Consider the following 40,771-nt stretch of genomic DNA (forward strand, 5'->3'; position numbering starts at 1 on the left):
GCCCGGGCAACCATGGCGTTGAGTCGACATGGGCAACCACGGCGGCAGGTCGACATGGGCAACCACGGCGGCAGGTCGACACGGGCGACCAAGGCGGCGGGTCGACACGGGCAACCACGGCAATGAGTCGGTATGGCGACACGCCAGCGCGGCGTCGAGGGTTACCACCGGCGGGTCAGGCTCGTTGGGCTGATCGAGGGCGAGTCCCCGCCCCCGCCCCAGACGCCCAGGGAGGACCCGCATGCCCGCGCTCCCCCCGCTCGCCGGCGGCGCAGCCGGACCCGCCGCACTGCGCCCCCTGGTGGACACCGTCCTCACCGCCCTCGAAGCCGGTGCGCGGGACCGCGGCGGCCCCCTGCCGCCGGGCGGCCCCGAGCGCGTCGCGCGTGACCTCGCCGACGCGCTGGGCGACGTACTCCCTGCTCGCGGAACCGGCGCCGAGGAGGCCCTCGCCGCCCTGACCCGGGTCGTCGCGGCCGGCTCGGCCGACCCGGCCGAGCCGTACTGCCTCGCGCACCTGCACACCCCGCCCCTCGCCCTCGCGGCCGCAGCCGACCTCGCGGCGAGCGCGCTCAACCCGTCCCTCGACTCGTGGGACCAGGCCCCTGCCGCCTCGGCCCTCGAAGCCCTCGTCACCCGCGCCCTCGCAGCCGAACTGTTCCCCGCGGGCCCCGCCCCCGACGCCCTCGTCACCACCGGCGGCACCGAGTCCAACCAGCTCGCCCTCCTCCTCGCCCGCGAACGAGCCCGCCCCCACCCCCACCCGCGCGCCCCCACCCCCCGCCTGGTCCACGGCGCCAACGCCCACCACTCCCTGCCCCACGCCGCATGGCTCCTCGGCATGCCGGAGCCGCTCGAAATCCCCACCCCCACCGGCACCCTCGACCCCGACGCCCTCGACCGGGCCCTCGCCGCCGAGGCCGGGCCGGTCCTCGTCGCCGCCACCGCCGGGACCACCGACGCCGGACTCGTCGACCCCCTCGATGCGATCGCCGACGTGTGCGCCCACCACCGCGCCGAACTCCACGTCGACGCCGCCTACGGCGGCCTCCTCGCCCTCAGCCCCCGCCACCGCGACCGGCTCGCGGGCCTCCACCGGGCCACCACCGTCACCCTCGACCTGCACAAACTCGGCTGGCAGCCGGTCGCCGCGGGCCTCCTCGCCGTCCCCGACACCACCCTCCTGGCCCCCCTCGCCCAGCAGGCCGACTACCTCAACGCCGCAGACGACACCGACGCCGGCCTGCCCGACCTCCTCGGCCGCTCCCTGCGCACCACCCGCCGCCCCGACGTCCTCAAGATCGCCGTCACCCTGCGCGCCCTCGGCCGCGACGGCCTCGCCGAGCTCACCGACCGCGTCTGCGCCACCGCGCACGCACTCGCCGCCCTCCTCGACGCCCACCCCCGCTTCGAGGTCCACGCCGCGCCCGCGATCAGCACCGTCCTGTTCCGGCCCACCGGAGCCGGCGACGACGACCTCGCCGCCCTCCGCCGCCGCCTGCTGACCGACGGCACCGCCGTCCTCGGCCGCGCCACCGCCGCCGGCCGCCGCTGGCTCAAGGCCACCGTCCTCAACCCCCACACCACCACCAAGGACCTGGAAGCCCTGGTGGCCCTCCTGGAAGGCAGCACCCACCGATGACCGGCCCGACGACAGCCTCCACCGCCCAGCCCGACGCCCCCCATGACCTCGTCGGCATCGGCATCGGCCCCTTCAACCTCTCCCTCGCCGCCCTCGCCCACGGACTGCGCCACCGCGAAGGGGCCACCGGCCTCACCACCGCCTTCTACGACCAGCGCCGCGACTTCCGCTGGCACCCCGGCCTCCTCATCGACGGCGCCACCCTCCAGGTCCCCTTCCTCGCCGACCTCGTCACCCTCGCCGACCCCGCCAGCCCCTGGTCGTTCCTGCGCTACCTGCGCCACAAGGAACGCCTCTTCCCCTTCTACTTCGCCGAGCGCTTCCACATCACCCGCGCCGAATACGACGCCTACTGCCGCTGGGTCGCCGACAACCTCCCCGGACTCCACTTCGGTCACCAGATCGACGCCGTCCGCTGGAACCCCGAACGCGACCTCTTCGAGGTCGACTTCACCCAGCTCGACGCCGACGGCGAAGCCGAAGCCCTCGGCCGCACCCACACCCGCAACCTCGTCCTCGGCGTCGGCACCGCCCCCCACGTCCCCGACCCCCTCAAACCCCTCGCCGACGCCCCCACCGTCCCCGTCATCCACTCCGGCGACTACCTCGACCACCGCGACCGCATCCTCGGCGCCGAGCACATCACCGTCGTCGGCGCCGGCCAGTCCGGCGCCGAGATCTTCCTCGACCTGCTGCGCGCCCGCCCCGCCGGCCGCGAACGCCTCACCTGGATCGCCCGCACCGAGGCCTTCGCCCCCATGGAGTACTCCAAGCTCGGCCTGGAGCACTTCACCCCCGACTACACCCGCTACTTCCACGCCCTCCCCGAGCCCGTCCGCGACCGCCTCGTCCCCGCCCAGTGGCAACTCCACAAGGGCATCGACCCCGGCACCATCGCCGCCATCCACGACGAGCTCTACCGCCGCACCCTCCACGGCGGCTGGCCCGACACCGTCCTCACCCCCGGCGTCACCGTCCGCACCGCCGGCCGGGTCGCCACCACCAAGGTGGAACTCCACCTCGAACACACCCAGCAGGGCGCCCGCTCCCGCATCACCACCGACGCCGTCGTCCTCGCCACCGGCTACCAGGAGCGCCCCCTGACCCGCCTCCTCGCCGGCCTCGACCCGTACGTCCGCAAGGACGCCGCCGGACGCCCCCGCATCGACGCCCAGCACCGCATGGTCCTCGACCCCGCCGTCACCGGCACCGTCTTCGTCCAGAACGGCGAACGCCACACCCACGGCATCGGCGCCCCCGACCTCGGCCTCGCCGCCTGGCGCAGCGCCCGCATCCTCAACACCCTCACCGGCACGGACCCCTACCCCCTGCCCGAACGCACCGCCTTCACCACCTTCGGCCTGGAAACGGCGAAGGAGCAGCCCCGCCCGCACACGGCGGGGGAGCTGCTCCCTCTGGTCGAACAGGTCTGACCGGTCACCCGGCGCCCCCGGGCGGCCGCGCACGCACGCCCGGCACCCGGCACCCGGCACCCGGCGCTAGAACACCGGCACGCCCGCCCGGGTCAGCTTCCAGTCCACCGACGCGAACTGGGCCGGGTCGATCGTCCCCTTCGCCTTCACCCACGAGATGATGGTGTTGCGGATCTCGTCCGAGTTCGCCCACAGCTGCTTCGCCTGCGGCACGTGCGGGAAGTTGCCGCCACCCGACGCCCGGTAGTTGTTCACCGCCAGCACGAACTGCGCCGCCGGGTCGATCGGCTGCCCGCCGAACGACAGGCCCGTGATCCGCGAACCGGTCGGCTGCGCGACGTCGATGTCGTACGTCAGGCCGTACACCGCGTCGTAGTTGTAGTCCGGCGTCGCCTCGGCGTTCGTCAGCTTCGCCGGGTCCACCACGTCACCCGGAGCCGTCCGCACGTAGTACTTCGCCGAGTACTCGAGGTAGTCCTTCAGCTGCGCACCCGTCATCAGGCGCGCCTCCAGCGTGTTCTCGAACGGGTACAGACCCGCCGCGTCCCGGATCGTCACCTGGCCGGCCGGTATCGCCGCCGTCCGCGAGAAGCACGACGCCTGCGACAGCACCGGCAGCGCCGCGTACTGCCCGCCCGCCAGCGCCGCCTTCACCGTCTCCACCTGCACGTGGTTGATCAGGTCGATGATCGGGACGTCCTTGACCGGACCCTCCGCAGAGGACATGGCCTCCTTGGAGCTGCCGATCACCTGGTTGACGTACGCCACCACCTTGGCGTGCTCGTCCGACAGCAGCTTCGTGATCTTCGGGTCCTCCGGCACGGTGTTGGAGTTCAGCACCTGCGCCGACACCTTCTCCACCGACCAGCGACCCCGCTCGAAGACCAGCTCGAAGTCGAACAGCGTCAGCCGCTGACCCCACTTCAGCGGCTCGGACAGCACCACGTCCTTGCCCGTCGCCTTGTTCTTCACCCGGTACTCCGGGATCTCGGTGTGCGCGTGACCCACCAGGATCGCGTCGATCCCCGGCACCTGCTCGGCCACCAGACCGGCCGCGTTCTCGATGTACGGCAGCTGGTCGCCGTACGACGACGTACCGCTCGAACCCGAGTGGGCCGAGACGATCACCACGTCCGCACCCATCGACCGCAGCCGCGGGACGTACTTCGCCGCCTGCTCCTCCAGACCCGGGAACGTCATCTTGCCCTGCACGTTCGCCTTGTCCCAGATCGCGATGCCCGGGTTCGTCAGACCCAGCACCGCCACCTTCACGTCCCGACCGCAGGGCGTGCGCAGCCGGTGCATGCTGTACGGCGCGAACGCCGGCCGCAGCGTCTTCGCGTCCAGCGCGTTCGCGCCCAGCAGCGGGAAGTCGCACTGCTCCTCGAACTTGCGCAGCACCGGAATGCCGTAGTTGAACTCGTGGTTGCCCAGCGCCGCCGCGTCGTACCCGATCGCGTTCATCGCCTGCGCCATCGGGTGCACCGGACCACGGCGCGCCGTGATCGGGTCCACCTTGGCGTAGTAGTACGACAGCTGCGTGCCCTGGATCGTGTCACCGGCATCGATCAGCAGCGTGTTGCGACGGCCCTTCGCCGCCCGGACCTGCTCCACCAGCGTGGAGATCTTCGCCAGGCCCACGTCGTTGTGCGCCTTGTCGTCGAACTCCTTGTCCGTGAAATAGTCCCAGTTGAAGACATTTCCGTGCAGATCGGTCGTACCCATGACCGTGAACGCGTACCGCTTCCCGTGGTCGCCCGCCGCGACCTGCGGGGCCTGCTCGGCGGCCGAGGCGGAAACGGCCGGACCCGCCAGCGCCACGGCCGCACCCGTCGCGGCCGAAGTGCCCAGGAACGTCCTGCGATCGAACGGCATGTCTTCTCCCTTGTGAGGCAATGCAATGCGCGTAGATTCTGACCCACCGGTAACCACCCACAACACCCCCGGCAGGTTGCGATCCGGTGACCGGTTTCCGGCCACCCTTGACGCGGCACCCACGACGACGCCCCCCGCGCTGCCCGGCAGCACGGGGGGCGCTCACCCGGCGGTCACCCGAGAGCGACGACCTCGTTCACGATCCACGCGCCGAGTTCCTCGGTCATCGTGGTGTGCCCCTCGTTGCGGCGCGCGCAGACGAAGGCGTCAAGTTCACTGTGGTCCGGGCCGATCGGCCGGTACAGCACCTTCCGGTCGTCGATGACACCGGCGGCGACGGCACTGACGCTGGGGATGAAGCAGGACGTACTGATGACGTCCGGGTCCACCGTGTTGCCGAGGAGGCCCATGAGGAGGGCGGCCAGGCCGAAGCTGCCGGGGTCACCCGCAGGCGACGGCGCGGTGAACAGACCTCCGGGAGCGCCGTCGATGTCGGGCAGCCCACCGGTGTGCACCGATACGGGCTCCTCGCCCGCCTTCTGCAGGCGCGCGACCACCTGATCGCCCTGCGCCTGCGTCTTGAGCCACGTGTCCTGCAGCGAAGGGCCGTTGCACCGCACCGCCGTCGCGCCCGCCGCGACGCCGTTGCCGGTACCGGTGTCCGTGCCGTTGGCGACACCGATCCTGCGGACGGTCCGCGGCCACCCCCCGACCTCGTCCAGCGCCCGCAGGAACGCCACCCGCTCCGACGCCTGCCCCGGGGCGTCACCGACCTTCTCGATGTGCCACCGCGCCATCTCCTTGGCGGCAGGGCTGTTGAGCAGCGCCGAGAACTGGCGCAGGACGGGCCCCACGCCGGGCGTCTCCCCCCACTTGTCCGTCGCGAAGTGCGTGAAGGCCTGCAGGGACACCGGGAGCCACGCACCCTGGTGGGGAGTGTCGTAGGAGAAGTACAGGCACGCCTCGTGGTCGGGGAGCCCCGGGTCCTGCTCCATCTTGGCCAGCGCGTACCGGGTGACCAGCCCGCCCATGCTGAAACCGCCCACGGCCAGCTTCGCCCCGCCCACCCGCTCGGCGACGGCGCGGCGGATGCACTCGACGGCGGTGTCGGCATTCGCCGTGATCGAAGCCGTCCGGTCCGCGTAACCCAGGACGACCACGTCACGACCGGTCGCGTGGAGCTCGGAGACGAAGCGGTACGCGCCGTTCTCCTCCAGGCCGTGCCAGAGCTGGTCGAGGTCGCTCGACCCACTGGAAAAACCGTCGGACAGGATGACGGGCCTGACGAGCTGCCTGCGGTTCAGCGGGCTGTAGTAGACCCACGCGGTCCCGCCGGCGAGCGACCACGTGTCGTGCGGCTCCGGAGCGGGGGGATACGAGGAACGGGTCCCGGGGGCGACCGGGCCCCAGACGTCAACGACGGGTGCGGACATGAGCAGCTGACTCCTTGTGCACGTCACGGATACACGGAAGGAACCGGCCCCGCGCACTGCTGCGGGACCGCGACCACGCAGCAGACTGTCACACTCCGTGTGCATATGACTACGGTACGTGGAAGATTCGCGCGTCCGGCCCCCCATGGGCTCCCCCCGGAGGCCGACGCGGCGGGCCCCGCGCAACCACGGCCGCCCGCCGGCCCCCGTCCCCGGCCCCGGCCACAACCCCCGCCCCCCGGCGGGGGAGTGGGACAGTTGAGCCCATGACGACCGACCACGCCACACCGGCCCCGCCCCCCGCCCCCTTCGGCACCCCCGAGGCCCCGCGCGTCGCCGTCCGGGGCGAAGCCACCCTCGAAGTCGACCCCGAAATCGCCCGCATCGGCATCACCGTCAGCGCCCGCGGCACCGACCGCCGCACCGCCCTCGACGACCTCACCCGCCGCAACGCCACCGTCCTCGACCTCATCAAGAGCTACGGCGACGCCGTCGAGAAACTCGAGACCGGCGCCTTCTCCATCACCCCCGAACTCACCCGCCACGGCCGCGGCGAACGCATCCGCGCCTACCACGGCCGCGTCCACATCAGCGCCGAACTCACCGACTTCACCGCCCTCGGCGAACTCACCACCCGCCTCGCCGACCAGGACCTCACCCGCGTCGACGGCCCCTGGTGGGCCCTGCGCCCCGACTCCCCGGCCCACGGCGAAGCCCGCAGGCAAGCCGTCCTCGAAGCCGTCCAACGCGCCCGCGAATACGCCGCCGCCCTCGGCGCCCGCCTCGCCTCCCTCGTCGAACTCGCCGACCTCGGCGCCGAGGCCGCCCCCGCCCCCTACCCCATGGCCGCACCCGGCGGCGCCGTCCGCGCCATGGCCTTCGGCGGCGCCGAACCCGACCTCCCGCCCGCCCTCGACCTCGAACCCCAGCGCCAGACCGTCTACGCCGCCGTCAACGCCCGCTTCACCATGACCCCGCCGGCCCTCTGACACCCCCGCACCGACACCCCGACCCCACCTCCCGGAGGCCCCGACAACCCCGCCGCAAGCACCCGCGGGGGTGCTCATCAGAGCACCCCCGCGCACATTCAACAATTGTCAACAACCCTTAACCCCACGGATGTTGAGCAGACACCTCGACCCCCACTCCTACCGCTCGGTAGGGCATACGCTCGCAGCATGCGCCGAGCCAAAATCGTCTGCACCCTGGGCCCCGCCACAGACTCGTACGAGCAGATCAAAGCCCTGGTCGAAGCCGGAATGGACATCGCCCGCTTCAACCTCAGCCACGGCACCTACGCCGAACACGAGGAGCGCTACCAGCGCGTACGCAAAGCCGCCGACGAAACCGGCCGCAGCGTCGGAATCCTCGCCGACCTTCAAGGCCCGAAGATCCGCCTCGGCCGCTTCGCCGAAGGCCCCGTACTCCTTGAACGCGGCGACACCTTCACCATCACCACCGAACCCCACCCCGGCGACCGCCACCAGTGCGGCACCACCTACACCGGCCTCGCCGCCGACGTCACCCCCGGCGAACGCATCCTCGTCGACGACGGCCGCGTCACCCTCGAAGTCACCCACGTCGACGGACCCCGCGTCCACACCCGCGTCATCGAAGGCGGCATGGTCTCCGACCACAAGGGACTCAACCTCCCCGGCGTCGCCGTCTCCGTCCCCGCCCTCTCCGACAAGGACATCGACGACCTCCGCTGGGCCCTGCGCACCGGCGCCGACATCATCGCCCTGTCCTTCGTCCGCACCGGCCGCGACATCGACGACGTCCACCGCGTCATGGACGAGGAGGACCGCCGCCTCCCCGTCATCGCCAAGATCGAAAAGCCCCAGGCCGTCGAGAACATCGACGACATCGTCGCCGCCTTCGACGGCATCATGGTCGCCCGCGGCGACCTCGGCGTCGAAATGCCCCTCGAACAGGTCCCCATCGTCCAAAAGCGCGCCGTCAAACTCGCCAAGCGCAACGCCAAACCGGTCATCGTCGCCACCCAGATGCTCGACTCGATGATCGACAACTCCCGACCCACCCGCGCCGAAGCCTCCGACGTCGCCAACGCCGTCATCGACGGCACCGACGCCGTCATGCTCTCCGGCGAAACCAGCGTCGGCAAATACCCCGTCGAAACCGTCCGCACCATGTCGAGGATCGTCGAAGCCGCCGAAGAGGACGTCCTCGCCAAGGGCCTCCCCGCCCTCACCGACAACAGCAAACCCCGCACCCAGGGCGGCGCCGTCGCCCGCGCCGCCGCCGAAATCGGCGACTTCCTCGACGCCAAGTACCTCGTCGCCTTCACCCAGAGCGGCGACACCGTCCGACGCCTCTCCCGCTACCGCAGCCCCATCCCCCTCCTCGCCTTCACCCCCGACCCCGCCACCCGCTCCCAACTCAACCTCACCTGGGGCGTCGAAACCTTCCTCGGCCCCCACGTCGACTCCACCGACGCCATGGTCGCCCAGGTCGACGAACACCTCACCCGCACCGGCCTCTGCGCCAAGGGCGACACCGTCGTCATCACCGCCGGCTCCCCGCCCGGCGTCCCCGGCTCCACCAACCTCGTCCGCGTCCACCACATCGGCGACCCCGTATAAGGACCGCACGCACCACGCACCCCACACGCCCGGGACGTACCACGCCCCGGGCGTTCCCGTACCCCCACCCAAGCCCCCCCCACGACCCCCAAGCCCCCACAACACCTACCCGGCCCCCTTCCCAAAAAGAGCCATCGCTGGCCGATAACGGACGACCCCACCACCCCCCACCCCCGCCCCGTGGCAGCATGGTGATCACACACCGCGCAAACCCGGCCAACACGGCCGGACACGAGGGGAGTTCGGGTGACCGGCATACGCAAAGGCCTCACCAAGGTCGAAGTCGCACTCCGCTGGGACCCCAGCCCCGCCGGCACACCCCCGCACGACCTCGACCTCGTCGCCGCCGTCTACGACGCCGACGCCCCCCACGGCCCCGCCGCCTACCTCGTCCACTTCGCCAACCGCTCACCCGACGGCACCGTCACCCTCGACCGCGACAGCCGCACCGGCCAGGGCTTCGGCTACGACGAGGTCATGACCCTCGAACTCCACCGCATGGACCCCCGCCTCCGCCGCGTCGTCATCGGTGTCGTCATCCAAGGCCGCGACGGCAAGACCTTCGCCGACATCCCCGGCACCGGCATCCGCATCCGCGCCGACCACACCGACCTCGCCACCGACGACCTCACCACCATCCCCCACGCCACCGCCGCCACCATCGCCGAATTCACCCGCGACGACACCGGCACCTGGACCCTCCACGCCGAAACCCGCGGCCACACCACCGACCCCGACCACTTCCCCGCCGCCATGGGCACCGCCTGACTGCCGCGGTGCCCACCAGACGGTGGCGGGTTCACAGGAAGGGCGAGGACCCAGAGGAACGCCGCTGACGGAATAGGTGCTGGCCCGGCACATCACCTCGCAGGGCCGGACGACGGCCATCACGGTGGACACGGTTCAGGCCCTCGGCCGGAGAGGAAACCGCCGCGGATCTCCCGCGAATGCGGGCAGCCGCGACGGCATCCCGGACGTGGGCTCTACTCGGCCTGCTGGCAGAAGCACCCTGACCGTGCCTACATCCGCGGCGAACACCTCCGTGAAACGCCACCGCCGGCCTCACCACCGACTGGGACGGCAACCCCTCCCGCGCCATCACCGTCACCCCACTCGACTGGCGCCGCCGCCTCCCCGCCTGACACGCACCACAGCCCCACACCAACCGAGAAAAACTCGCGAACGGACCAACCATCAGCGCAGTCTGATCATCCTCCCAGCCAAGTCGTCGCCACCCCCACACGACCACACAGGCGACCAAGGAGGACCGTTCCCGCATGACGCCGCCTCACCGACGCCGAGCGAAAAGCCCCACCGAAACCGACACCACCACCCGCCGCCGCATCGACTACCCCCGACACGGACGACACGGCTGGCGACGCTGGACCCCCTCCTGGAAACTCACCACCGGCCTCACCCTGCTCACCACCAGCACCCTCGGGGCCCTCATCGTCACCGTCTACGCACGGATCGACATCCCGACCGCCCAGGACTCCGCCCGACGCCAAGCCACCGTCTACTACTGGGCCGACGGCACCCGCATGGTCAGCGTCGGCGACGTCAACCGCCAGGACGTCACCCTCATCCAAGTACCCGACTCCGTCGAACGCGCCGTCATCGCCGCCGAGAACGCCGACTTCTACAGCGACTCCGGCGTATCCGCCATGGGAATCCTCCGCGCCGCCGTCAACATCGCCCAGGGCAAAGAAGTCCAAGGCGGCTCCACCATCACCCAGCAGTACGTCAAGAACACCTACCTCAGCCAGGACCAGACCGTCCAACGCAAGGTCAAGGAACTCTTCCTCTCCGTCAAGGTCAACAACCAGAGGTCCAAGGACGAGATCCTCCAGGGCTACCTCAACACCTCCTGGTACGGCCGCGGCGCCTACGGCATCCAAGCCGCCGCCTACGCCTACTACGGCATCCCCGCCACCCAACTGAACCCCAGCCAGGCCGCCCTCCTCGCCGCCGTCCTCAAAGGCGCCGAAACCTTCGACCCCTCCCTCAGCCCCGCCAACCACCGGCGCGCCGCCGACCGCTGGGAATGGATCCTCGACCGCCAGGTCGAGACAGGGACGATGAGCGCCGACGAACGCGCGAAGTACACCCAGTTCCCCGAACCGAAACCCCCGGTCAAACCCACCAGCCAGGCCGGCCAGACCGGCTACCTCGTCGACCTCGCCAACAAATACCTCAAGAGCCGCACAGGCCTCACCGACAAGGACCTCGCCCACGGCGGCTACCGCATCCACACCACCTTCCATAAGGACAAGGTCACCGCCCTCACCAAAGCCGTCGACCAGGTACGCCACGACCACCTGGACCCCAAGAAGCGCCCCGACGACCGGGACGTACAGATCGGCGCCGCCTCCGTACGCCCCCGCGACGGAGCCGTCATCGCCGTCTACGGCGGCACCGACGCCATCGAACACTTCACCAACAACGCCGACACCTCCGGCGTCCCGGCAGCCTCCGCCTTCAAACCCTTCGTCTACGCCGCCGCCCTGGAACGGATGTACGGCACCTCGGAAAACCCCACCGACAACGCCTCCCCGACCCCCCAACCCATGGTCTCGGCACCCCCGACCCCCCTCACCAACCTCCACACCGCCCTCGTGGCCTCCGACAACACCCCCTTCGTCACCGCCGCCAAGAGGATCGGCCTCGACAAGGTCAGGAACCTCGCCATCGCCACCGGCCTACGCCCGGAAAGCATGGCCACACTCGAACCCACCTTCGCCCTCGGCACCTCCACCCCCAGCGCCGTCCGCCTCGCCACCGCCTACACGACCTTCCTCAACCACGGTCAGGCCAACGAGCCCTACTCGGTCACCAAAGTCGTCCACGACGGCGTCGCCGTCCCCGGCCTCGACCGACCCCAGCCCCGACGCGCCATGAGCACCCAGGCCGCCGACATCGTCGGAACCGCCCTCCAGCAGATCAGCCGCACCACCCTCGGACCCCCCAGGAACCCCGAGTCCCACCGCCCCTCCTGGGCCGCCAAAACCGGCCCCAACGACCGCATGAAATCCGCCTGGTACATCGGCATGACCCCCCAACTCAGCACCTCGATCACCCTCTTCCGCACCCGCCCCGACGTCCCCCACCTCCTCCCCATGCAGGGCGTCGGAGGCCCCGACTCCCAACGCGGCAGCACCCTGCCCCCACTGATCTGGAAGGCCTACGACGACTCGCGCTGAACCCCGGAACGACGGCCCCGCTCCCACGCCCGACGCCACCGAGCTGCGCTAGTACTTCGCCCCGATGTGCGCATCCATGAGCGCCACCGAACCCTTGCGGGCTATGGAGACGTTGAAGGGGTCGCTGCCGCGGGCGGTGATCGTCCACTCGACGCCGACGGCCGTGAGCGTGTCCGTGCACAGCTGCCGGATGTCGTCGGACTTGTTGGTGAAGAAGTACCGCGGGTACTCGTAGCGCTTGCGCTCACCACCCACCACGCGGGTGGTCCAGTTCGTGATCCGGCATCCGTCGGAGTGGATCAACCCCCGGATGAACTCCCACGGGTGCGCGTCCACGATCTCCTGCTGCCAGGGCTCGAGCGCGATCCGCCGATCGTGCTTCTTCCCGGGCCCGTGCTGCGGGAAGAGGCACGGCCAATGGCGGCTGTAGGACTTCACCTCCACACAGCCCTTCTTCTGGTGCCGACCGGTGCTCGGCGAGGGCATCACCCGGCGCATGGCCGCTTCCGCCGCGTCGATGAGACCGGTCCATTTCTCGTCGCAGTAGACGGAAAGGTGGTTCTGCCTGGCCTTCGCGATGATGTGTCCGTCGCCGAGGTAGAGGCCGAGCAGGTACGCGTAGGCCTCGCGGTCCACCTCGCGGCCCGTGCACCGGGGGCAGTCGGTGGGTTGGACGTAATGCTCGCCGCGCCGTTTGCGGTCTTCGTGGCGCCACCAGCCGACGGTGCCGCGGGGAACATTCAGCAGTTCCGCCACCGCTCTGTTGGGCATGCCCTGGCGCAGGAGTGCGACTGCGTGATCGCGAATCGAAGAGTTGTGCTGCATGAGTCGCAGCTTGGCGGTCGGTTCGCCCGCTTGGCCCTGCTTCGAAGGTTCGTTCACCGAGGCGAGTGAAGATCGCAAATCGCCAGGAACACCTTGGAATCGAAGGAGAAGTACCCCGGGTCGGATTCGAACCGACGCTGTATGGGTTTTGAATCCATGGCCTCTACCGCTGGGCTACCGGGGCCCCTTCGAAACGAAGGATACCGAAGACCCTCCGTCCCACAAACATACAGGAGCTAGGTAGGCTCGTGGGAGCTGATCCAGCTTGGAAAGAGGAGCCTCCGTGACCGCCGAGCACGAGTCGTCGACGGCGCCCGTCGACGCAGACCAGACGCACGTACCGCCGCTGACGACCCGCGTCGTCATCGCCGAGGACGAGGCCCTGATCCGTCTCGACCTCAAGGAGATGCTCGAAGAGGAGGGCTACTCCGTGGTCGGCGAGGCCGGCGACGGGCAGACGGCCGTGGAGCTGGCCCGGGAGCTCAACCCGGACCTGGTGATCCTCGACGTCAAGATGCCGGTCCTGGACGGCATCTCCGCGGCGGAGAAGATCGCCCAGGAGTCGATCGCCCCGGTGTTGATGCTGACCGCGTTCTCGCAGCGCGAGCTCGTGGAGCGGGCGCGGGACGCGGGTGCGATGGCGTACCTGGTGAAGCCGTTCAGCAAGAGCGACGTCGTGCCGGCCATCGAGATGGCGGTGTCGCGGTACACGGAGCTGAAGGCGCTGGAGCAGGAGGTCGCGGACCTCTCGCAGCGGCTGGAGACCCGGAAGCTGGTGGACCGGGCGAAGAGCATCCTGCAGACGCAGTACGGGCTGAGCGAGCCGGCGGCGTTCCGGTGGATCCAGAAGACGTCGATGGACCGGCGCATGTCGATGCAGCAGGTCGCGGAGGCGGTCATCGAGGACGCCGAGGAGAAGAAGCAGGCGGCGAAGGGCCAGTAGGGTCCGTTCGGCGTGTTCCGGAGGCCGTCTCCCCTGGTCGGGGGAGGCGGCCTCCGGCGTTCCCGGGTCCGTCCGTCCGTCCGCCCGTCCGTGCGCGCGTACGTCCGTACGGGGCCGGGAACGGCGTCGGCCCCGCCCCCTTCGAGTGGGGCGGGGCCGACGGGCCGGTGGTGGTGCGGGCTCAGTCCTCGCCGAGGTACGCCTTGCGGACGTCCTCGTTGACGAGCAGCTCGCGGCCGGGGCCGGAGAGGACGATCTTGCCGATCTCCATGACGTGTGCCTGGTCGGACAGGGACAGTGCGGCCTGGGCGTTCTGCTCGACCAGGAGGATGGTCGTGCCGGCGGCCTTGAGCTCGGCGATGGTGGCCATGATCTTCTGCATCATGATCGGGGAGAGGCCCATGGAGGGCTCGTCGAGCATGAGCAGTTTGGGCTGGGACATGAGGGCGCGTCCCATGGCGAGCATCTGCTGCTCGCCGCCGGAGAGGGTGCCGGCGGCCTGCTTGCGGCGCTCTCCCAGGATGGGGAAGAGGTCGTAGGCGCGCTGGACGTCCTTGCCGATGCCGTCCTTGTCCTTGCGGAGGAAGGCGCCGAGGAGGAGGTTGTCCTCGATCGTCATGCGCGGGAAGATGTGCCGCCCCTCGGGGGAGTGGGCGAGTCCGAGCGAGACGATGTCGTGGGCGGGGACCTTCTTGAGGCTCTTGCCCTGGAACTTGATCTGGCCGCCCTTGGGCTTGATGAGCCCGGAGAGGGTGCGCAGGGTGGTGGTCTTGCCGGCGCCGTTGGTGCCGATGAGGCAGACGATCTGGCCGGCTTCGACGGTGAAGGAGATGCCCTTGACGGCTTCGATCTTGCCGTAGGCGACCTTGAGGTCTTCGACCTCGAGCAGTGCGGTCACTTGGGTTCTCCGTCCGTGCTGCTGGTGGTGCTGTCCGCGTCGGCGGGTGCGTCGGCCTCGGGGGCTTCGGCCGCGGGGGCGTCGGCGTCGGCTTCGGCCTCGGGGGCTTCGGCGGGTGCGTCGGCCTGGGGGGCGTCGGCGTGGGCTTCGGCGGCTTCGACTTCGGCGGCTTCTTCGGTGCCGGGGGCGCCTTCGAAGGGCTCGCCGAGGTAGGCGGCGATGACGCGTTCGTCGCTCTGGACCTCGCCGGCGGTGCCTTCGATGAGCTTTTCGCCCTGGACGAGGCAGGCGACGCGGTCGCAGAGGTTGAAGATGAAGCGCATGTCGTGCTCGATGACGAGGACAGCGATGCCCTTGTCCCGGATGGCGAAGATGAGCTCTTCGGTGACCCGGGTCTCCTGGGGGTTCATGCCGGCGGTGGGCTCGTCGAGGAGCAGGAGGCCGGGCTCGCTGGCGAGGGCGCGGGCGATTTCGAGCTTGCGCTGCTCGCCGTAGGGGAGGTTGCGGGCGAGGTGGTCGGCCTTGTGGGCGAGGCCGATGAACTCGAGGAGTTCCATGGCCTTGAGCTTGCTGGCGCCTTCTTCGCGGTGGAAGCCGGGGAGGCGAAGGAGGGCCGACCAGAGGCCTTCCTTGGTGCGGGTGTGGCGGCCGACGAGGACGTTTTCCAGGACCGTCATGTTGTTGAAGAGACGGATGTTCTGGAAGGTGCGGGCGATGCCGGCCGCGGTGACCTTGAAGGACTTGGGGGGCAGGACCGTGCCCTTGTACCGGACTTCGCCCTCGGTGGGGATGTAGAGGCCGGTGAGGCAGTTGAAGAAGGTGGTCTTGCCGGCTCCGTTGGGGCCGATGAGGCCGACGATCTCGCCGCTCTTGACGGTGAGGTCGACGTTCTTGACGGCGGTGAGGCCGCCGAACCTCATGGTGACGCCGCGGGCGTCGAGGACGGTCTCGCCGGTGGTGGCGGCGGGCGTCGTCTCGGTGGTGGTCGTCGTCATGTTCAGGCCCCTGCCTTGCTGAGGTCTGCGGAGTTCTCGTCGTCGTTCTCGTGGAATTCGAGCTGGCGGCGCCGGTTGGGGATGAGGCCTTCGGGGCGGACGCGCATGAGGACGATGAGGGCGAGGCCGAAGGCGAAGAGCTGGTACTCACCCATGAACTGGAGCTTGTTGGGGATGAGGTAGAGCAGGGCTCCGCCGACGAGGGGTCCGCTGATGGTTCCCATGCCGCCGAGGACGACGGCGGCGAGGAGGAAGGCGGAGTTCGGGGGTACGGCGTTGGCGAACTGGTACTGCTCGGGGGTGACGGTGTAGGTCACGTGGGCCTGGACGGCTCCGGCGAGGCCGGCGAGGGCGGCGCCGAGGGCGAAGGCGATGAGCTTGACGCGGAAGCCGTTGATGCCCATGGCTTCGGCGGCGGTCTCGTCTTCGCGGATGGCGACCCAGGAGCGGCCGATGCGGGATTCGCTGCTGCGCCGGAAGACGATCACCACGACGAGGGTGACCAGGAGCATGAGCAGGAAGTAGTTCGCGAAGCGGCCGATGGTGAAGCCGCCGATGCTGTGCTCGGCGCCGAAGTCGAAGCCGAACATGTCGAGGTTCGGGATCGAGGAGATGCCGTTGGAGCCGTTGGTGATGTCGGGGCCGGAGGTGCCGTCCATGTTGTTGACGGCGATGCGGAAGATCTCTCCGAAGCCGAGCGTCACGATGGCGAGGTAGTCGCCGCGCAGTCGCAGGGTCGGGGCGCCGATGGCGACGCCGAAGACCATGGAGGCGGCGGCGCCGATGAGGATGGCGGCCCAGAACGGCAGGTGGAGGCCGAAGGGGCTGGAGGGGGAGCCGGAGACCATGGCCGCGGCGTAGGCGCCGACGCCGAGGAAGGCGACGTAGCCGAGGTCGAGGAGGCCGACGAGGCCGACGACGATGTTGAGGCCGAGGGCGACGGTGGCGAAGATCAGGATGTTGACGCCGATGGTCGCGTACTGGTCGTCGGTCTGGGTGAAGGGGAACGCGGCCGCGGCGGCGAAGGCGCCGACCATGGCGACGTTGCGGTGGTTGGCTGCCATGGCGCTGACGCGGGCGGCGAGGCCGGACTTGTTGATCGCGGCGAAGCCGAAGCAGGCGGTGAGCAGGAAGCCGATGAAGAGTTCGTCGTACTCGGTGCCGATGCCGTAGGTGAAGACGGCGAGGCCGAGGGCCAGGACGGCGGCGAGGACGAGGATCTCGGCCCAGCCGGGGAGCTGGCGGGCGGGGGCCTTGGGGGTGCCGGGGGCGAAGGCGGCCTTGATGGTCGTCCAGCGGTTGGCGGCGTTGTGCTTGAACTTGCCGTAGCCGCTCTCGTCGGGGTCGGCGTCGTCGGTGGCCGGGTGCTGGTAGGGCAGGGCCAGGGCGCCGACGAGGGTGGCGAGGGTGGCCGCCATGGCGATGAAGCCGCCGGGTTCGAGGTTGACGAGCCCGCCGAGGGTGTTGCTGATGGCGATGCAGGTGTACCAGGCGGTGGTGAAGGCGGCGAGGGCGGAGAGCTTGATCGCCGAGTCGGCGCCGGCGGGGGTGAGCCAGCGCAGGCCCTTGACTCCGTAGGAGGAGAGGGCGAAGAGGGTGGTGAGGAGGCCGCCGACGAGGACGAGCCACTGGAGGCCGCCGGGGTAGCCGTAGACGGTGAGGTCGCCGGGGAAGGCGGAGGTCCAGGTCCAGGCGAGGAAGCAGGAGACGACGGTGAGGGCGCCGCCTGCGGTGGCCAGGGCGCGGGCCGTCTTCTCGGGGAGGGCGATGAGGCCCTTCGCGGGGGTGACGGTGGTGGTTGCGGTGTCCGCGGTGATGGTCGTCATGGTTCTCACGCCCTGTCCGCCACGCGCTCGCCCAGCAGGCCCTGGGGCCGGAAGAGGAGCACGAGGATGAGAAGTACGAACGCCCAGACGTCGGCCCAGGCCTGGCCGCCGAGCTGTTCCATGCCGGGGATGTGGGCGATGTAGGCGGTGGCCATGGTCTCGGCGAGGCCGAGGACGAGGCCGCCGATCATGGCGCCGTAGATGTTTCCGATGCCGCCGAGGACTGCGGCGGTGAAGGCCTTGAGTCCGAGGAGGAAGCCCATGCGGAAGTTGATCTCGCCGTACTTGAGGCCGTAGGCGACGGCGCCGACGGCGGCGAAGGCCGCGCCGAGGGCGAAGGCGACCACGATGATGCGGTCGGTGTTGATGCCCATGAGCTTGGCGGTGTCGGGGTCCTGGGCGGTGGCCTGCATGCCGCGGCCGGTGCGGGTCTTCATGACGAAGTAGCCGAGGAAGGCCATGGAGACGGGGGCGGCGATGATCAGGAAGATGTCACCGGTCTGGATGGTGACGCTGCCGATGTGGAAGGGGCCGCCGGGGATTTCGGGGAAGACTCGGGAGGACTTGGCCTCGGGGTACCAGGCCCAGACCGCCTGCTGGAGGGCGAGGGAGAGGCCGATGGCGGTGATGAGCGGGGCGAGGCGGGGTGCGCTGCGCAGGGGGCGGTAGGCGAAACGTTCCGCTGCTACGGCGATGGTGGTGGCGACGACGATCGCGCCTATGAGCATGAGGGGCAGGGCGATCCACATGGTGGTGCCCGAGGGGAGCATCAGCCAGACGGTGAGGGCCCCGAACCCGCCGGTCATGAAGATCTCGCCGTGGGCGAAGTTGATGAGCTGGACGATGCCGTAGACCATCGTGTAGCCAATGGCGACGAGCCCGTACATGGATCCCAGTAGCAGGCCGTTGACCAGCTGTTGCGGCAGTTCGTGCACCGCAGGTCCTCCGAGTCTTTCGACGGATGTGACACCGCGCGGGGCGCTAGGAGTGCGCGCCCCGCGCGGCAGGGGTGATGAGGGGGGAGGGGGAGGGTCAGCCGGAGAAGGTGCCGGACTCGACGGCCTTCCAGGCGTCGCCCTCGTACTTGTAGACGGTGAGCTGCTTGTTGGTGGCGTCACCGAACTCGTCGAACGAGACCTTGCCGGTCACGCCGTCGAAGGAGACCTTGTTGGTGGCCTCGAGGACCTTGGCGCGGGCGTCCTGGGGGAGCTTGCCGCCGTTGGCGTCGACGACGGCCTTGACGGCCTCGATGATCGCCCAGGCGGAGTCGTAGGAGTAGCCGCCGTAGGCCTCGTAGGCCTCCTTGAAGCCGGCGTTCTTGTAGTTGGCGACGAACTCCTTGGCCGAGGGGAGGGTCTCGACCGGGGCGCCGACGGAGGTGGCGAGGTCGCCCACGCCCTCCTTGCCGGAGAGCTTGATGAAGTCGGCGCTGTAGATGCCGTCGCCGCCGACGAGCGGGATGGCGGCGCCGGCCTTCTTGATCTGCTTGGAGAGCGGGCCGGCGGCGGGGTACTCGCCACCGTAGTAGACGACGTCGGCGCCGGAGCTCTTGACCTGGGTGGCGACGGCGGAGAAGTCCTTGGTGTCGGGGTTGACGTGGGCCTCGCCCACGACCTTGCCGCCGAGCTTGGTGAACTCGCCCTTGAAGGTGCCGGCGAGGCCGGAGCCGTAGGTCTTCTTGTCGTCGATCAGGAAGACCTTGGTCTTCTTGGCCTTGTTGTAGAGGTACTGCGCGGCGAACGGGCCCTGGATGGCGTCGGTGGTCGCGGTGCGGAAGTACGACTTGTAGGGGCGCGCCTTCTCGCCGGTGTTCCACTTCGGGCCCTGGGTGAGGGCCGGGTTGGTGTTGGCCGGGGAGATCTGGGTGAGCTTGGCGTCGTCGAAGACCTTCTGCATGGACTCCGAGACGGAGGAGTTCAGCGGGCCGACGACACCGAGGACGTCCTTGTTGGCGACGAGCTTGGTGGCGTTCTGCTGGCCGGAGGAGGGCTGCGCCTGGTCGTCGTAGGCCTCGAACTTGAACGTGACGCCGGGGACGTACTTCTTGGCGTTGGCCTGCTGGGTGGCGAGGTCCACGGAGTTGCGGATGCCGAGGCCCAGGGCCGAGAGGTCGCCGGTGAGGGGGGCGTCGACGCCGATGACGACCGTGGTGCCGCCGGAGCCGGCGTCGTTGCCGCCCTTGTCGTCGCCACGGGAGCCGCAGGCGGTGAGGGTGAGCGCACCCGCGGCGAGCGCGGCGGTCACGGCGATGAGCTTGGTTTGACGCACGATCAGTCCTTTCCAGGCACTGCGTCCCCACCTGGGACGCGCCGAGTCGAAACGCGGACCGAACTGCGTGGAATCCGGTGGTCGCGGTGACTGGCCGTGACTCTAGGCGGCTGATCGGGGGATATGGAGGGCTGAGGCCAAGGCTGTGACTCTCTTGTTATGCCACGGCGTAATGGATAGCGGAACTTGGCGGGTGGAACGGGGGAATTCCGGCCGTTTCGTCGTGTCCGCATGGTGAGATCGGGCACTACTGTTCGGTGGTTTTGCTGCTGACAGCCCAGTACTGTCACGGGTTTTGGTCATGACGGCGCAGGTCGCGGCGCATCTCGGGAGTCGGGACATGCGTTGCTGAGTGCTGTGGAGAGTTCCCTGGCATATCGGTCACCGAGGATGTAACTGTGATCCTCTTTTCGGGATCCATTACTGAGGGTTACTTCGAGAAATGGCAGAGCTGCATTCCGTGGTACATGCATGCAATCTTTGACCTGAATCTGCACGACAACCGCACGGTTCCGGCCCTTGTCGACGACGAGGGGTGTGTGCGGGTCGACGGTCACGCTGAGTGCTGCCCAGGGCTGGCCGATTCGCTCCAGGGAGACCGGCGGACCCGCCGCCGTGCGCAGGAAGACGGTGAACGCGAACGCCGTCCCGGCGGGCGTCGGGCGCACCGGCCCGCCGTAGGTGACGGAGAAGACCTGGGAGGGGTAGGGCGGCGGCTGCGGGGCCGGCGGGTGGCTGCGCAGGGCGTACAGGTAGCCGCCGGCGCCGGCGGCCGCGGCGGTGAGGGCCAGCGCGAGCGCCAGGCGCGCCCCGCTCCCGCGGCGGCCCCGGCCTCGGCGCGGTCCGGGGGCGGTGTCCCACGGGTCGTCGGCGCCGGCGTCCCCGGCGCCGCCCCAGGTGTCGTCGCCGGGCTCGACGGGGCCGATGCCGCCCGGGCCGGTGCCGCTCACTGCCAGGGCCCGCCGGTCGGGGTGCCGTGCCGGTAGCGCTCGGCGCAGCCGCGCTCGACCTCCGCGCCGGCGGCGTCGTGGGCCGCGGCGGGGCCCTCCTTCGCCCCGGCTGCCCGGCCCGCGGCGACGGCCGCGCGCAGGATCTCGTACTGGCCGCCGGAGAGGCCCATCTCCTGGTAGTCGAGGTGACTGTGCGGGCCGCCGTCCAGGACGCGGTGGGTCCACTCGGCGACCAGGCGGGTGCACAGCTCCTGCGGGGTGGCGGGCCGCGGGGACGCCGGTGTCGTGCTCGCGGGCCGGGCGGACGGGGCGGGGGGTGCGCCGCAGGCGACGCCGGTGGCGGCGAGGAGGGCGGTGACGGCCGCCGCGGCGAGGGCGCGGGCCGGGCGGCGGGCGGGCGCGCGGCCCGGGGCGTGGGGCGGCGTGCGGCGGGGCCGGGCCGCGGGCCGGTCCGTCGGGAGGGGCGGTGGGTGCGGGGCCGTGGGGTGTGCCGGGTGTGCGCGGCCGCTCCGCCGGCGCGGGCGGCGTACGCGTGCGCCCCCCGGCGCCGTCACCGTGTCCATGCGGGGACGGTAGTCCGGGGTCGGGGGGCGCGACAACGCCTCGTCTCAGCCTTGCTGTTGCGGGTTCGTGTCGCGCAGCAGGCAGGTCAGGCGGGCGGTGCAGACCCGCTTGCCGTCCTCGTCGGTGATGACGATCTCGTAGGTGGCGGTGGAGCGGCCGCGGTGGACGGGGGTGGCGACGCCGGTGACCAGGCCGGAGCGGATGCCCCGGTGGTGGGTGCAGTTGAGGTCCACGCCGACGGCGATCTTGTCGATGCCGCCGTGCAGCATGGCGCCGACCGAGCCGAGGGTCTCGGCCAGGACGGCCGAGGCGCCGCCGTGCAGGAGGCCGTAGGGCTGGGTGTTGCCCTCGACGGGCATGGTGCCGACGACGCGGTCGGGGGCGGCCTCCAGGACGCGGATGTCCATGCGCTCGCCGAGGTGGCCGGCCGAGAAGAGGGCGGGCAGGTCGATGCCCAGGGCCGCGTACTCGTCGATGATTTCCTGCGGGAACTTCGGGCTGTGCTGTTCGCCCATGGGGACGGCTCCGTTTCGTGGACGCGTCGTGAACGACCGTTAACCGTTGACGGTCCCTTCATATCACCCGACTGAGCGTCCGCTCAGTCGGGTGGACGGCATCGGAGGCCTTCCCGCGTCAGCCGGCGCTCGCGGGCTCGAAGCGGATGACGACCGACTTGCTCGCCGGGGTGTTGCTGGTGTCGGCGGTGGAGTTGAGCGGCACGAGCACGTTGGTCTCCGGGTAGTACGCCGCCGCGCACCCGCGCGCGGTGGGGTAGTGCACGACGCGGAAGCCGGGCGCGCGCCGCTCGACGCCGTCCTTCCACTCCGAGACCAGGTCGGTGTACGCGCCGTCGGCGAGCCCGTGCTCGGCCGCGTCGTCGGGGTGGACGAGGACCACGCGGCGGCCGCCCTTGATGCCGCGGTAGCGGTCGTCGAGCCCGTAGATGGTGGTGTTGTACTGGTCGTGCGAGCGCAGGGTCTGCAGCAGCAGCCGGCCGTCGGGCACGCGCGGGTACTCCACGGGGGCGGCGGTGAAGTTCGCCTTGCCGGTCGTGGTGGGGAAGCGGCGCTCGTCGCGGGGGGCGTGCGGGAGGGTGAAGCCGCCGGGGCGGGCGGCGCGGGCGTTGAAGTCCTCGAAGCCGGGCACCACGCGGGAGATCCGGTCGCGGATGGTGCCGTAGTCCTTCTCGAACTCCTCCCACGGCGTGGTCGAGGCCCCGCCGAGCACGGCGCGGGCCATGCGGGCCACGATCGCGGGCTCGGAGAGCAGGTGGGGGCTCGCCGGCGTGAGGTTGCCGCGGGAGGCGTGGACCATGCCCATGGAGTCCTCGACCGTGACGAACTGCTTCCCGCCGGCCTGGACGTCCTTGTCGGTGCGGCCGAGGGTGGGCAGGATCAGGGCGCGCCGGCCGGTCACCGCGTGGGAGCGGTTGAGCTTGGTCGACACGTGCACCGTCAGGGCGGCCCTGCGCATGGCGGCCTCGGTGACGTCGGTGTCGGGGGTGGCGCCGACGAAGTTGCCGCCCATGGCGAAGAAGACCTTGGCCTCGCCGTCGCGCAGCGCCTCGATGGCGCGGACCACGTCGTAGCCGTGGTGGCGGGGCGAGGTGATGCCGAATTCCTTGTCGAGGGCGTCGAGGAAGGCGGGGGCGGGGCGCTCGAAGATGCCCATGGTGCGGTCGCCCTGCACGTTGGAGTGGCCGCGCACGGGGCACACGCCGGCGCCGGGGCGGCCGATGTCGCCGCGCAGCAGCAGGAGGTTGACCACCTCGCGGATGGTGGCGACGCCGTGCTTGTGCTGGGTCAGGCCCATCGCCCAGCAGACGATGGTGCGCTTCGAGGCCAGGACCATGGCCAGGGCCTGCTCGATCTCGGCCCGGGTCAGGCCGGTGGCGGTGAGGGTCTCGGGCCAGTCGGCGTCCTCGGCCGCGGCGGCGAGCGCCTCGTAGCCGTGGGTGTGCTCGGCGATGAACTCCTCGTCGACGGCGCCAGCCTCGATGACGAGCTTGTTGAGGAGGCGGAAGAGGGCCTGGTCGCCGCCGATGCGGATCTGGAGGAAGAGGTCGGTGAGGGCGGCGCCCTTGATCATGCCGAGCGGGGTCTGGGGGTTCTTGAAGCGCTCCAGGCCGGCCTCGGGCAGCGGGTTCACCGAGATGATCTTCGCGCCGGCGGCCTTGGCCTGCTCCAGTGCGGAGAGCATGCGGGGGTGGTTGGTGCCCGGGTTCTGGCCGGCGACGATGATCAGGTCGGCCTGGTGGAGGTCTTCGAGGGAGACGCTGCCCTTGCCGATGCCGATCGTCTCGACCAGGGCCGAGCCGGAGGACTCGTGGCACATGTTCGAGCAGTCGGGCAGGTTGTTCGTGCCGAACTCGCGGGCGAAGAGCTGGTAGAGGAACGCGGCCTCGTTGCTGGTGCGGCCCGAGGTGTAGAACAGCGCCTCGTCGGGGGAGGACAGGGCGCGCAGCTCCTCCGCGATGATCGCGAAGGCCCGCTCCCAGGTGACGGCCTCGTAGCGGTCGGCGCCCTCGGGCAGGTACATGGGCTGGGTGATGCGGCCCTGCTGGCCGAGCCAGTAGCCGGAGCGCTTCTCCAGGTCGGCGAGCGGGTGGGCGGCGAAGAAGTCCGGGGTGACCCGGCGCAGCGTGGCCTCCTCGGCGACGGCCTTGGCGCCGTTCTCGCAGAACTCGGCGGTGTGCCGCTTGTCGCCCTCGGGCCAGGCGCAGCCGGGGCAGTCGAAGCCGTTCTTCTGGTTGACCTTGAGGAGGGTGCGGGTGGTGCGGACCAGCCCCATCTGCTCCTGGGCGATCTTCAGGGTGTGGCCGATGGCGGGCAGGCCGGCGGCGGCGTGCTTGGGGGGCGCGACCTGCGGCGCGTCCTGGACCGGATCACCTGCGGGCGGCTTGGTCGCCATGGCGCTCCCCTTTGAGCATGTGTTCGTGCGGTGGTGCCTCGATGGTGTCATGGCGGGCGCGGGGCGCGGACCGCCGGGCGCCGGCCGCGGACCGGCGGGACCCGGGGGCCGCCGCGGAGGGGATTGTCGGTGGGGCCCACTAGGCTCGGGGGCGTGGCAGAGACAGCATCGAAGAAGACCGACCAGAAGACAGCGGAGAACCGTCCGCGCCTGATGCTCATGGACGGGCACTCCCTGGCGTACCGGGCGTTCTTCGCGCTGCCCGCGGAGAACTTCACGACCGCGACGGGCCAGCCGACCAACGCCATCTACGGCTTCGCGTCGATGCTGGCGAACACGCTGCGCGACGAGGCGCCCACCCACTTCGCGGTGGCCTTCGACGTGTCCCGCAAGACCTGGCGCTCGAAGGAGTTCCCCGAGTACAAGGCGAACCGCTCCTCGACGCCCGACGAGTTCAAGGGCCAGGTCGAGCTGATCGGCGAGCTGCTGGACGCGATGGCCGTGCCGCGGTTCGCCGTGGACGGCTTCGAGGCCGACGACGTGATCGCCACGCTGGCCACGCAGGCCGAGGCCGCGGGCTTCGACGTCCTGATCGTCACCGGCGACCGGGACTCGTTCCAGCTGGTCACCCCGCAGACCACCGTGCTGTACCCGACCAAGGGCGTCTCCGAGCTGACCCGGTTCACCCCGGAGAAGGTCGAGGAGAAGTACGGGCTCACCCCGCAGCAGTACCCGGACTTCGCGGCCCTGCGCGGCGACCCGTCCGACAACCTGCCGGGCATCCCGGGCGTGGGCGAGAAGACGGCCGCGAAGTGGATCAACCAGTTCGGGTCCTTCGCCGAGCTCGTCGAGCGGGCCGAGGAGGTCAAGGGCAAGGCGGGGCAGAACTTCCGCGACCACCTGGAGTCCGTCAAGCTCAACCGCGTCCTGACCGAGATGGTCCGCGACGTGGCGCTCGACCGCACCCCCGAGGACCTGGAGCGCCGCCCGTACGACCGCAAGGCCGTCACCGGCGTGCTCGACGTACTGGAGATCCGCAACGCCTCGCTGCGCGAGCGGCTGCTGGCCGTCGACCCGGGCGCCGACCAGGACGAGCCCGTCGCCCCGGCGGCCGGGGTGGAGCTGGACGTCAGCGTGCTGGAGCCCGGCGAGCTCGCGCCGTGGCTGGCCGAGCACGGCCAGGACCCGCTGGGCGTGGCCACCGTCGACGCGTGGGGCCTGGGCACCGGCAGCGTGTCCGAGATCGCGCTCGCCGCGGCGGGCGGGGCGGCCGCCTGGTTCGACCCGACGCGGCTGGACGAGGCCGACGAGCAGGCGTTCGCCGGCTGGTCGGCCGACCCGGCCCGCCCGAAGGTGATGCACAGCGCCAAGGGCGCGATGCGGGTCTTCCCCGAGCACGGCTGGAGCATCGCCGGCGTCTCCATGGACACCGCGCTCGCCGCCTACCTCGTCAAGCCCGGCCGCCGGTCCTTCGCGCTGGACGTGCTGGCGGTCGAGTACCTGGGCCGCGAGCTGCAGCCGCCGGCCGCCGACGGCCAGCTGGCCTTCGGCGCCGACGAGACCGCCGAGGCCGAGGCGCTGTGCGCGCAGGCCCGCGCAGTCCTCGACCTGGGCGACGCGTTCGCCGCCAAGCTGGCGGAGGTCGGCGCCGCCGAGCTGCTGCACGAGGTGGAGCTGCCCACCTCCGAGCTCCTGGCCCGCATGGAGCGGCACGGCATCGCCGCCGACCGCGACCACCTGGAGGCGATGGAGCGGCAGTTCGCCGACGCCGTGCAGCAGGCCGTCAAGGAGGCCCACGCCGCGGTCGGCCACGAGTTCAACCTCGGCTCGCCCAAGCAGCTGCAGGAGGTGTTCTTCGGCGAGCTGGGCCTGCCCAAGACGAAGAAGACCAAGACCGGGTACACCACCGACGCCGACGCGTTGGCCTGGCTGGCCCAGCAGACCGACCACGAACTCCCCGTGATCATGCTGCGGCACCGTGAGCAGGCGCGACTGCGCTCCACCGTCGAGGGCCTGATCAAGACGGTCGCCGCCGACGGCCGCGTCCACACCACCTTCAGCCAGACGGTGGCCGCCACCGGACGGCTGTCGTCGACCGACCCGAACCTGCAGAACGTGCCGGTGCGCACCGACGAGGGCCGGGCGATCCGCCGCGGCTTCGTGGTCGGCGAGGGCTTCGAGTCCCTGATGACGGCCGACTACAGCCAGATCGAGCTGCGCGTCATGGCCCACCTGTCGGAGGACGAGGGCCTGATCGAGGCCTTCCTCTCCGGCGAGGACCTGCACACCACCGTCGCCTCCCAGGTGTTCGGGGTCGAGCGGTCCGCGGTGGACGCCGAGATGCGCCGCAAGATCAAGGCCATGTCGTACGGGCTGGCGTACGGCCTGTCCGCGTTCGGCCTCTCGCAGCAGCTGAACATCGACCCGGCCGAGGCGCGGGGTCTGATGGACACCTTCTTCGAGCGGTTCGGCGGGGTGCGGGACTACCTCCAGCGGGTCGTGGACGAGGCCCGGGCCACCGGGTACACGGCGACCATGCTGGGCCGCCGCCGCTACCTGCCCGACCTCAACAGCGACAACCGCCAGCGCCGCGAGGCCGCCGAGCGGATGGCGCTCAACGCCCCGATCCAGGGCACCGCGGCCGACATCGTGAAGCTGGCGATGGTGCGGGTGGACCGGGCGCTGGCCGGGGCCGGGCTGACGTCCCGGATGCTGCTCCAGGTGCACGACGAAATCGTGCTGGAGATCGCCCCGGGCGAGGCGGCCGAGGTCGAGGAGATCGTCCGCCGCGAGATGGCCGCGGCGGTCGAGCTGCGGGCGCCGCTCGACGTCTCGGTGGGCGTGGGCCCGGACTGGGAGTCCGCCGCCCACTGACCCCCGGCCGCGCCCCCGCCCCGCCCCGCCCCGGGGCGGCGCGGCTGTGCCCGGCCCGCCCTGCGCGCCACTGCCCCGCCGACCCTTGGGTCGGCGGGGCAGTCCCGTACGGAAGCCAGCCCGCGCGGCGTTCGAGCGCACCCGGCGCGCAGCGCCCGGGTTCGAAGGACGGAGCCCGGCGGGGCGGCGTCAGCGGCGCGACGGCTCCGGCGCGACCGGCGCGACCGGCGCGGCCGCCGCCCCGGCCGAGGCCCCGGGCCCCCGCCGGTGCCGCAGCCGGACGGCCGCGGCGTACAGGGGCAGCGCGACCCCCAGCCCGGCCCCCGCCCCGAAGCACACGGTCGGCACGAGGTCGAGCGGACTCCCGACGTGGTCGAAGAACGTGAAGTACCGCGCCACCCGCTGCGCGACCCCGCCGGCCACCGCCACCCCCAGCAGGGCGAACGCCACCCCCCGCCCCCCGGGCGTCAGCACGGGCACCGCGGCCGGCGCCGGCCCACCCGGCAGCCGGCGCACGGCCCGCACCAGGAACCAGCCGAGGGCGAGCAGCGCCACCGCCGAGCTGCCGTACTGCAGCCACCACCACCCCGGCATGCCGGCGACCGGCTCCAGCAGTGCCGGCACCGCGTCCGTGCCCGGCCGCCCGGGGTGCGTGAAGCCGTCCCACACCACGTGCGTCAGCGCGCCCAGCGCCGCCGAGACCCAGAACCGGCCGGCCAGCGGCAGCCGGGCCCGCCCCCGCCAGTCCGCCCCGCGGGCCAGCGCGTACGCCCGGCCCCGCCAGGACCGCGGCAGCAGCGCCACCAGCGGCTCGCGCAGCAGCAGCCAGCAGGCCACCAGCCCCGCCGCGAGGAGCACGTCCACGCCGACCACCCCGAGCGCCGAGTGCGTGACGGCACCGAACTCCATGCCGCCGGGCACCACGCTCGCGGCGAAGTACGTCAGGTCCGGCGCGAAGGACCCTGCGACGAGTGCCGACGCCAGCAGCGGCCCGCGCGCGACCCCCGTGCGCCGGATCCCCGGCAGTACGGCCGCGGCATGGCTGAGCGTGAACGGCATGAGGGCCCCTCCCAGATGATCACCTTCGTCCAGTATGCGACGCCCACGGCCGCCCCGCGGTTTCGCACCGGCCGCCGCCGGCACTGGCCGCCCCCTTCCGCCCGGCCGCCGCCCCCCCCTCCGCCCCGACGCCGCTCCGCCCCGTCGTCCCACCGCCCCGCGTACGGGTTCTCATCTGCGGCCCGCGTTGCTACGGTGCCCCAGCCCTGACGATGCATCAGATCCGGAGGCCCGCCATGCGCGCACTCGCCGCCGCCGCGATCGGCCTGGCCGCCGCGCTGGCCCTGGCCTTCGGCGTGACCGCCGTCGGTCAGCCCGAGGGGCGGACCTCGCCCAGGCCGCTGCTCACCACCGCGCCCACGGCGCCCGGACAGGAGTAAGGGGAGGCGACCGCCGCCATGAGACGCCGAGCCAGCCTGGTGCTCCTCGCCCTCGCCGTGTTCTGTGCCGCCCTGGCCCCGCTCATGCGCTGGTACATGTACCCGCGGCTGGCGAAGATCCCGGCGAACCAGTACCAGGAGACGGTCCTCGAGGCCGCGCCCGCCACGCTCCTCGACTACGGCACGCTGCAGCCCAAGAAGGTCCCCAGGATCACCATCGTGCAGACGCTCAAGGGCAACGTGGAGCGCTCCCGCGAGATCGAGGCCAGCGCCGGCCGCGACGTCGTCGTCTGGGACTCCCTCTCGTACGTGATCGGCCCCGACGGGAAGATGGTCTCCCAGGTCCCCGAGCGGTACGTCTTCGACGCCCACACCCAGGACCCGGTGCACGCCACCGGCGAGTCGGTCGACGGCGACCCGGTCCGGCGCGAGGGGGTGGAGTTCAAGTTCCCCTTCTTCACCGAGCCCCGCGACTACCTCTACTTCGACGCCCAGACCCGGACCTCCGCGCCCATCCACTACGTCGGCCCCCGCAGGTTCCACGGCCTGGACGTCTACTACTTCGAGCAGACCATCCCGTGGACCAAGGTGCCGTTCCCCAAGAAGATGCCGATCGAGGGCATCGACCCGGCCACCATCGAGTCGGGCCTGGGCACCTCGCGCTGGTACACCACCAAGCGGATGTTCTGGGTCGATCCGGTGACCGGCGCGCCCGTCAACGGCGAGGAGATCCACAGCGAGGAGCTGCGCGGCGGCCAGCTCGCCGCCAACGCCCCCGGCCAGCGCCTCGTCGTCTTCCAGGGGCACGTCAAGATGCGCGCGGACTACCTGAAGCACACCGTGGACCTCGTCGCGGCCAACCGCACCAAGGTCCTCGTCCTGCACACGTACGCCCCGATCGGCCTCGCGGTGTGGGGCGGGCTGCTGTGCGCACTCGCCCTGTGGCTGGAGGCGCGCACCCGGCGCGGCCGCACGGACGCGCCGCCCCGGGAACCGATCGCGGTCGCCGCCGCCTGACCGGCGTCAGGACCGCCGCAGGCGGGCGTTGGTGTGCCGGGTCGGCTCGGCCGTCGCCGGGTCCTCCGGCCACGGGTGCTTGGGGTAGCGGCCGCGCAGTTCCGCCCGCACGGCCTTGTACCCCTCGCGCCAGAACGACGCCAGGTCGGCGGTGACCGCCGCCGGCCGCCCGGCCGGCGACAGCAGGTGCACGAGGACCGGCACGCCCGCCACCGTCGGCGTCTGCGCCAGCCCGAACAGCTCCTGCAGCTTCACGGCCAGCACGGGTTGGTCGGCGGAGTAGTCCACCGCGATCCGCGACCCGCTCGGCACCTCGATCCGCTCGGGGGCCAGCGCGTCGAGCCGGCCCGCCTCGCCCGAGGCCCACGGCAGCAGCCGCGCCAGCGCCTGACCGGCGTCGATCCGGGCCAGGTCGGCCCGCCGGCGCGCCCGCGACAGCTCCGGCTCCAGCCACTCCCCGGCCCGCTCCACCAGCGCGCCGTCCGCCACGTCCGGCCAGGGCTCGCCCAGGGTCCGGTGCAGGAACCCCAGGCGCTCGCGCAGCGCGGCCGCGTCCCTGGTCCAGCGCAGCAGGGCCCCCGGGCCCTCCGCCCGCAGCCCCTCCAGGAGCGCCCCGCGGACCAGCGCCGGGTCGGGTGCGCGCAGTGGCCGCACGGCCAGCTCGATGGCCCCGAGCCGTGCCACCTCGCGGGCGGTGACGTCCCCGTCGGCCCAGTGCACCTCCTCGCCCTCGGACCACAGGTGCTCCGCGGCCCGGCGCGCCGTCGCCCCGTCGAGTACGCCCGCCAGCCTGACCCGGGCGTCCGCCGCGGTCGCGGCCCGGTCGGCGACCGCCACCGCGAGCCACTCGCTGCCGCCCAGCCGCGAGCCCTCGCCCAGCGCGGCCCGCGTGCCCGACGCCATGAGGTAACCCCGGTGGGCGCTGCCCCGGGCCACCCGCTCGGGGAACGCCAGCGCCGCCACGAGCCCCGCGACGTGGTCGTCCGAGGCCGCCGCGATCCCGGCCGCCGCGCCCGAACGGGACGCCGCGGGGGCGGCGCCCCGCCCCGTCGGTGCCGCCGACGCCGTCGAGGTCGTGGACGCCGTAGATGCGGTTGATGCCGTCGCGGCCGCCGACGTCGCCGCGGCGGCCAGCCGCCCGGCCTCGGCCCGCCACCGGGACGCGTACGCGTCGTTCCCGCCCCGGGCCGCCCGCCAGGCGCCCACCAGGTCGTCCCCGTACTCCCGCGGCGGCTCCTCGCTCAGCAGCGCGACCACCTCGGCCACCCGCCGCGCCCCGCCGCCCCCGCCCCCGGCGGCCGCGACCCCGTCGAGCAGCGCGCGCCCCAGGCGCGGGTGGAGTCCCAGCCGGGACAGCGCCGCACCCCGCGGCGTCACGCGCCCGGCCGTGTCGAGCGCGCCGACCGCCGACAGCACCGAGCGCGCCGCGGCCATGGCCCCGGCGGGCGGCGTGTCCAGCAGGGCGAGCCCGGTCGCGTCCGGATCGCCCCAGCAGGCGGCGTGCAGCGCGAACGGCGCCAGGTCCGCCAGCTTGATCTCCGGCGCCGGGAACAGCGGCAGCCGCCCGTGCTCCGCCTCCGACCAGCACCGGTACACCGCGCCCGGCGCCTCGCGCCCCGCGCGCCCGGCCCGCTGCCGGGCGGCCGCCTGCGAGGCCCGTACGGTCGTCAGCGCGCCCAGCCCGCGCGCGTGGTCCATCCGCGGCTCGCGGGCCAGGCCCGCGTCCACCACGACCCGCACCCCCGGCACGGTCAGGGACGACTCCGCCACCGCGGTCGCCAGGATCACCCGCCGGCCGGTGCCCGGGGACAGCACCGCGTCCTGGACCGCCGCCGGGGCCCGCCCGTGCACCTGGAGCAGCTCCGCGTCCACCCCGCCCAGCAGCCCGGCGACCCGCGCGATCTCCCCGACGCCGGGCAGGAAGCACAGCACGTCCCCGGACCGTTCCGCCAGCGCCCGCCGCACCACCGACGCCACGTGCGCCAGCAACGCCGGGTCCACCCGCATCCCGTGCGGCGGCCGCACCGGGCGGACCGGCGGCGCCCACACCACCTCGACCGGGTACGACACCCCGGCGGCCGCCACCACCGGCGCGTCGTCCAGCAGGCGTGCCCAGCCCGCCGCGTCCGTCGTGGCCGACGCGGCCACCAGCCGCAGCTCCGGCCGCAGGGCCGCCCGCACGTCCAGCAGGAACGCGGCGACGGTGTCGGCGTCCAGGTGCCGCTCGTGGCACTCGTCCAGGACCACGACGTCCACCCCGGACAGCTCCTGGTCGCGCTGGAGGCGTTGCAGCAGGACGCCGGTGGTGACCACCTCCACCACCGTCGACGGGCCGGCCACCCGCTCGCCGCGCACCGTGAAGCCCACCGACTCCCCGACCCGCTCGCCCAGCAGCCAGGCCATCCGCCGGGCGGCCGCGCGGGCCGCGATCCGGCGCGGCTCGGCGACGACCACGCGCCGCGCCGGGCCGCCGCCGACCAGGCCGGCCAGCACCAGCGGGACCAGGGTGGTCTTGCCGGTGCCGGGCGGCGCGCACAGCACTGCCGTGCCGTGGCCGTCCAGGGCCGTGGTCAGGGCCGGCAGCGCCTCCCGGACCGGGAGCGCGTCCAGGGCCTGCGTACGCATGGGTCAGTCCTCACACCGCATCGGTCGGTCCGCGCGCCGCGTCCGCGGCACGGGGGCGGTCGGTCCCGGTACGACCGGGCCCGGTCCTCGTCGAGTCGGGTCCGGTGCCGTCCGTGCGACCGGTTCCGGTCCTCGTCGAACCGGGTCCGGTCGTCCGTGCGACCTGGTCCGGTTCCTCGTTCAGTCCTCGCGCTCGCACACGAAGATCGCCGTGCCCGGGATCAGGTTCCCGCGCAGCGGGGACCAGCCGCCCCACTCCTGGGCGTTCCAGGCGGGCCACTCCGGCTCCACCAGGTCCACCAGCCGGAACCCGCCCGCGACGATCTCGCGCACCCGGTCGCCCATGGTGCGGTGGTGCTCGACGTACACCGCGCGGCCCTGCTCGTCCTGCTCGACGTACGGCGTCCGGTCGAAGTAGGAGGCGGACACCGAGAGCCCCTCGGGGCCCGGCTCGTCGGGGAAGGCCCACCGGATGGGGTGGGTGACCGAGAAGACCCAGCGACCGCCCGGCCGCAGCACCCGCCGCACCTCGCGGAAGACCTTCACCGGGTCCGCGACGAAGGGCACCGCCCCGTAGGCGGAGCAGGCGAGGTCGAAGGCGCCGTCCCGGAACGGCAGCGCCCCGGCGTCGGCCTCCACCAGGGGCACCGCGCCGCCGTCGATCCGCAGGGCGTGCTGGAGCTGGCGGTGCGAGAGGTCCAGGGCCACCGGGCGGGCGCCCTGGGCGGCCAGCCAGCGGGAGCACTGGGCCGCGCCGGCACCGATCTCCAGGACGTCCAGGCCCGCGAGGGCGGCCGCCGGGCCCAACAGGCCGGCGTCGGCCTCGTCCAGGCCCTCGGGACCCCAGACGAAGCGGTCGTCGCCGAGGAAGGCGCCGTGGTCGCTCTGGTACTCGTCCGCGTTGCGGTCCCACCAGCCGCGGCTGGCGCGGCTGCTCTCGGCCTCGCCCGCGTCGCGGCGGGTGGCCTCGGCGTCGTCCTCTTCCTCGCCTTCGCCCTCGCCTGCGTAGTCGTCCTCGTCGTCCTCGTGGCCGAGGGCGGGGCCGTGGCCGGCCGGGGGAGTGCGCTCGTCTCCGTCGCCGTACCCGCGGTACGCGGGCGCCGGGTCCTCGTACACGCGCTCGGCGGCGTCATCCTCTTGGTTCATCGGGCCCGTCGTCGTAGTCTTCGCAGAGTCTTCGCGGCAGGTTCTACGGCCTGCCCGCAGGAAAGTTGTGCCGGAAGTACGGTGATGCGCCCGCGGTGTCCGCCTTCGCGCATTGACCCTGTCCGGCCGTCCCCGTATGCTACAAGTTGCGCTGCGAGCCTGCGCTCCTCAGACCTAGCAGGCGCGCTCGCATCTGTTGCAACCCCTCGGTTCTCGAGGCTCCTCCCCGTTACCCACGGATCGGGGGCCTCCTTGGCTGTCCGGCTTACGCAGACGCGACAAAGGCTCCCGGCGTAGCAGTACCTACGACTTCATGTCCGTACCGGAGCCCTTTCCCACATGACGAGCAGCACCGAGACCACCGCCACCACCCCGCAGGTTGCGGTCAACGACATCGGTAACGAGGAAGCCTTCCTCGCCGCGATCGACGAGACGATCAAGTACTTCAACGACGGCGACATCGTCGACGGCGTCATCGTGAAGGTCGACCGGGACGAGGTCCTGCTCGACATCGGTTACAAGACCGAAGGTGTCATCCCGAGCCGCGAGCTCTCGATCAAGCACGACGTCGACCCGAACGAGGTCGTCAAGGTCGGCGACGAGATCGAGGCCCTGGTTCTCCAGAAGGAGGACAAGGAAGGCCGCCTGATCCTCTCGAAGAAGCGTGCCCAGTACGAGCGCGCCTGGGGCACCATCGAGAAGATCAAGGAAGAGGACGGCATCGTCACCGGTACCGTCATCGAGGTCGTCAAGGGTGGTCTCATCCTCGACATCGGCCTCCGCGGCTTCCTCCCGGCCTCCCTGGTCGAGATGCGTCGCGTCCGCGACCTCCAGCCCTACGTGGGCAAGGAGCTCGAGGCGAAGATCATCGAGCTGGACAAGAACCGCAACAACGTGGTCCTGTCCCGCCGCGCCTGGCTCGAGCAGACCCAGTCCGAGGTTCGCCAGACGTTCCTCACCACCCTGCAGAAGGGTCAGGTCCGCTCCGGCGTCGTCTCCTCGATCGTCAACTTCGGTGCCTTCGTGGACCTGGGTGGCGTCGACGGTCTGGTCCACGTTTCCGAGCTGTCCTGGAAGCACATCGACCACCCGTCCGAGGTCGTCGAGGTCGGCCAGGAGGTCACCGTCGAGGTCCTCGACGTCGACATGGACCGCGAGCGCGTCTCCCTGTCGCTGAAGGCGACCCAGGAGGACCCGTGGCAGCAGTTCGCCCGTACCCACCAGATCGGCCAGGTCGTTCCGGGTAAGGTCACCAAGCTGGTTCCGTTCGGTGCGTTCGTCCGCGTGGACGAGGGCATCGAGGGTCTGGTCCACATCTCCGAGCTGGCCGAGCGCCACGTGGAGATCCCGGAGCAGGTCGTCCAGGTCAACGACGAGATCTTCGTCAAGGTCATCGACATCGACCTCGAGCGTCGCCGCATCTCGCTGTCGCTGAAGCAGGCCAACGAGTCCTTCGGCGCCGACCCGATGGCCGTCGAGTTCGACCCGACCCTGTACGGCATGGCCGCGTCGTACGACGACCAGGGCAACTACATCTACCCCGAGGGCTTCGACCCCGAGACCAACGACTGGCTCGAGGGCTACGAGAAGCAGCGCGAGACCTGGGAGACCCAGTACGCCGAGGCCCAGGCCCGCTTCGAGCAGCACCAGGCGCAGGTCGTCAAGAGCCGCGAGGCCGACGCCGCCGCCGCTGCCGAGGGTGGCGAGGCTCCGGCCGCCGCTGCCGGTGGCGTCTCCGGTGGTTCGTACTCCTCGGAGTCGGACGACACCGCCGGCGCCCTGGCGTCGGACGAGGCCCTGGCCGCGCTCCGCGAGAAGCTGGCCGGCGGCCAGAGCTGATCACGGCGCAGCGTCCCGGTCGACGGCCCCGGTCCCTGACCGCAGGTTGCTGACCGAAAGCTGAAACGGTAAGGCCCGTCCCCTTCGGGGGGCGGGCCTTACTGCGTTCTGGTGCCGGGCTCGGGGTCCTGGGGCGGGGTGCTGGGTCGGGTTCCTGGGTTTGGGGTGCGGGGTCGGGGTCCTGGGTTCGGCGGGGCGGTCGGGGCCGCGTTTCGGCGGCCGTTCGGGGAATGGCGCCGCCCCGGGGAACGTTCTTCCTAGCGAACGCACGAGGGAGGAGCGGGGATCGTGCTTGATCCGCAGGGTTTGTACGAGTGGGACGCCAAGGGGCTCGCCGTGGTCGACCTGGCACTGGCCCAGGACTCGGCCGGGCTGGTGATGCTCTACCACTTCGAGGGCTACATCGACGCCGGTGAGACCGGCGAGCAGATCGTCGAGCGGCTGCTCGACACGCTGCCGCACCAGGTCGTCGCCCGGTTCGACAGCGACCGGCTGGTCGACTACCGCGCGCGCCGTCCGCTGCTCACCTTCAAGCGCGACCACTGGACCGACTTCGACGCGCCCGCGCTGGAGGTCCGGCTCGTCCAGGACGCCACCGGCGCCCCCTTCCTGCTGCTCTCCGGCCCCGAGCCGGACGTCGAGTGGGAGCGGTTCGCCAAGGCCGTGCAGCAGATCGTGGAGCGGCTGGGCGTCCGGCTCTCCGTCAACTTCCACGGCATCCCCATGGGCGTGCCGCACACCCGCCCCGTGGGCCTGACCCCGCACGGCAACCGCACCGACCTCATGCCGGGCCACAGCAGCCCGTTCGACGAGGCCCAGGTGCCGGGCAGTGCCGAGTCCCTGCTCGAGTACCGACTCGCCCAGGCCGGGCACGACGTCCTCGGGGTGGCCGCGCACGTCCCGCACTACATCGCCCGCTCCCCGTACCCGGACGCCGCCCTCACCGCCCTGGAGGCCATCACGGCCGCGACCGGGCTGGTACTGCCGGGCGTCGCGCACGCGCTGCGCACCGAGGCGCACCGCACCCAGACGGAGATCGACCGGCAGATCCGGGAGGGCGACGAGGAGCTGGTCGCACTGGTCCAGGGCCTGGAGCACCAGTACGACGCCGTCGCCGGAGCCGAGAGCCGCGGCAACATGATCGCCGAGCCGGCCGAGATCCCGTCCGCGGAGGAGCTCGGGCGCGAGTTCGAGCGCTTCCTGGCGGAGCGCGAGGGCGACGCGTAGGGGCGTAGGTGTGCGTCGGTGCGTCGGTGCGTCGGTGCGTCGGTGTCCGCGTGCACGGGTGTGCGGGTGCGTCGTCGTGCAGGTGTACGGGGCCGGGGTGGCAGGGCTTAAGCTGCGCCCCATGCTGAAAGTGGGCCTGACGGGCGGAATCGGTGCCGGCAAGAGCGAGGTCTCGCGGCTGCTGGCCGGGTACGGAGCGGTGGTCGTCGACGCGGACCGCATCGCGCGGGAGGTCGTCGAACCCGGCACGCCCGGTCTGGCGGCCGTGGTGGCCGCGTTCGGGGAGTCCGTACTGGCCCCGGACGGGACCCTGGACCGGCCGAAGCTCGGCTCCGTCGTCTTCGCCGACCAGGAGAAGCTGCGCACCCTGAACGGAATCGTGCACCCGCTGGTCGGGGCCCGCTCCGCCGAGCTGGAGGCCGCCGCTGGCCCGGACGCCATCGTCGTGCACGACGTACCGCTGCTGACCGAGAACGGGCTGGCACCGCTGTACGACCTCGTCGTGGTGGTGGACGCCGCCCCCGAGACGCAGCTGGCCCGCCTGATCGCGCACCGGGGCATGGCCGAGGACGAGGCGAAGGCCCGCATGGCCGCGCAGGCCACGCGGGAGCAGCGGCTGGCCGTGGCCGACGTCGTCATCGACAACGACGGGCCGCTGGAGGCGCTGGAGCCCCGGGTCCGCGAGGTGTGGGCGGAGCTCACGGTGCGGGCCGCCGCGGCCGCCGGGAGCTGAGCGGCCCGTTCGTCGCGCGTGTGCGGTTTCCGGGGGCCCGGGCCTTGGAATACGCCTGGGTGCCGGGACGTTGGACGGCTCGCAGACGGAAGGACTGGTGACTGACCGTGTCGGAGAACGCGCCGCGCAGCCCCGAGACCCACCTCATCGACTACCGAGCCGCGGAGCGCCTGCTGGAAGCGGGCGACCCCCGAGGAGCGGTGAAACTGCTCGACGCCGTCATCGACGCCCACCCGGAGACCACCGGCCCCCGGCTGCTGCGTGCCCGCGCCTTCTTCGCCGCGGCTCAACTACGGCCGGCGGAGCTGGAGTTCGAGCTGGTGCTGGAACGGGAGCCGGACAACGCCTACGCGCACTTCGGGCTCGCCCGCACGTACGAGCGGGCCGGTCGCCCCGCCCGGGCCCGCCGGCACTTCCGTCTGGCGGCCGCACTCGACCCCAAGCCGGAGTACCTGAAGGCGGCGCGCTTCGACGAGTGAGCGGGGCGCGTGCGGCTTCAGGGCCCGTCGCGGGGGCGTCCGTCGCCGGGTCGTCCGTCGCGGGGGCGTCCGTCATGAGGGCGTCCGTCGCGGGGGCGTCCGTCGCCGTGGTCGGGCTCGTAGGGCGGGACGTCCCGGCCGGGCTGCCAGTGCGGTCCCTGACGCAGGTGGCGCACGATCATGGTCAGGTCCACCGCCACGATCAGCAGCAGCGCTGCGCAGGCCGCCGCCCAGCCGGGCCGGCCGACGACCACGAACGCGGCCGTCCCCAGCCCGGCCCAGACCAGACCCCACACGCTCAGCCAGAACCGCATCCGCAGCGCGCTGCGGGCGTTGACCGGCTCGTTCCCGCTCCTCATGGCCATCGCCTCACCTCTGACGCTCCTACCCGGGAACGCCTTGGTCAAGGCTCAGGGAAGCGCTCTGGGTGAGGCTGGCGGGTGCGGGTGCGGGTGCGGGTGCGGGTGCGGGTGTAGCTCACTGCGGCTGTGGTTGCGGCTGTGGCGACGGCAGGGCGGCCGGGGCCGTCTCAGGGGTTGAGCTTGTTGACGGCCGTCACGACGGTCTTCTTGAAGGCCTTCACCGGGGCCTGGGACAGGGTCCCCATCTCGGCCCAGCGGACCACGGTGACCGTGCTGCCGTCGCGGCCGATCCCGAAGAGGCTGACGCCCGGCTCGGACTCGGGGATCGACGTGTGGACGCCGTACACGTGCGCGCCCTCCTCGACGACGACCTTGCCGTAGTCCTGCCAGCTGGCGGTGCCGCCGGGCGTCTTGCGCAGCCAGTCGGCGGCGCAGGCGGCCACCTTCCGCTCCAGCGCGGCGGCGAGCCGGGCCGCGGCCGTGCCGGAGGCCGCGCGGACCGAGACCTGCACGGCGCCCGTGTCGTACTCGGTGCCGAACGTGCGGTGCCAGACGCCGGTGGCCGGCAGCGCGCGGTCCAGGCAGAACGGCACCGGGTCCGGGATTCCGCGGGTCACCCGGCCCGCGTACCACGGCGAGGAGGGGTGGGGCGGGAGGTCGCGGCCGGTCAGGAACCCGGGTGCGGTGGCGGCGGAAGCGGTGGCGGGGGCCGACCCGGGCGCGGCGGTGCCGGTGGCGAGGGCGGCGGGTGCGGCCAGGCCCGCACCGAGGGCGGTCGCGGTGGTCACCGCGGCGATGGCGATGGAGCGCTTGAGCATGGTGGTTCTCCCCGTTTTCAGGCTGTGTTGGTGTTCCGGGGCCAGAGTTCCCACCATGCGGGGTGTCGGGCAAAGGAATTGGCCCCATCCGGGACACTGGAACGGCAGAACGTACTCCCACCTGGGGAAACATGCCTGGGGTGGAACGGTGTCTCGGGACGGGGGAGCCATGGGCGGGACGGGGCGGGCGGCGGAGACGGCGGATTTCGCGCGCCTGATGCGGGAGTTGAAGGAGCGATCGGGGCTGAGCTACGGGGCGCTCGCCCGCACCCTGCACACCAGTACGTCGACCCTGCACCGGTACTGCAGCGGGGAGGCGGTGCCGTCGGAGTTCGCCGCGGTGGACCGCTTCGCGCGGGCCTGCCGTGCGTCCCAGGGCGAGGCGCTGGACCTGCACCGGGCCTGGCTGCTGGCCGACGCCCGCCGGCGGGCCGCCCAGCGGGAGCAGGCGGCGGGGGGTGCTGGTGATGGTGCTGGTGAGGGGGATGAACTTGGGAGTGGCGGTGGTGGTGATGACAGTGGTGGTGGGGATGCTGCTTCTGCTTCTGCTTCTGCTTCTGCTTCTGCTTCTGCTGGTTCTGGTTCTGGTTCTGGTTCTGGTGTCGGTTTTCGTGCGGGTGCGGGTGCGGGTGCGGGTGCGGGTGCGGGTCCCGCCGTTGTCCCCGGAGAGTTGCTGGTTCCCGTCGCCCTCGTGGCGAAGCCGGCCTGGTACCGCAAGCCCCGGACCGCTGCCCTGGCGGCTGCGGGTGCCGCGGCAATCGCGGTGGTCGTGGCGCTGGCCGCGAGCGGTCCCGACGCCACCGGGCGCCTGGCGGGCGGTTCCGTCGCCCCGGCCGGCACCACCCCGGGCGGCCTTCCGGGAAGTCCCGGAGCCCGCGGACACGGGCCCGCCCCCAGCCCGTCCGGCGCGAGTGTTCCGGCCGGCTCGGGCGCGCCGTCGGCACCGGCCTCGAAGTCGGTGGCTCCACCGGCCGCCACGGGCTCGCCGAGCGTGGCTCCGAGCCCCACGGTCCCGGTCCGACCCGGCGCGGGGGAGCCGCTGGCGCTGTCCGTGCGCTCGCACGTCTGGCAGAACGCCTGCGACCACTTGTACTTGAGCGAGCGCGGCCCGCAGGCCGTCCCCCCGCCGCCGGTCGAGCAGGACGCCCCCGCCTGGGCGGCGGCGCAGCGCGCCGTGCACGCCCGGCAGCAGATCGTCGAGGTGACGGCGACGGGCAAGGGAGCCGGGCCGGTCGTGCTCCAGGCGGTGCAGGTTCGGGTGGTGGCCCGCCGGGCTCCGCTGAAGTGGAACGTGTACGCGATGTCCCCCGGGTGCGGTGGCGCCCTGACGCCCGCCACGTACGCCGTGAACCTGGACGCACCGCGCCCGCTGGCCCGTCCGGTGGAGGGCAGCGACGGGGGAGAGCCCGTACCGGCGCCGACGCTCCCGCTGCGGGTGTCGGCGCAGGACCCGGCCGTGCTGCGGGTGGAGGCCACGACGACCGGGTGCGACTGCGACTGGTACCTGGAGCTGCGCTGGGTCGCGGGCGAGCGCTCGGGCACCACGCGGGTCGGTGCCGACGGCGGGCCCTTCCGTACCAGCGCGGCGGTGGGACGCCCCACCTACGGCTATGCGTACGAGCTGGGGCGCTGGTCTCGGGGCTGAAGGTCCGGGCGTGAAGGTCCGGGGCTGAAGGCCGGGGATGAAGCTCGGGGTGGGCTGGGCTTGCTCCCGGGGGACGGCGGGGCGGGGGCTTCGGGGTGGGGGCCGGTGTGGGGGGTGGGCTCGCTTCGGGGGTGGGTCCCGTGGTGTGTGGGTCCCCTCGGTGCTTGACAGGGGTGGCCTGCAGGCCCTGCGGCAGGCCCAC

At 72.0% G+C, this 40,771-nt stretch carries 32 protein-coding genes, 1 tRNA gene and 1 pseudogene; 16 read left to right on the top strand and 18 right to left on the bottom strand.

What is annotated here, in order from left to right; genetic code table 11:
- The first annotated feature begins 241 nt into the window (after window positions 1-241).
- A complete protein-coding gene (locus tag ACIQCH_RS11580; protein WP_402580446.1) occupies window positions 242-1,642 on the top strand; it encodes a pyridoxal phosphate-dependent decarboxylase family protein in 1,401 nt (466 codons plus the stop codon).
- Complete coding sequence (locus ACIQCH_RS11585) at window positions 1,639-3,075, top strand: lysine N(6)-hydroxylase/L-ornithine N(5)-oxygenase family protein (protein WP_402580447.1); 1,437 nt, start codon at window positions 1,639-1,641, stop codon at window positions 3,073-3,075. Before ACIQCH_RS11580 ends, ACIQCH_RS11585 begins: the two co-directional genes overlap by 4 nt.
- 66 nt (window positions 3,076-3,141) lie before the next feature.
- Here ACIQCH_RS11585 and ACIQCH_RS11590 read toward each other — a convergent pair whose 3' ends face one another.
- Both ACIQCH_RS11590 and ACIQCH_RS11595 read right to left on the bottom strand, forming a co-directional pair.
- On the bottom strand, window positions 3,142-4,950 hold the full coding sequence (locus ACIQCH_RS11590; protein WP_402580448.1) for a bifunctional metallophosphatase/5'-nucleotidase: 1,809 nt from the start codon (window positions 4,948-4,950) through the stop codon (window positions 3,142-3,144).
- A 173-nt stretch (window positions 4,951-5,123) separates the two neighbouring features.
- Window positions 5,124-6,383: an esterase/lipase family protein gene (locus ACIQCH_RS11595; RefSeq protein ID WP_402580449.1), complete on the bottom strand. Its 1,260-nt coding sequence runs from the start codon at window positions 6,381-6,383 to the stop codon at window positions 5,124-5,126.
- Window positions 6,384-6,649: 266 nt separating this feature from the next.
- Here ACIQCH_RS11595 and ACIQCH_RS11600 point away from each other — a divergent pair, with 266 nt between their 5' ends.
- The 5 genes and pseudogenes from ACIQCH_RS11600 to ACIQCH_RS11620 all read left to right on the top strand — a co-directional run bounded on the left by ACIQCH_RS11600 (window position 6,650) and on the right by ACIQCH_RS11620 (window position 12,186).
- On the top strand, window positions 6,650-7,372 hold the full coding sequence (locus ACIQCH_RS11600) for an SIMPL domain-containing protein (protein ID WP_402580450.1): 723 nt from the start codon (window positions 6,650-6,652) through the stop codon (window positions 7,370-7,372).
- A 189-nt stretch (window positions 7,373-7,561) separates the two neighbouring features.
- A complete protein-coding gene (gene pyk / locus ACIQCH_RS11605) occupies window positions 7,562-8,986 on the top strand; it encodes a pyruvate kinase (protein WP_402580451.1) in 1,425 nt (474 codons plus the stop codon).
- A gap of 246 nt (window positions 8,987-9,232) precedes the next feature.
- Window positions 9,233-9,754 (top strand): TerD family protein, encoded by a 522-nt coding sequence (locus ACIQCH_RS11610; RefSeq protein WP_402580452.1) that lies wholly within the window; start codon window positions 9,233-9,235, stop codon window positions 9,752-9,754.
- Between the two features lie 290 nt (window positions 9,755-10,044).
- Window positions 10,045-10,128: pseudogene (locus ACIQCH_RS11615) on the top strand (DUF6891 domain-containing protein); the annotation flags it as partial.
- 135 nt (window positions 10,129-10,263) lie between these two features.
- The gene (locus ACIQCH_RS11620) at window positions 10,264-12,186 is read left to right on the top strand and encodes a transglycosylase domain-containing protein (protein WP_402580453.1); all 1,923 of its coding nucleotides are present in this window, start codon (window positions 10,264-10,266) and stop codon (window positions 12,184-12,186) included.
- A gap of 48 nt (window positions 12,187-12,234) precedes the next feature.
- Here ACIQCH_RS11620 and ACIQCH_RS11625 read toward each other — a convergent pair whose 3' ends face one another.
- Both ACIQCH_RS11625 and ACIQCH_RS11630 read right to left on the bottom strand, forming a co-directional pair.
- Entirely contained in the window at window positions 12,235-13,011 is a 777-nt protein-coding gene (locus ACIQCH_RS11625) for a helix-turn-helix domain-containing protein (RefSeq protein WP_402580454.1), read from the bottom strand.
- A gap of 111 nt (window positions 13,012-13,122) precedes the next feature.
- Window positions 13,123-13,195 (bottom strand) — tRNA-Leu (locus ACIQCH_RS11630).
- A gap of 99 nt (window positions 13,196-13,294) precedes the next feature.
- Here ACIQCH_RS11630 and ACIQCH_RS11635 point away from each other — a divergent pair.
- Window positions 13,295-13,954: an ANTAR domain-containing response regulator gene (locus tag ACIQCH_RS11635; protein WP_030197935.1), complete on the top strand. Its 660-nt coding sequence runs from the start codon at window positions 13,295-13,297 to the stop codon at window positions 13,952-13,954.
- A gap of 181 nt (window positions 13,955-14,135) precedes the next feature.
- Here ACIQCH_RS11635 and ACIQCH_RS11640 read toward each other — a convergent pair whose 3' ends face one another.
- The 9 genes from ACIQCH_RS11640 to ACIQCH_RS11680 form a co-directional block, all read right to left on the bottom strand.
- On the bottom strand, window positions 14,136-14,852 hold the full coding sequence (locus ACIQCH_RS11640; RefSeq protein ID WP_402580455.1) for an ABC transporter ATP-binding protein: 717 nt from the start codon (window positions 14,850-14,852) through the stop codon (window positions 14,136-14,138).
- Window positions 14,849-15,847: an ABC transporter ATP-binding protein gene (locus ACIQCH_RS11645; RefSeq protein ID WP_402580456.1), complete on the bottom strand. Its 999-nt coding sequence runs from the start codon at window positions 15,845-15,847 to the stop codon at window positions 14,849-14,851. The genes ACIQCH_RS11640 and ACIQCH_RS11645 overlap by 4 nt, the downstream gene beginning before the upstream one ends.
- A gap of 2 nt (window positions 15,848-15,849) precedes the next feature.
- Window positions 15,850-17,673 carry a branched-chain amino acid ABC transporter permease gene (locus ACIQCH_RS11650; RefSeq protein WP_402580457.1) on the bottom strand — a complete coding sequence of 608 codons (1,824 nt, stop codon included), beginning with the start codon at window positions 17,671-17,673 and terminating at the stop codon, window positions 15,850-15,852.
- Window positions 17,674-17,678: 5 nt separating this feature from the next.
- Window positions 17,679-18,608: a branched-chain amino acid ABC transporter permease gene (locus ACIQCH_RS11655; protein WP_030197923.1), complete on the bottom strand. Its 930-nt coding sequence runs from the start codon at window positions 18,606-18,608 to the stop codon at window positions 17,679-17,681.
- A gap of 97 nt (window positions 18,609-18,705) precedes the next feature.
- Entirely contained in the window at window positions 18,706-19,941 is a 1,236-nt protein-coding gene (locus tag ACIQCH_RS11660) for a branched-chain amino acid ABC transporter substrate-binding protein (RefSeq protein WP_402580458.1), read from the bottom strand.
- A gap of 299 nt (window positions 19,942-20,240) precedes the next feature.
- Window positions 20,241-20,891 (bottom strand): Tat pathway signal sequence domain protein, encoded by a 651-nt coding sequence (locus tag ACIQCH_RS11665; protein WP_402580459.1) that lies wholly within the window; start codon window positions 20,889-20,891, stop codon window positions 20,241-20,243.
- Complete coding sequence (locus ACIQCH_RS11670) at window positions 20,888-21,454, bottom strand: hypothetical protein (RefSeq protein WP_402580460.1); 567 nt, start codon at window positions 21,452-21,454, stop codon at window positions 20,888-20,890. The genes ACIQCH_RS11665 and ACIQCH_RS11670 overlap by 4 nt, the downstream gene beginning before the upstream one ends.
- A 45-nt stretch (window positions 21,455-21,499) precedes the next feature.
- Window positions 21,500-21,970: a PaaI family thioesterase gene (locus tag ACIQCH_RS11675; RefSeq protein WP_402580461.1), complete on the bottom strand. Its 471-nt coding sequence runs from the start codon at window positions 21,968-21,970 to the stop codon at window positions 21,500-21,502.
- 118 nt (window positions 21,971-22,088) lie between these two features.
- The gene (locus tag ACIQCH_RS11680) at window positions 22,089-24,365 is read right to left on the bottom strand and encodes an FdhF/YdeP family oxidoreductase (RefSeq protein ID WP_402580462.1); all 2,277 of its coding nucleotides are present in this window, start codon (window positions 24,363-24,365) and stop codon (window positions 22,089-22,091) included.
- Between the two features lie 153 nt (window positions 24,366-24,518).
- Here ACIQCH_RS11680 and polA point away from each other — a divergent pair, with 153 nt between their 5' ends.
- Complete coding sequence (gene polA / locus ACIQCH_RS11685; RefSeq protein ID WP_402580463.1) at window positions 24,519-27,239, top strand: DNA polymerase I; 2,721 nt, start codon at window positions 24,519-24,521, stop codon at window positions 27,237-27,239.
- A gap of 189 nt (window positions 27,240-27,428) precedes the next feature.
- Here the strand turns inward: polA and ACIQCH_RS11690 are convergent, their stop codons facing one another.
- On the bottom strand, window positions 27,429-28,298 hold the full coding sequence (locus ACIQCH_RS11690; protein ID WP_402580464.1) for a DUF4184 family protein: 870 nt from the start codon (window positions 28,296-28,298) through the stop codon (window positions 27,429-27,431).
- 236 nt (window positions 28,299-28,534) lie between these two features.
- Here ACIQCH_RS11690 and ACIQCH_RS11695 point away from each other — a divergent pair, with 236 nt between their 5' ends.
- Both ACIQCH_RS11695 and ACIQCH_RS11700 read left to right on the top strand, forming a co-directional pair.
- The gene (locus ACIQCH_RS11695) at window positions 28,535-28,678 is read left to right on the top strand and encodes an SPW_0924 family protein (RefSeq protein WP_402580465.1); all 144 of its coding nucleotides are present in this window, start codon (window positions 28,535-28,537) and stop codon (window positions 28,676-28,678) included.
- An 18-nt stretch (window positions 28,679-28,696) separates the two neighbouring features.
- Window positions 28,697-29,695 carry a DUF3068 domain-containing protein gene (locus ACIQCH_RS11700; protein ID WP_402580466.1) on the top strand — a complete coding sequence of 333 codons (999 nt, stop codon included), beginning with the start codon at window positions 28,697-28,699 and terminating at the stop codon, window positions 29,693-29,695.
- A gap of 6 nt (window positions 29,696-29,701) precedes the next feature.
- Here the strand turns inward: ACIQCH_RS11700 and hrpB are convergent, their stop codons facing one another.
- Both hrpB and ACIQCH_RS11710 read right to left on the bottom strand, forming a co-directional pair.
- Window positions 29,702-32,320 carry an ATP-dependent helicase HrpB gene (hrpB, locus tag ACIQCH_RS11705; RefSeq protein WP_402580467.1) on the bottom strand — a complete coding sequence of 873 codons (2,619 nt, stop codon included), beginning with the start codon at window positions 32,318-32,320 and terminating at the stop codon, window positions 29,702-29,704.
- Window positions 32,321-32,500: 180 nt separating this feature from the next.
- Window positions 32,501-33,466 carry a class I SAM-dependent methyltransferase gene (locus ACIQCH_RS11710; protein WP_402580468.1) on the bottom strand — a complete coding sequence of 322 codons (966 nt, stop codon included), beginning with the start codon at window positions 33,464-33,466 and terminating at the stop codon, window positions 32,501-32,503.
- A gap of 339 nt (window positions 33,467-33,805) precedes the next feature.
- Between ACIQCH_RS11710 and rpsA the strand changes: the two genes are divergently transcribed.
- From rpsA to ACIQCH_RS11730, 4 genes are all read left to right on the top strand, one after another.
- Entirely contained in the window at window positions 33,806-35,305 is a 1,500-nt protein-coding gene (gene rpsA, locus ACIQCH_RS11715) for a 30S ribosomal protein S1 (protein ID WP_030197880.1), read from the top strand.
- A gap of 288 nt (window positions 35,306-35,593) precedes the next feature.
- Window positions 35,594-36,532, top strand: a complete 939-nt coding sequence (locus ACIQCH_RS11720) for a PAC2 family protein (RefSeq protein ID WP_402580469.1) — start codon at window positions 35,594-35,596, stop codon at window positions 36,530-36,532.
- Between the two features lie 121 nt (window positions 36,533-36,653).
- Window positions 36,654-37,265, top strand: a complete 612-nt coding sequence (coaE, locus tag ACIQCH_RS11725; protein ID WP_402580470.1) for a dephospho-CoA kinase — start codon at window positions 36,654-36,656, stop codon at window positions 37,263-37,265.
- Between the two features lie 107 nt (window positions 37,266-37,372).
- Window positions 37,373-37,744: a tetratricopeptide repeat protein gene (locus ACIQCH_RS11730; protein ID WP_402580471.1), complete on the top strand. Its 372-nt coding sequence runs from the start codon at window positions 37,373-37,375 to the stop codon at window positions 37,742-37,744.
- Between the two features lie 17 nt (window positions 37,745-37,761).
- Here ACIQCH_RS11730 and ACIQCH_RS11735 read toward each other — a convergent pair whose 3' ends face one another.
- Window positions 37,762-38,103 (bottom strand): DUF6343 family protein, encoded by a 342-nt coding sequence (locus ACIQCH_RS11735; RefSeq protein WP_402580488.1) that lies wholly within the window; start codon window positions 38,101-38,103, stop codon window positions 37,762-37,764.
- A 170-nt stretch (window positions 38,104-38,273) separates the two neighbouring features.
- Complete coding sequence (locus ACIQCH_RS11740) at window positions 38,274-38,924, bottom strand: hypothetical protein (protein WP_402580472.1); 651 nt, start codon at window positions 38,922-38,924, stop codon at window positions 38,274-38,276.
- A gap of 169 nt (window positions 38,925-39,093) precedes the next feature.
- Here ACIQCH_RS11740 and ACIQCH_RS11745 point away from each other — a divergent pair, with 169 nt between their 5' ends.
- On the top strand, window positions 39,094-40,569 hold the full coding sequence (locus ACIQCH_RS11745) for a helix-turn-helix domain-containing protein (protein WP_402580473.1): 1,476 nt from the start codon (window positions 39,094-39,096) through the stop codon (window positions 40,567-40,569).
- Window positions 40,570-40,771 lie beyond the last annotated feature (202 nt).

The organism is Streptomyces sp. NPDC093225, assembly GCF_044753805.1.
In the GTDB taxonomy this organism is placed as follows: Bacteria; Actinomycetota; Actinomycetes; order Streptomycetales; family Streptomycetaceae; genus Streptomyces.

What these genes read in the sequence shown, in the direction of transcription:
- ACIQCH_RS11735 (WP_402580488.1), bottom strand. Translation starts at nt 38,103, where the DNA reads ATGAGGAGCGGGAACGAGCCGGTCAACGCCCGCAGCGCGCTGCGGATG.
- ACIQCH_RS11620 (WP_402580453.1), top strand. Translation starts at nt 10,264, where the DNA reads ATGACGCCGCCTCACCGACGCCGAGCGAAAAGCCCCACCGAAACCGAC.
- ACIQCH_RS11670 (WP_402580460.1), bottom strand. Translation starts at nt 21,454, where the DNA reads ATGGACACGGTGACGGCGCCGGGGGGCGCACGCGTACGCCGCCCGCGC.
- ACIQCH_RS11690 (WP_402580464.1), bottom strand. Translation starts at nt 28,298, where the DNA reads ATGCCGTTCACGCTCAGCCATGCCGCGGCCGTACTGCCGGGGATCCGG.
- ACIQCH_RS11600 (WP_402580450.1), top strand. Translation starts at nt 6,650, where the DNA reads ATGACGACCGACCACGCCACACCGGCCCCGCCCCCCGCCCCCTTCGGC.
- hrpB (WP_402580467.1), bottom strand. Translation starts at nt 32,320, where the DNA reads ATGCGTACGCAGGCCCTGGACGCGCTCCCGGTCCGGGAGGCGCTGCCG.
- ACIQCH_RS11590 (WP_402580448.1), bottom strand. Translation starts at nt 4,950, where the DNA reads ATGCCGTTCGATCGCAGGACGTTCCTGGGCACTTCGGCCGCGACGGGT.
- ACIQCH_RS11680 (WP_402580462.1), bottom strand. Translation starts at nt 24,365, where the DNA reads ATGGCGACCAAGCCGCCCGCAGGTGATCCGGTCCAGGACGCGCCGCAG.
- rpsA (WP_030197880.1), top strand. Translation starts at nt 33,806, where the DNA reads ATGACGAGCAGCACCGAGACCACCGCCACCACCCCGCAGGTTGCGGTC.
- ACIQCH_RS11585 (WP_402580447.1), top strand. Translation starts at nt 1,639, where the DNA reads ATGACCGGCCCGACGACAGCCTCCACCGCCCAGCCCGACGCCCCCCAT.
- ACIQCH_RS11695 (WP_402580465.1), top strand. Translation starts at nt 28,535, where the DNA reads ATGCGCGCACTCGCCGCCGCCGCGATCGGCCTGGCCGCCGCGCTGGCC.
- ACIQCH_RS11645 (WP_402580456.1), bottom strand. Translation starts at nt 15,847, where the DNA reads ATGACGACGACCACCACCGAGACGACGCCCGCCGCCACCACCGGCGAG.
- ACIQCH_RS11745 (WP_402580473.1), top strand. Translation starts at nt 39,094, where the DNA reads ATGGGCGGGACGGGGCGGGCGGCGGAGACGGCGGATTTCGCGCGCCTG.
- coaE (WP_402580470.1), top strand. Translation starts at nt 36,654, where the DNA reads ATGCTGAAAGTGGGCCTGACGGGCGGAATCGGTGCCGGCAAGAGCGAG.
- ACIQCH_RS11740 (WP_402580472.1), bottom strand. Translation starts at nt 38,924, where the DNA reads ATGCTCAAGCGCTCCATCGCCATCGCCGCGGTGACCACCGCGACCGCC.
- ACIQCH_RS11625 (WP_402580454.1), bottom strand. Translation starts at nt 13,011, where the DNA reads ATGCAGCACAACTCTTCGATTCGCGATCACGCAGTCGCACTCCTGCGC.
- ACIQCH_RS11650 (WP_402580457.1), bottom strand. Translation starts at nt 17,673, where the DNA reads ATGACGACCATCACCGCGGACACCGCAACCACCACCGTCACCCCCGCG.
- pyk (WP_402580451.1), top strand. Translation starts at nt 7,562, where the DNA reads ATGCGCCGAGCCAAAATCGTCTGCACCCTGGGCCCCGCCACAGACTCG.
- ACIQCH_RS11700 (WP_402580466.1), top strand. Translation starts at nt 28,697, where the DNA reads ATGAGACGCCGAGCCAGCCTGGTGCTCCTCGCCCTCGCCGTGTTCTGT.
- ACIQCH_RS11710 (WP_402580468.1), bottom strand. Translation starts at nt 33,466, where the DNA reads ATGAACCAAGAGGATGACGCCGCCGAGCGCGTGTACGAGGACCCGGCG.
- ACIQCH_RS11580 (WP_402580446.1), top strand. Translation starts at nt 242, where the DNA reads ATGCCCGCGCTCCCCCCGCTCGCCGGCGGCGCAGCCGGACCCGCCGCA.
- ACIQCH_RS11595 (WP_402580449.1), bottom strand. Translation starts at nt 6,383, where the DNA reads ATGTCCGCACCCGTCGTTGACGTCTGGGGCCCGGTCGCCCCCGGGACC.
- ACIQCH_RS11675 (WP_402580461.1), bottom strand. Translation starts at nt 21,970, where the DNA reads ATGGGCGAACAGCACAGCCCGAAGTTCCCGCAGGAAATCATCGACGAG.